At 68.1% G+C, this 57671-nt stretch carries 43 protein-coding genes (2 of these 43 only partly in view); 18 read left to right on the forward strand and 25 right to left on the reverse strand.

Annotated elements, in window-relative coordinates; all coding sequences use genetic code 11:
* The 4 genes from hpnE to CWC60_RS24285 all read left to right on the forward strand — a co-directional run.
* Positions 1 to 838, forward strand: partial view of a hydroxysqualene dehydroxylase HpnE gene (gene hpnE, locus CWC60_RS13070; RefSeq protein ID WP_109794388.1) — the 3' portion only. The gene continues 440 nt to the left of window position 1, outside the view; 838 of the gene's 1278 nt are visible here — the last part of the coding sequence; its start codon lies beyond the left edge, outside the window; its stop codon occupies positions 836 to 838.
* A 28-nt stretch (positions 839 to 866) separates the two neighbouring features.
* On the forward strand, positions 867 to 2822 hold the full coding sequence (shc, locus tag CWC60_RS13075; RefSeq protein ID WP_109794389.1) for a squalene--hopene cyclase: 1956 nt from the start codon (positions 867 to 869) through the stop codon (positions 2820 to 2822).
* Positions 2823 to 2922: 100 nt separating this feature from the next.
* Entirely contained in the window at positions 2923 to 4392 is a 1470-nt protein-coding gene (locus CWC60_RS13080) for a VWA domain-containing protein (protein ID WP_109796298.1), read from the forward strand.
* 112 nt (positions 4393 to 4504) lie between these two features.
* Positions 4505 to 4633 carry a hypothetical protein gene (locus CWC60_RS24285; RefSeq protein ID WP_277422328.1) on the forward strand — a complete coding sequence of 43 codons (129 nt, stop codon included), beginning with the start codon at positions 4505 to 4507 and terminating at the stop codon, positions 4631 to 4633.
* A gap of 17 nt (positions 4634 to 4650) precedes the next feature.
* Here the strand turns inward: CWC60_RS24285 and CWC60_RS13085 are convergent, their stop codons facing one another.
* The gene (locus tag CWC60_RS13085) at positions 4651 to 5103 is read right to left on the reverse strand and encodes a GNAT family N-acetyltransferase (protein ID WP_109794391.1); all 453 of its coding nucleotides are present in this window, start codon (positions 5101 to 5103) and stop codon (positions 4651 to 4653) included.
* A 74-nt stretch (positions 5104 to 5177) separates the two neighbouring features.
* A complete protein-coding gene (locus tag CWC60_RS13090; protein WP_109794392.1) occupies positions 5178 to 8894 on the reverse strand; it encodes a vitamin B12-dependent ribonucleotide reductase in 3717 nt (1238 codons plus the stop codon).
* Between the two features lie 266 nt (positions 8895 to 9160).
* On the opposite strand from CWC60_RS13090, the gene CWC60_RS13095 reads away from it, so the two are divergent.
* Positions 9161 to 9745, forward strand: a complete 585-nt coding sequence (locus CWC60_RS13095; RefSeq protein WP_109794526.1) for a HupE/UreJ family protein — start codon at positions 9161 to 9163, stop codon at positions 9743 to 9745.
* Positions 9742 to 10338 (forward strand): HupE/UreJ family protein, encoded by a 597-nt coding sequence (locus CWC60_RS13100; RefSeq protein ID WP_164516530.1) that lies wholly within the window; start codon positions 9742 to 9744, stop codon positions 10336 to 10338. Before CWC60_RS13095 ends, CWC60_RS13100 begins: the two co-directional genes overlap by 4 nt.
* Here the strand turns inward: CWC60_RS13100 and CWC60_RS13105 are convergent.
* The 13 genes from CWC60_RS13105 to CWC60_RS13165 form a co-directional block, all read right to left on the reverse strand.
* A complete protein-coding gene (locus tag CWC60_RS13105) occupies positions 10328 to 10981 on the reverse strand; it encodes a DUF6064 family protein (protein WP_109794394.1) in 654 nt (217 codons plus the stop codon). The genes CWC60_RS13100 and CWC60_RS13105 overlap by 11 nt on opposite strands.
* Positions 10981 to 11889 carry an aldo/keto reductase gene (locus CWC60_RS13110; RefSeq protein WP_109794395.1) on the reverse strand — a complete coding sequence of 303 codons (909 nt, stop codon included), beginning with the start codon at positions 11887 to 11889 and terminating at the stop codon, positions 10981 to 10983. Before CWC60_RS13110 ends, CWC60_RS13105 begins: the two co-directional genes overlap by 1 nt.
* A gap of 157 nt (positions 11890 to 12046) precedes the next feature.
* Complete coding sequence (locus CWC60_RS13115) at positions 12047 to 12910, reverse strand: DMT family transporter (RefSeq protein WP_109794396.1); 864 nt, start codon at positions 12908 to 12910, stop codon at positions 12047 to 12049.
* Complete coding sequence (locus CWC60_RS13120) at positions 12907 to 14436, reverse strand: DHA2 family efflux MFS transporter permease subunit (RefSeq protein ID WP_109794397.1); 1530 nt, start codon at positions 14434 to 14436, stop codon at positions 12907 to 12909. The genes CWC60_RS13115 and CWC60_RS13120 overlap by 4 nt, the downstream gene beginning before the upstream one ends.
* Positions 14437 to 14467: 31 nt before the next feature.
* Positions 14468 to 15211, reverse strand: coding sequence for an SDR family NAD(P)-dependent oxidoreductase (locus tag CWC60_RS13125; RefSeq protein WP_109794398.1), 744 nt, complete (start codon positions 15209 to 15211; stop codon positions 14468 to 14470).
* Between the two features lie 99 nt (positions 15212 to 15310).
* Positions 15311 to 16243: a 2-hydroxyacid dehydrogenase gene (locus CWC60_RS13130; protein WP_109794399.1), complete on the reverse strand. Its 933-nt coding sequence runs from the start codon at positions 16241 to 16243 to the stop codon at positions 15311 to 15313.
* Entirely contained in the window at positions 16240 to 17847 is a 1608-nt protein-coding gene (locus CWC60_RS13135; RefSeq protein ID WP_109794400.1) for an ABC transporter ATP-binding protein, read from the reverse strand. Before CWC60_RS13135 ends, CWC60_RS13130 begins: the two co-directional genes overlap by 4 nt.
* Positions 17844 to 18932, reverse strand: coding sequence for an ABC transporter permease (locus CWC60_RS13140; protein ID WP_109794401.1), 1089 nt, complete (start codon positions 18930 to 18932; stop codon positions 17844 to 17846). The genes CWC60_RS13135 and CWC60_RS13140 overlap by 4 nt, the downstream gene beginning before the upstream one ends.
* Positions 18925 to 20028 (reverse strand): microcin C ABC transporter permease YejB, encoded by a 1104-nt coding sequence (locus CWC60_RS13145; protein WP_109794402.1) that lies wholly within the window; start codon positions 20026 to 20028, stop codon positions 18925 to 18927. Before CWC60_RS13145 ends, CWC60_RS13140 begins: the two co-directional genes overlap by 8 nt.
* Positions 20029 to 20205: 177 nt before the next feature.
* On the reverse strand, positions 20206 to 22041 hold the full coding sequence (locus CWC60_RS13150) for an extracellular solute-binding protein (RefSeq protein WP_109794403.1): 1836 nt from the start codon (positions 22039 to 22041) through the stop codon (positions 20206 to 20208).
* Positions 22038 to 23861 carry an extracellular solute-binding protein gene (locus tag CWC60_RS13155; RefSeq protein ID WP_109794404.1) on the reverse strand — a complete coding sequence of 608 codons (1824 nt, stop codon included), beginning with the start codon at positions 23859 to 23861 and terminating at the stop codon, positions 22038 to 22040. Before CWC60_RS13155 ends, CWC60_RS13150 begins: the two co-directional genes overlap by 4 nt.
* Positions 23862 to 23954: 93 nt before the next feature.
* A complete protein-coding gene (locus CWC60_RS13160) occupies positions 23955 to 24731 on the reverse strand; it encodes an inositol monophosphatase family protein (RefSeq protein ID WP_109794405.1) in 777 nt (258 codons plus the stop codon).
* Between the two features lie 21 nt (positions 24732 to 24752).
* Entirely contained in the window at positions 24753 to 25439 is a 687-nt protein-coding gene (locus CWC60_RS13165; RefSeq protein WP_109794406.1) for a c-type cytochrome, read from the reverse strand.
* 147 nt (positions 25440 to 25586) lie between these two features.
* On the opposite strand from CWC60_RS13165, the gene CWC60_RS13170 reads away from it, so the two are divergent.
* Together CWC60_RS13170 and CWC60_RS13175 are read left to right on the forward strand one after the other, a co-directional pair.
* A complete protein-coding gene (locus CWC60_RS13170; protein ID WP_206419918.1) occupies positions 25587 to 26342 on the forward strand; it encodes a 3-deoxy-manno-octulosonate cytidylyltransferase in 756 nt (251 codons plus the stop codon).
* Positions 26343 to 26404: 62 nt separating this feature from the next.
* Entirely contained in the window at positions 26405 to 27328 is a 924-nt protein-coding gene (locus tag CWC60_RS13175) for an LLM class F420-dependent oxidoreductase (protein WP_109794408.1), read from the forward strand.
* Positions 27329 to 27397: 69 nt separating this feature from the next.
* On the opposite strand, the gene CWC60_RS13180 is transcribed toward CWC60_RS13175, so the two are convergent.
* Positions 27398 to 29056 (reverse strand): AMP-binding protein, encoded by a 1659-nt coding sequence (locus CWC60_RS13180; protein WP_109794409.1) that lies wholly within the window; start codon positions 29054 to 29056, stop codon positions 27398 to 27400.
* Between the two features lie 106 nt (positions 29057 to 29162).
* On the opposite strand from CWC60_RS13180, the gene CWC60_RS13185 reads away from it, so the two are divergent.
* The gene (locus CWC60_RS13185) at positions 29163 to 29831 is read left to right on the forward strand and encodes a crotonase/enoyl-CoA hydratase family protein (RefSeq protein ID WP_164516531.1); all 669 of its coding nucleotides are present in this window, start codon (positions 29163 to 29165) and stop codon (positions 29829 to 29831) included.
* A gap of 55 nt (positions 29832 to 29886) precedes the next feature.
* Here the strand turns inward: CWC60_RS13185 and thiD are convergent, their stop codons facing one another.
* The 5 genes from thiD to CWC60_RS13210 are packed head-to-tail and all read right to left on the reverse strand — an operon-like array spanning position 29887 to position 36175.
* Entirely contained in the window at positions 29887 to 30681 is a 795-nt protein-coding gene (thiD, locus tag CWC60_RS13190; RefSeq protein WP_109794528.1) for a bifunctional hydroxymethylpyrimidine kinase/phosphomethylpyrimidine kinase, read from the reverse strand.
* Positions 30682 to 30686: 5 nt separating this feature from the next.
* Complete coding sequence (gene glmM, locus CWC60_RS13195; RefSeq protein WP_109794410.1) at positions 30687 to 32042, reverse strand: phosphoglucosamine mutase; 1356 nt, start codon at positions 32040 to 32042, stop codon at positions 30687 to 30689.
* A gap of 31 nt (positions 32043 to 32073) precedes the next feature.
* The gene (gene folP, locus CWC60_RS13200; RefSeq protein ID WP_109794411.1) at positions 32074 to 32916 is read right to left on the reverse strand and encodes a dihydropteroate synthase; all 843 of its coding nucleotides are present in this window, start codon (positions 32914 to 32916) and stop codon (positions 32074 to 32076) included.
* Between the two features lie 15 nt (positions 32917 to 32931).
* Positions 32932 to 35220: a GAF domain-containing protein gene (locus CWC60_RS13205; RefSeq protein WP_109794412.1), complete on the reverse strand. Its 2289-nt coding sequence runs from the start codon at positions 35218 to 35220 to the stop codon at positions 32932 to 32934.
* Positions 35213 to 36175 carry a coiled-coil domain-containing protein gene (locus CWC60_RS13210; protein ID WP_109794413.1) on the reverse strand — a complete coding sequence of 321 codons (963 nt, stop codon included), beginning with the start codon at positions 36173 to 36175 and terminating at the stop codon, positions 35213 to 35215. The genes CWC60_RS13205 and CWC60_RS13210 overlap by 8 nt, the downstream gene beginning before the upstream one ends.
* A 433-nt stretch (positions 36176 to 36608) precedes the next feature.
* Here CWC60_RS13210 and CWC60_RS13215 point away from each other — a divergent pair, with 433 nt between their 5' ends.
* From CWC60_RS13215 to CWC60_RS13235, 5 genes are all read left to right on the forward strand, one after another.
* On the forward strand, positions 36609 to 37325 hold the full coding sequence (locus tag CWC60_RS13215; protein ID WP_109794529.1) for a TorF family putative porin: 717 nt from the start codon (positions 36609 to 36611) through the stop codon (positions 37323 to 37325).
* A gap of 223 nt (positions 37326 to 37548) precedes the next feature.
* A complete protein-coding gene (locus CWC60_RS13220) occupies positions 37549 to 37965 on the forward strand; it encodes a phasin family protein (protein ID WP_109794414.1) in 417 nt (138 codons plus the stop codon).
* Positions 37966 to 38150: 185 nt separating this feature from the next.
* Positions 38151 to 38567 carry a phasin family protein gene (locus CWC60_RS13225; protein ID WP_109794415.1) on the forward strand — a complete coding sequence of 139 codons (417 nt, stop codon included), beginning with the start codon at positions 38151 to 38153 and terminating at the stop codon, positions 38565 to 38567.
* A 90-nt stretch (positions 38568 to 38657) separates the two neighbouring features.
* Positions 38658 to 40583, forward strand: a complete 1926-nt coding sequence (locus tag CWC60_RS13230) for a nucleoside-diphosphate sugar epimerase/dehydratase (protein WP_206419920.1) — start codon at positions 38658 to 38660, stop codon at positions 40581 to 40583.
* 98 nt (positions 40584 to 40681) lie between these two features.
* A complete protein-coding gene (locus CWC60_RS13235) occupies positions 40682 to 41521 on the forward strand; it encodes a pirin family protein (RefSeq protein WP_109794416.1) in 840 nt (279 codons plus the stop codon).
* 7 nt (positions 41522 to 41528) lie between these two features.
* On the opposite strand, the gene CWC60_RS13240 is transcribed toward CWC60_RS13235, so the two are convergent.
* Entirely contained in the window at positions 41529 to 42980 is a 1452-nt protein-coding gene (locus tag CWC60_RS13240) for a sigma-54-dependent transcriptional regulator (RefSeq protein WP_109794417.1), read from the reverse strand.
* Positions 42981 to 43185: 205 nt separating this feature from the next.
* On the opposite strand from CWC60_RS13240, the gene CWC60_RS13245 reads away from it, so the two are divergent.
* Together CWC60_RS13245 and CWC60_RS24290 are read left to right on the forward strand one after the other, a co-directional pair.
* Positions 43186 to 46209, forward strand: a complete 3024-nt coding sequence (locus tag CWC60_RS13245; RefSeq protein WP_125182783.1) for a hybrid sensor histidine kinase/response regulator — start codon at positions 43186 to 43188, stop codon at positions 46207 to 46209.
* Positions 46210 to 46325: 116 nt separating this feature from the next.
* A complete protein-coding gene (locus tag CWC60_RS24290) occupies positions 46326 to 51947 on the forward strand; it encodes a FecR domain-containing protein (RefSeq protein WP_109794419.1) in 5622 nt (1873 codons plus the stop codon).
* Positions 51948 to 51949: 2 nt separating this feature from the next.
* On the opposite strand, the gene CWC60_RS13255 is transcribed toward CWC60_RS24290, so the two are convergent.
* Positions 51950 to 53236, reverse strand: coding sequence for a TolC family protein (locus tag CWC60_RS13255; RefSeq protein ID WP_109794420.1), 1287 nt, complete (start codon positions 53234 to 53236; stop codon positions 51950 to 51952).
* 166 nt (positions 53237 to 53402) lie between these two features.
* Here CWC60_RS13255 and CWC60_RS13260 point away from each other — a divergent pair, with 166 nt between their 5' ends.
* Together CWC60_RS13260 and CWC60_RS13265 are read left to right on the forward strand one after the other, a co-directional pair.
* Entirely contained in the window at positions 53403 to 55112 is a 1710-nt protein-coding gene (locus CWC60_RS13260; protein WP_109794421.1) for a peptidase domain-containing ABC transporter, read from the forward strand.
* Complete coding sequence (locus tag CWC60_RS13265) at positions 55109 to 56398, forward strand: HlyD family type I secretion periplasmic adaptor subunit (RefSeq protein WP_109794422.1); 1290 nt, start codon at positions 55109 to 55111, stop codon at positions 56396 to 56398. Before CWC60_RS13260 ends, CWC60_RS13265 begins: the two co-directional genes overlap by 4 nt.
* 59 nt (positions 56399 to 56457) lie before the next feature.
* On the opposite strand, the gene CWC60_RS13270 is transcribed toward CWC60_RS13265, so the two are convergent.
* Together CWC60_RS13270 and CWC60_RS13275 are read right to left on the reverse strand one after the other, a co-directional pair.
* A complete protein-coding gene (locus tag CWC60_RS13270) occupies positions 56458 to 56880 on the reverse strand; it encodes a hypothetical protein (RefSeq protein ID WP_125182784.1) in 423 nt (140 codons plus the stop codon).
* A 42-nt stretch (positions 56881 to 56922) separates the two neighbouring features.
* Positions 56923 to 57671, reverse strand: partial view of a cytochrome P450 gene (locus CWC60_RS13275; RefSeq protein ID WP_109794424.1) — the 3' portion only. It continues 463 nt past the right edge of the window; 749 of the gene's 1212 nt are visible here — the last part of the coding sequence; the start codon falls outside the window, past its right edge; the stop codon is at positions 56923 to 56925.

Consider the following 57671-nt stretch of genomic DNA (forward strand, 5'->3'; position numbering starts at 1 on the left):
GAAGACCGACACCGTGCTCTGGCGGCGCTTCTGGGAGCCGCTCACGGTCGCGGCGCTGAACATCGCGCCCGACGAAGGCGCGGCGGCGCTGCTGGCCGAAGTCTACCGCCGTACCTTCGCGAGGGGCGAAAAACACGCCCGGCCGGTCTTCGTCCGCAACAACCTGGCCGAGGCGCTGGTGGAGCCGGCGCTCGCCGAACTGACGCGGCGGGGCGTCGAGATCCGCTACCGCACCCGAGTGCGCGGGATGGAAGCGGACGGGAACCGGGTCGTCGGCCTGAGCGCCGGCGACGACCGGCTGGAGATCGGCGCGAAGGATGCGGTCGTGCTCGCCGTGCCGTCCTGGGCCGCTTCGGACCTGCTGCCCGGCCAGGCGGTCCCGGCGGGTGCCCGGATGATCCTGAACCTGCATTTCCGCCTCGATGCGCCGCCGGACCCCGGAATTCCGCCGATCACCGGTCTGACCGGCAGCCTGGCGCAGTGGCTGTTCATCAAGGGCGACATCGCCTCGGTGACGGTCAGCGCCGCCGACGCCTTCGCCGACACCCCGGCCGAGGAGATCGCGCGCCGGATCTGGCCGGAAGTCGCGGTGGCGCTGGGCCGTTCCGGCGCGGCCGAGCCGCCCGGCCGGGTGGTGAAGGAGAAGCGGGCGACCTTCGCCGAGACGCCGGCCAACGAACGCCTCAGACCGGGGCCCCGGACCCGGTACGACAACCTCGTTCTCGCCGGCGACTGGACCGCCACCGGCCTGCCGGCGACGATCGAAGGGGCGATCCAGTCCGGCCGCGCCGCGGCGGACGTTCTGACGGCCGGTCATGCGCCCGGCAATCTTGCCTGAATCCGGCTTTGCTGCTACGCAGCATCCCATGGCGGACACGGCTCTGAAACAGGCGGAGAACGGGCCGCGCGTCGACCTGGATGCGCTGGAGGATCTGATCGCGGATACGCGGTCGGAATACCTGAAGCTGCAGCGTGACGACGGTCACTGGATCTTCGAGTTCGAAGCGGACGCGACGATCCCGGCCGAGTACGTCATGCTCAATCATTATCTCGACGAGATCGACGATCCGCTGGAAGCGAAGATCGGCGTCTATCTGCGCCGTATCCAGTCGGACGAGCACGACGGCTGGCCGCTCTACCAGGACGGCGCGATGGATCTCTCCTGCACGGTGAAGGCCTATTACGCCCTGAAGCTGATCGGCGACGATCCGGATGCGCCGCACATGCGCCGGGCGCGCACGGCGATCCTGGCCGCCGGCGGGGCGGAGCGCGCCAATGTCTTCACGCGGATCGCGCTGGCCTTGTTCGACCAGGTGCCGTGGCGGGCCGTGCCGGCCATGCCGATCGAGATCATGCTGTTGCCCGAGTGGTTCCCGTTCCACCTGTCGAAGGTGAGCTACTGGTCGCGCACGGTGATCGCGCCGCTGCTGATCATGATGGCGAAACGCAAGCTGGCGGCGAACCCGCGCGGCGTCGACATCCGCGAGTTGTTCCGCACCCCGCCCGAGGACGTCCGCGACTACAACGTCAACCCGACCGGATCACCCGTCGGCAGCTTCTTCCTCAGCCTGGACAAGCTGGTCCGGCGTGCGGAGCCGCTGTTCCCGAGGAACAAGCGCGAAAAGGCGCTGCAGGAGGCGCTCGCCTTCATCAAGCCGCGGCTGAACGGCGAGGACGGGCTGGGCGGCATCTTCCCCGCCATGGCCAACACGGTGATGGCGTTCGAGGCTCTGGGCATCCCGAAGGACGACCCGGACCGGAAGATCGCCCGCGCGGCGGTGGACAAGCTGATTCTCGACCGCGGTTTCGAGGCCTATTGCCAGCCCTGCCTGTCGCCCATCTGGGACACGTGTCTGGGGATGCATGCGCTGCTGGAAGCCGGCGAGGCGCCGGACAGCGGACCGATGCTGCAGGCCGCCGACTGGCTGCTGGAGCGGGAGATCACCGACGTCGTCGGCGACTGGGTCTGGAAACGCCCGGACCTGAAGCCCGGCGGCTGGGCCTTCGAATACTGGAACGACCACTACCCGGACGTCGACGACACGGCCGTCGTCGTCATGGCGCTGCACCGCATGGACGCCGAACGCTATCGGGGAGCCATCGGGCGGGCGGCGGAGTGGGTCATCGGCATGCAGTCGTCCAATGGCGGCTGGGGCGCCTTCGACGCCGAGAACGACCGCCAGTACCTCAACGCCATTCCCTTCGCCGACCACGGCGCGCTGCTCGACCCGCCGACCGTCGACGTCACCGCGCGCTGCGTCTCCATGCTGGCGCAGATCGGTCATGACATCGGCAGCCCGCCCGTCGCCCGCGGGCTGAAATTCCTGCGCCGCGAGCAGGAGAAGGACGGCAGCTGGTACGGCCGCTGGGGCGTCAACTACATCTACGGCACCTGGTCGGCGCTTTCGGCGTTCAACGCCTGCGGCTACGACATGAGCCGCCATTTCGTCCGCCGCGGCGTCGACTACCTGCTGTCCATGCAGCGCGACGACGGCGGCTGGGGCGAGGGCTGCGAGAGTTACGAGGCGGGCGGCCGCGGCTTCGCGCGCGGCAGCACGCCGTCCCAGACCGCCTGGGCCCTGCTCGGCCTGATGGCGGCCGGCGAGGTGGATCACCCGGCAGTCGCCCGCGGCATCGGCTATCTGATGCAGGCGCCGCGCGACGGCGCAAAATGGGACGAGGATCTCTATACCGGCGTCGGTTTTCCGCGGGTGTTCTATCTCCGCTATTACGGCTACAGCGCCTATTTCCCGCTCTGGGCCATCGCGCGCTACCGCAATCTGAAGCGGAAGAACGACCGCAAGGTGGCGTTCGGCATCTGACCGGCGCATGGCGGCTCCCGCCGGGCGCCGCTTTCGCCCCGCCCACCGTTCCGATAAACAGTCGGCGTCGTCCGATGCGGACCGACCAGGGGAGACATCCGTGATCACGCCGATGCTGGCCGATTTCCTGAAGGCGCTGCGCGAGGCCGATGTGCCGATCTCGCCCGCCGAGACGCTGGAGGCGCACCGCGCCATCGACATCGTCGGCTGGGGCGACCGCGACCTGCTGAAGGACACGCTGGCCGTCACGCTGGCCAAGTCCGAGTTCGAGAAGGAGCGCTTCGACGACTGCTTCGAGCGGTTCTTCGCGGTCGACGAATTCGACACCGACGAGGCCGAGCGCCAGCCGGCGAACGACGACGACCACGAGCCGTCAGAGGACTCCGCGGGGTCCGGCCTGCCGGGCGAGGGCGGCGGCGAGGGCGGCGAGGGTGAAGGCGGCGGCGGTGGCGCGGGCGGTCAGCCTGGGGAAACCCCGGGGGGTGCCGCACCGGGCGAGCTCTCCGAACTGTCCCGCATGCTGCTGGAGAACGACCGCCCCGGCCTGGAGACCCGCATGGCTCAGTCGGCGGAGGTCTCGGGCGTACGCGATATCGTGTTGTTCACCCAGATCGGCCAGTTCACCCGCCGCATCGCCGAGGGCATGGGGCTGCAGGAACTGGACGACGATCTTTCCGAACTGCGCGACGCAGGACTGGCCGGCGACGGACGGGCCGAGGCGCTGGGCCAGCGGCTGAACGCGCTGCGTGGACGGATGATGGAACGCATCCGCGACTACGTCGAACAGCAACTCGCCCTGCAGGCCGCCAACAAGAGCCGCCGCGTGCGCGAGGAACTGCTGGAACAGATGCGCCTGACCAATGTGGAGCGGCGCGACTACCTGGTCATGCAGAACCTGGTGCGCAAGATGGCCAGGAAGCTGGTCGTGCTGCATTCCCGGCGCAAGAAGAAGTCCCACCGCGGCCAGCTCGACATCCGCCGCACGCTGCGCAAGAACCGCGGCTATGACGGCATGATCGTGGAGCCGCAATGGCGGCGGACCAGGATCGACCGCCCGGACGTGCATGTGCTCTGCGACGTTTCCGGCTCGGTCGCCAATGTCGCGCGCTTCCTGCTGATGTTCCTCTATTCGCTGCAGGAGGTGTTGCCCAAGGTCCGCGCCTACGCCTTCGCCGGCGAACTGCGCGAGGTCACGAAGCTGTTCGAGACGCGGCCCATCGAGGAGGCGGTGGCGAGCGTGCTGGAGGATTTCGCCTACATGCCGACGGACTACGGCCGGTCGCTGATGGATTTCCGCGACATCGGGCTGGACGACGTCGACTACCGCTCCACGGTGATCATCCTGGGCGATGCCCGTTCCAATTACTCCGATCCGAAGACGGAGGTGGTGCGCACGATCTACGACCGGTCCAAGCGGCTCATCTGGCTCAATCCGGAAGGCCGCAACCAGTGGGGCACCGGCGATTCGGAGATGCTGCGCTATGCGCCCAACTGCCACCAGGTGGAGGTCTGCAACTCGCTGCGCCATCTGGAACGGATCGTCGACCGGGTGCTGCGTTCCGCCCTCTGAGGCGGCCCGACATTCAAAAACACCATTACTTTCTGTGAGTTACCGGTCGCCAGGGTTGGATGGCCGCGCCTGCACTCCCATCTGTCGGGGACAAGGAAGAAAGGAGTGGACCATGACCTCCGAAAAACTGAATGTCGAAGAGGCCCGTCAGGGTGAGACGTCGGGCCATGTCCGCGCCATGCTTGTCGGCGGCGTCGCCGGCGCCGTGATCGCGCTGGCCATCGCCTGGGCCTTCTTCTAGGGCAATCCCCGGATCCGTCAGAGATCGAGCTTCATGCCGGCATGGGAATGGACGAAGCCCAGCCGCTCGTAGAAACGGATGGCATCGGCGCGCCTCAAATCGGACGTGAGTTGCGCCAGCGCCGCGCCGTCCGCGCGCGCCCGCTCGATCGCGTGACGCAGCATCCGCTCGCCCAGTCCCTGCCCGCGCGCCGCGCCCGCCACGCGCACGCCCTCGATCTGGGCGCGCAGCATGCCGCTCCGTGAGAGCCCCGGGATCAGCGTGTACTGAAGACAGCCCATGACCGCGCCGCCCTCGTCGACGGCGAGGATGTAGTCGTTGCCGGTCTGCGCCTGCATGGCCCTCAGCGCCGCGCGATAGGGTTCGAGATCGGACGGGGTCTCCCGCGCCCTGCCCAGCCCGTCATCGGCCAGCAGCGCGGCTATGGCGGCGAGGTCGTTCTCGACGGCGCTGCGGAAGGATATGTTCATCGCCGGCCCTCAAAAAAGGGAAACGGCGCCACCCGTGAGGATGACGCCGCATTCCGTTCATCCGTCCCCGAAGGTCAGGAGCAGCCCGTGGTCGCGCCGCAGGTGTCGCATTTCAGGCAGGTGCCGTTGCGCACCAGGGTGAAGTTGCCGCACTCGTCGCAGCTGTCGCCCTCATAGCCTTTCATGCGCGCGACCGCGGCCTGCTGCGCCCGCCCGTCGCCGCCGCGCACCACCGCCGGCGATTCGCCGGAACCGATGGCGACCTCGGTATAGGTCGATGTCGCCATCGCGGCCGCGCCGCCCGCGGCGCTGCCGGCGGCCCACATCGCCTCGGCAGTCTGCTCGACCGCCTGCGTCGTCTGTTTCCGCTTGTCGGGATTGAGCACGTAGAGGTTGGAGCGGACATAACCGGTCGAGGCGACTTTCATCACCGCTTCCAACGCCTCGTCGGTGGCCCGGACCTCCTTCGCCGCGGTCGCGGGCAGCTCGCCCTCGTGGGCGCCCTGGCCCAGCGCATCGGCGCGCAGATCGTTCGGCTCCACATGGGCGAGATCGTTGCGCCCCATGTAGCTCACCGCCAGCTCCCTGAAGACGTAGTCCAGGATTGAGGTAGCGTTCTTGATCGCCTCATTGCCCTGAACGATGCCATTGGGCTCGAAGCGCGTGAAGGTGAAGGCCTCGACGAACTCCTCCAGCGGCACGCCGTACTGCAGGCCGATGGAGATGGCGATGGCGAAGTTGTTCATCAGGCTGCGGAAGGCGGCGCCTTCCTTGTGCATGTCGATGAAGATCTCACCCAGCTCGCCGTCGTCGTACTCGCCGGTGCGCAGGTAGACCTTGTGGCCGCCGACCAGCGCCTTCTGGGTGTAGCCCTTGCGCCGGCCGGGCAGACGCCGGCGTTCGTGCACCAGCACCTTCTCGACGATGCGCTCGGCCACCACCTGCGCCTTCTCCGCCAGCGGCGCATCCGCCAGGGTTTCTTCCAGGCTCTCGCCGTCCTCCTCGAGCGCGATCGCGCTCAGCGGCTGAGAGAGCTTGGAGCCATCGCGGTAGAGGGCGTTCGCCTTCAGGCCCAGCCGCCAGGACAGCATGTAGGCTTCCTTGCAGTTCTCGACCGTCGCCGAGTTCGGCATGTTGATGGTCTTGGAGATGGCCCCGGAGATGAACGGCTGGGCCGCCGCCATCATCCGGATGTGGCTTTCCGCGGACAGGTAGCGCTTGCCGATGCGGCCGCAGGGATTGGCGCAGTCGAAGACGGGCAGATGCTCGTCCTTCAGATGCGGCGCGCCCTCCAGTGTCATCGCCCCGCAGACATGGGTGTTGGCGGCCTCGATGTCGGCCTTGGAGAAGCCCAGCGCCGAGAGCACGTCGAAGCTGAAGTCATCGAGCTGTTCAGGCTCGAAGCCCAGCACGCGCAGGCAGAAATCTTCGCCGATGGTGTACTTGTTGAACGCGAAGCGGATGTCGAAGGCGCTCTGCAGCCCCTCCTCGATGCGCTCCAGCACCGCCTCGTTGAAGCCCTTCTGCATCAGGCTTTCGAAGTTCACGCCCGGCGAACCGTCCAGGGTGCCGTGGCCCACGGCGTAGTTGATGATGTCCTCGCACTCCGACTGGCTGTAACCCAGCTTCGCCAGGGCCGCCGGCACGGTGCGGTTGATGATCTTGAAGTAGCCGCCGCCTGCGAGCTTCTTGAACTTCACCGTGGCGAAGTCGGGCTCGATGCCGGTGGTGTCGCAGTCCATGACCAGACCGATCGTGCCGGTCGGTGCGATCACGGTCGCCTGGGCATTGCGGAAGCCGTTGATCCTGCCCAGATCAAGCGCCCGGTCCCAGGCCCGGCGCGCCGCCTCGACCAGATCCTGTTCGGGGCAGTCCGCCGCTTCCAGCGGCACCGGCGCGATGGCCAGATCCTCGTAGCCGTCGGTTTCGCCATAGGCGGCGCGGCGGTGATTGCGGATCACCCGCATCATCGCGTCCGCATTGTTGGCGAAGCCCGGGAACGCGCCCAGTTCGCCCGACATCTCGGCGGATGTGGCGTAGGATTCGCCGGTCATCAGCGCGGTGATCGCGGCGCAGATCGCCCGGCCCTCGTCGGAATCGTAGGCCAGACCCATGGACATCAGCAGCCCGCCGATATTGGCGTAGCCGAGGCCCAGGGTGCGGTACTTGTAGCTCAGCTCCGCGATCTCCTTCGACGGGAACTGCGCCATCAGCACCGAGATTTCCAGTGTCACGGTCCAGAGACGGACGGCGTGCTCGAAGGCGGCGATATCGAACCGGCCCTCGGCGTCGCGGAACTGCATCAGGTTGAGCGACGCCAGATTGCAGGCCGTGTCGTCGAGGAACATGTACTCAGAGCACGGATTGGAGGCGTTGATCCGCCCGTCATTGGGGCAGGTGTGCCACTCGTTGATCGTGGTGTCGTACTGGACGCCCGGATCGGCCGAGGCCCACGCGGCGTAGCAGACCTTCTCCCACAGTTCCTCGGCCGGCAGCGTGCGCGCGACCTCGTCCACGGTGCGGTATTTCAGCTTCCAGTCGCCCTTCTGCTGGACCGCGTTGAGGAAGGCGTTGGGGACGCGCACGGAGTTGTTGGAGTTCTGGCCGGAGACCGTCAGATAGGCCTCCGAGTCCCAGTCCTTGTTGTAGACCGGGAAGTCGATTTCGCGGTAGCCCTGACCGGCGAACTGGATGACGCGCTGTATGTAGTTTTCCGGGATCACGGCCTTGCGGGCGGCGATGATCTCGGACTTCAGCGCCGCGTTCTCCTTCGGATCCAGGCGGCGCTTGTCGTCGGGCGCGAAAGCGTCGTTCCAGCACGCGGCGATGATCAGGTTGAGGTGCTTGTTGGCGAGCGTCGAGCCGGAGACCAGCGCGGCCACCTTCTGCTCCTCGACCGCCTTCCACATCACGTATTCCTCGATGTCGGGATGATCGAGGTCCACGGTAACCATCTTGGCGGCGCGGCGGGTCGTGCCGCCGGACTTGATGGCCCCGGCGGCGCGGTCGCCGATCTTGAGGAAGCTCATCAGGCCCGAGGACTTGCCGCCGCCCGACAGGGGCTCGTTGGCGGCGCGGACAGACGAGAAATTGGTGCCGGTGCCGGAGCCGTACTTGAACAGGCGCGCTTCGCGGACCCAGAGGTCCATGATGCCGCCCTCGTTCACCAGATCGTCGGAGATCGACTGGATGAAGCAGGCGTGGGGCTGCGGGTGTTCGTAGGCGCTGCGGGACTGGGTGAGCTCACCGGTCTGGAAATCGACGTAGTAATGGCCCTGGGCGGGGCCGTCGATGCCATAGGCCCAGTGCAGGCCGGTATTGAACCACTGGGGCGAATTGGGCGCCGCCATCTGCCGGGCCAGCATGTAGCGCATCTCGTCGAAATAGGCCTGGGCGTCGGCTTCGGCATCGAAATAGCCGCCCTTCCAGCCCCAGTAGGTCCAGGCGCCGGCGAGACGGTCGAAGACCTGCCGCGCGTCGGTCTCCCCGCCGAAACGGCGGTTCTTCGACAGTTTCGCCATGCCATCCTCGTCGGGTGCGCGGCGCTGCAGCCACAGCGGTACGTCGTCCTCGGCGACCGGCACGGTCTTCGCGGGTACACCGGCCCTGCGGAAGTATTTCTGGGCCAGGATGTCGGCGGCCACCTGGGAGAACTGCCGCGGCACCTGGAGCTCATCGAGCCTGAAGACGATCGAGCCATCCGGATTGCGGATTTCGCTGGTCGTCGTCCGGAATTCGATGGCGTCGTAAGGCGACGCGCCCTCGGTCGTGAATCGACGCTCGATACGCATGATACTCCCCCCTTCTGGTGCCCGCTTCGGCCCGGAATTTCCCTGATTTGCCCCGCGGCCGCCCCCAGCTCTGGTGTGCTGAGGGTCAGTCCGACCACTACATATTGGGAGAAGCGTAGACTCACCGTCAACAGGAAAAAGCTAGATATGGTGTGTGACGTCCCGAGAACGCGGAAATCTGGGCGTCCAGGCGCTTTCGCTTGCCAACTTTCGCAAACCGGGGCAGCTTTTGCGCCGGCCCCGCCGACACCATGATGGAACTCGCCATGATCCGCATCCTGTCCACCGCTTTCGCGCTCTGCCTGCTGGCGGCCGCGCCGGCCCTGGCCCACGAAGGCGGCGGGGCTGGCGGCGGCCTGGTGAGCGGCTTCCTGCATCCGATCCTCGGCTGGGATCATGTCGCCGCGATGGTCGCGGTGGGGCTCTGGGGCGCGTTCCTGGGCCAGCCGGCCATCTGGCAGCTCCCTGTGGTCTTTCCGCTCGTCATGGTCTTCGGCGGCATTCTCGGCATCGCCGGCGTGCCGGTGCCGCAGGTCGAGACCGGCATCGCCGCCTCGGCCCTGATCCTGGGCGTTCTCATCGCCCTGGCCGCGAAGCCGCCGCTCTGGATGGCGTGGATCGTGGTCGGGCTGTTCGCGATCTTCCACGGCCATGCCCATGGCACCGAACTGCCCGAGGCGACCAGCGCCGTGACCTATTCCATCGGCTTCGTCGTCGGCACCGGCCTGATGCACCTGGTGGGCATCGGCTTCGGCCTGCTGGCGCGCTGGCCCGAGGGCCGCATCGCGGTGCGGGCCGGCGGCGGCGTCATCGCCCTCGCGGGCCTCGGGTTCCTGACCGGCACGCTTTGAGCCGGGGCTGGCGCGACCAACGGATCGCGGCGGCGGCCCTCGCCGCCGTTCTTCTGCCTGCGCCCGCCCTCGCCCACAGCACGATCGAGGGGATCGACGCCGTCTATGGCGGCTTTCTGCATCCCTATTTCGTGCCCCAGCACCTGCTGGCGCTGATCGCGCTGGCGCTGCTGGTGGGCGTCATGAAGTGGCGCGCCGCCGCGATCGCCCTGCCGGCCTACCTGCTTGCGCTGGTGCTGGGCCTGGGGCTCGGCGCGGCGGGCCTGCCGCCGCCGGAGCCGCTGATCGCCCTGCTGGCGCTGGCCATGCTGTGCGGCGCGGGCGCAGCCGCCGGCCTCCCGTCCCTGCCCGCCCTGGCCGCCATCGCCGGCGTGCTGATCGGCCTGACGGTGGGTCTGGATTCGGTTCCCGAGTCCGGGGTCCGGTTCGACGTGCTGGCGGCCACCGCCGTCGGCGCGGCCATCCCGCCGGTCTGGCTGGGCTGTCTGCTGATCCGCTTCCGCCGGCCCTGGCTCCGGCTGGCGACGCGGATCCTCGGCGCCTGGGTCGTGGCCGCCTCGGCCATGGTGCTGGCGCTGACGCTCACCGCCTGAGGACCAGCGCGGCCAGGCCCGTGACCGCCGCCAGCGCCGGTATCGCCGCCTGCCAGGCGCCGTCCATCGCGTGGAGCGTGAGCGCACTGCCGGCGCACCACAGCAGGGGCAGCGGCGCGAGCAGCACTACCCAGCGCAGCGGGGCGACGAGAACGACGATGCCGAGAGTCGCCATCGCCGTCGGATCGGGCGCGACGCCGACGATCTCGGCGCCCGCGATCGGCCGCCCGGCGATGACGGCCGTCAGGGGATGCAGCGCCACGGCGTAGACCAGCAGCCCGCGGCCGAGCACGGCGCCGCCCCGGTATTCCCTGCGCCAGGGCCTGAGCGCTGCGGCGGCGAGCAACAGGCCCTGGAGCGCGAAGAGCGGCGCGACATACTCCATGGCCCAGTTGATCGGGGCATAGCTCAGCCAGACGAACCGCCACCCCACCCAGAGCCAGGCGGCGGCCATCACCGCCAGGACAAGGGCGCGCCGGCGCGGTCCCGGCCACAGCAGCAGGACGATCGCCGCAAGGCCGAGCGCCAGCGTGACCGCGGGCAGAGGCCAGAGCGCCCGGTTCGCCAGTTCGAACAGCCGCCAGTAGACCTCGGCCGAGAACATCAGGAAATCGCGCAGGCTGTAGGTGGACCAGTCCGCCATCAGAGATCCCGGAAATGCCGCACGATCGCGCGCCGCTGACGCTCGTCGGGCAGGACGCCCCTGGCCGCAGCCTTGTTCTGCCGGACATGGTCGACGCGGGTGGTCGCCGGGATCGTCACGGTCACAGCCGGATGGGAGAGAATGTACTTCAGGATCACCTCCGGCCAGGCGTCCGCGCCGAGGTCCCGGGCGACGGCCGGCAGCGGCGCGCCCTGCAGCCGGCGGATCAGCGCGCCGCGCCGGAAGGGCCGGTTGACGATGACGCCGATCCCCTTCTCGCGCGCCAGCGGCAGGATGCGGTCTTCGGGATCCGTGTCGGCGACATTGTAGCTGAGCTGCACGAAATCGATCGGACGCTCCCGCATGATCCGCTCCAGCAGGTTGTGGCGGCGGCCATGGGAGGTGGTGATCCCCACGTAGCGGATGCGCCCCTCCGCCTTCATGGCGAACAGGCGCTCCAGGTGCTCCTGCCAGGCCAGCAGGTTATGCACCTGCATGACGTCGAAGCCATCGACCCGCCACTCGGCGCGGGATTCGGCGATCTGCTCCGGTCCCTCGTCCGGCGAGGAGGTCCAGACCTTCTCGGCCGAGAAGAGCGTCTCGGGAAAGCCGAGCTTCTCCAGGCCATGACCGACAGTGTTCTGGGAGGAGCCGTACATCGGCGAGGAATCGATCATGCCGCCGCCCTCGTCGAAGAAGGCGGCCATGACGGCGGCGCACTGTTCCAGCAGGCGCGGGTCGCGGCCGACATTGAAGGTAATCCAGGTGCCCAGGCCCACCGCCGGCACCGCCTCGCCGGTCGAGGGGACGCGGCGCGTCGGACCGGGCGCGGCCTGACCGATCGCCGGAACGGGCAGGACGGCGGCGGCCAGCGCGCCGAGAAGCATCCGTCTGCGGCTGATCCTCATGGTCCGCGCATCCCCTTCCATGATTGCCTGCGGGATCCCTCCCCGTGGTGTGACGTCACACAAGCAGGGTCCGCGCATCCCCTTCCATGATTGCCTGCGGGACCATATTGGTTCGGGACCGCGCCGCGGCGAGCGCACGATCGCTTGAGCGACGGCGTCAGGCGGGAAGGCGGCGCTCGCGTCTCAATCCGATCAGCGTATGGACAATCAGGGTGGCGAGGATGATCAGCCCGCCGATGAAACCCAGTTGCGTCGGCGCCTCGCTCAGGACAAGCCAGACCCAGAGCGAACCGAAGACCGTCTCCAGCAACAGAATCAGCCCGACCTCGCCCGCCGGCAGGTAACGCGGGCCGAGACTGATGGCGACATCGGCCAGCGGAATGAAGACCAGCCCGGCGGCCAGCACGGCGAACCAGGCGAGGCCTGTTGCCGGCTCCTGAATGAAGAAGACTGCGGGCGCGCCGGCCATGAACATGCCGAGCGTGATTGCCGGTATCATGTTCACCGCCCGTGACTTGCGGATCACCACGAAGGCCAGTGAGATGCCGATGACGCAGATCAGGGCGAAGAACTCGCCGAGCCCGGCGTTCAGCGAAATCTGCTCCCCCGCGACCAGGGCGACGCCGCCCAGCGCGACGACGGAGGCGACCCAGGTCCGCGGCGCCACCCGCTCGCGCAGGAATATCCGGCCGAAGATCGAGGAAATCAGCGGCGTGGTGGCAATGATCACCAGCACGTTCGCCGCCGCCGTATAGGTGTTGGCGGCGACGAAACAGTTGTTGGTCACGCCATAGAGCACGGCCACCAGAATGCCCGGCCGGCCGATGGCGCGCATGCGGGCGAGGAATTCCCCGCGCCACCAGAGCGCCATCCCGACGCTCAGGGTCAGTCCGACGAACAGGCCGCGCCAGAAGATCACGGCTGGCGCCGGCAGCCCCGACATCTTGACGAGCAGCGCATCAGGGCTGAGCGCCATGACGCCGGCGACCATGATCAGCAGTCCTTTCTGGCGCTCGGTCATTTCGCGTGCCCCTGCCACTTGACCATCCAGAAGAACGGTATCGTCGCCAGCGAGATGATGGCGAACAGATAGAAGGCGTTGATGTAGCCGACCATCAGCGACTGCCGCGTGATCTCACCGGCCATCGCGGCGAGGCCGCTTTCGCTGTCGATGTTCCAGCCGCCGATCACGGATGGAAAGCGCAGCACGTCGTTCATCGGCGAAATCTCCTCGGCCATGTTCGAATAGTTGTACTTCGACGTCCGTATGACCACCGCGACACTGACCGAGATGAAGAAGCTGGAGCCGAAATTGCGGATCAGGTGAAACACCGAGCTGCCTTCGCCGGCCTTTTCGGGGCCCAGCGTGGCGAACGCGACCTGGGTGACCGGCACCCAGCAGAGCCCGACGCCCAGGCCCTGCATGGCGCTGGTCCAGGCGACGTCCCAGCTGGTCAGGTTGATGTCGAAGCTGGCGATGTAGAGCCCGGCGACGCCCTGAAGACCGAATCCGACGGTCATCCAGAAGCGCGGATCGAGCCGCGAGGCCCAGATCATGACGATGAATCCGACCAGCGTGCCGAGACCGCGGGTCGCCAGCAGCCAGCCGATGGCGCCCTCCGGAAAGTCGCGCAGCTGCTGCAGCATGGGCGGGAACAGCACCATCGGCGTGAAGTTGAGCATGCCGAAGATCAGGATGAAGAACATCCCGAAAGCGAAATTGCGGTCCTTCAGCATCTGGAAGTCGAGGAAGGTCTTCTTCGACGAGGTCAGGCTGTGGCTGACGAAGATCCAGAAGGCGAGGGCCGCGATGCAGGCCTCGATGATGATCTCCGGGCTTTCGAACCAGTCGGCCCGCTCGCCCCTGTCCAGCATCAGCTGGGTCGCAGCCACCGCCACGCTGAGGGCGAGAAAGCCTGTCCAGTCGAGGCGCGCCTTGCCCGGAACGTCGAGATCCCGCACGAACATCAGGATGCCGACGATGGCGACGAGGGCGCAGGGCACGACCATGAAGAAGACCCAGCGCCAGCCATAGGTCTCCGACAGGTAGCCGCCGAGCGTCGGCGCGATGATGGGACCGAGAACGACGCCGACGCCGAAGACCGCCATCGTGGAGGCGTGTTTCTCCCGCGGGAAGGCCTGCAGCACGATGGACTGGCTGCCCGGCACCATCGGCGCGCCGAACATGCCCTGCAACACCCGGTAGAAGACGATCTCGGGCAGCGAGTTGGCCATCCCGCAGGCCAGCGTGGCGCCGGTGAAACCCAGCGCCGAGATCAGCATCACGCGGCGCTGGCCCAGCCTGGCGATCAGCCAGCCGGTCATCGGCGTAACCACGGCGGTGGCCACCAGGTTGAAGGTCACGACCCACGCGATCTGGTCGGTGGTGGCGCCGAATGCGCCCTGCATCTTGGGCAGGGCGACATTGGCGATGGTCACCGTCATCGCATAGAGCATGGTCGACATGGTCAGCGTGAAGATCAGGCACCCGCGCTCGAACGGGGTCATGGTCTGCGTCGGCGCCGGCTGACCGTCGGCCACGCTCATTCGGCCGCGGCCGGATGTCCGCCGCCCCGCCTCACGTCCTGAGCGTCAGGCCGCCGTCGACGGTCAGGCTGTGGCCGGAGACGAATCCGGCGTCGTCCGACGCCAGGAACAGCGCCGCGCGGGCGATGTCGAGCGGATCGCCCAGCCGCCGGAGCGCAGCCTTCTTCGCCCAGATCGCCGCGATATCCTCGTTGGCGAAGCTCTGCGCCGTCATGCCGGTCTGGATCGCGCCCGGCTCGATGCAGTTCACGGTGATGCCGAACTTGCCGAGCTCCAGCGCCAGGGTCCGGGTCATGCCCACGACCCCGGCCTTGGAGGCGCAGTAGGCGGTGAGCCCGTAGTCGGTCATGCGCGCCATTACCGAGGCCGTCGAGATGATGCGGCCGGCAGGGCTGTCCTTCAGGTGCGGAATCGCCGCGCGGGCGAGCTTGAAGGCCGAGGTGAGGTTGACCGAGATGGTGATGTCCCACTCGCCGTCGGTCATGTGCTCGCCCAGCGCGTTCCGGCTGACGCCCGCATTGTTGTAAAGGATGTCGAGCCGGCCGAACCTGCCCACGGCGGCGTCCACGATCTTCTCGGCCGCATCCGGCTCGGCGATGTCCTGCTCCATCGCAGTGACGTAGGAATGGCCGTGCCTGGCGGCGAGATCCGTGCCCGGCCGGTCAACGGCCAGCACCATTGCGCCCTCGCGGGCGAAGAGATCCGCCGTCGCCTGTCCGATGCCGCTCGCCGCGCCGGTCACGATCGCCGCGCGCCCTTCCAGTCTCAAAGCCATGAAATGCCTCCCCTGTCCGTGGTCGCGGCCAGTCTATTGATCGCGGTCGGGGATAACACCGGTCATTGTGCATGAGGCGGATGCGCCGGCCAGCCCGCCTCAGTAGCCCCGCTTCGGGTCCACGGTATTGAGCAACGGCTCGCCGGCCCGGTCGCGGCGGATGTTCCCGATCACCTGGTCGACCAGCGCGCGGGGATCGGAGAAGGCGGCGATGTGCGGCGTCACCGTGACCCGGGGATGGTCCCAGAAGCGGCTTTCGGGCGGCAGCGGCTCGGTGCGGAAGACGTCCAGCGTGGCCTCGGCGATCTGCCCGCTGTCGAGAGCGGCCAGCAGGTCTTCCTCGACCACGTGGCCGCCGCGGCCGGCATTGATGAAGGTCGCGCCCCGGGGCAGGCCGGACAGGAGATCCGCATCGACGATGCCCTCGGTCGCCGGGGTCAGCGGCAGCAGGCAGACGAGGATCTCGGTCCGCGCCAGGAAATCCTTCAGCCCGTCGGCGCCGTGGAAGCCGGTGACGCCGTCGATGGCCTTCGGCGTCCTGGACCACCCGGCGACATCGAAGCCCAAAAGGCCCAGGTGTTTCGCGGCGTCGCCGCCCAGTTCCCCCAGGCCCATGACGCCCACCCTGCGCTCGCCGGCGTGCGGCTGCGGCAGTTCGCGCCATTCATGCGCCTTCTGCAGCCGGTCGTATTCGCGGTGGCGGCGATGGTGCATCAGCACGTGCATGACCACCCATTCGCGCATGCGCAGCGCCATGTTGGGATTCACCACCCGGCAGATCGGCACGCCCTCGGGCAGTTGCGCATCGGCGAAGATGTGATCCACGCCCGCCCCCAGGGAGAAGATGGCGCGCAGGTTGGGCAGTCCGGCCAGCAGGCCGGTCTCCGGCTTCCAGACCAGCGCGTAGTCGATCTCGGCCACATCGCCGGTCTCGGGCCAGGTGCGGAAATCGAGGTCCGGCATTTCGGCCAGCAGGGTTTCCCGCCACCAGTCGTCCCGGTCGGCGTGCGAAGCGAACAGCAGCACCGTCATTTCATCGACCTGTTCTCGAACGCGGCGGTGATGAGCTGTTTCGTGTAGTCGGTCTGCGGATCGTCGAATATCCGGTCCACGCCGCCTTCCTCCACGACCTTGCCGTCCTTCATGACCATCACGTGATCCGACATGGCCCGGACCACCTTCAGGTCGTGCGAGATGAACATGTAGGCCAGGCCGTGGCGGTTCTGCAGATCGCGCAGCAGGTCGACGATCTGCGCCTGCACCGACATGTCCAGCGCCGAGGTCGGCTCGTCCAGGACGATGAACTTCGGCTTCAGCGCGATGGCGCGGGCGATGGCGATGCGCTGACGCTGGCCGCCGGAGAATTCGTGCGGATAGCGGTCCTGCATGTGGCCTTCCAGCCCCACCTCCTCCAGCGCCGCGGCGACGGCGCCGCGGCGCTCCGCCTTCGGCCCGGCCATGTCGTGGATCAGCAGCCCTTCCTCGATGATCTGGCCGACCGAAAGCCGCGGACTGAGCGAACCGAAGGGATCCTGAAAGACGATCTGCATCCGCCGTCTGAGCGGGCGCATCTGAGAGAAGCCATAGCCGTCGATGCGCTCGTCCTCGAAGGCGATGGGGCCCTCCGAGCGGATCAGGCGGAGCAGGGCCAGGCCGAGCGTCGTCTTGCCCGAGCCCGATTCGCCGACGACGCCGACGGTGCGGCCGGCGGGCACCGAGACGTCGATGCCGTCGACCGCCTTCACATGGCCGACGGTGCGCCGGAAGATGCCGCGCCGGATCGGGAACCAGACCTTCAGGGCCTCGGCAGCAACCACCGTCTCGGGCGTCGGGCCGGACCGCACCGGCTTGCCCTTCGGCTCGGCGGAAAGCAGCATCTTCGTGTAGTCGTGTTCCGGGTGGTCGAAGACCCGGGCGGTGGGCCCGTGCTCGACGATCTCGCCGTCGGTCATGACGCAGACCTTGTCGGCGATGCGGCGCACGATGCCCAGATCGTGGGTGATGAACAGGATCGCCATGCCGAGATTCTTCTGCAGGTCGATCAGCAGTTCCAGGATCTGCGCCTGGATGGTGACGTCCAGCGCCGTGGTCGGCTCGTCGGCGATCAGAAGGTCGGGCTCGTTGGCCAGCGCCATGGCGATCATCACGCGCTGGCGCTGTCCGCCCGAAAGCTGGTGCGGGTAGTCGGCCAGGCGGCCTTCCGGATCGCGGATGCCGACCAGATCGAGCAATTCGATTACCCGGCCTCGCGCCTGCTGTCGGGCAACGCCGCGATGAATGGTGAGCACCTCGGCGATCTGTTTCTCGACGGTGTGCAACGGGTTCAGCGCCGAGAGCGGTTCCTGGAAGATCATGGAGACCCGCCGGCCGCGGATCGTCCGCATCAGCGCCTCCGGCGCGTTCAGCAGTTCCTCCCCCTGCAGGCGGATGGAACCGTTCGGATGACTGGCCTGGGGATAGGGCAGAAGCTGCATCACCGAGAGCGCCGTCACCGATTTGCCGGAGCCTGATTCGCCGACCAGCGCCAGGGTCTCGCCCTTGTCGATGGAGAATGAAACGTGGCGCACCGCCTCGATCGCCGTCGGCCCGGCGCCGAACGTGACCGAGAGATCGTCGACCTGCAGCAGCCGGCTCATGTGAAGGTCTTCCTCGGATCGAACGCGTCGCGCACGGCCTCGGCCATGAACATCACCAGCGTCAGCATGAAGGAGATCACCAGGAAGCCGGTGATGCCGAGCCAGGGCGCCTGCAGGTTGGCCTTGCCCTGGGCCAGCAGCTCGCCCAGCGACGGCGAACCGGGCGGCAGGCCGAGGCCCAGCAGGTCCAGGGCGGTAAGCGAGGTGATGGCGCCGGTCAGGATGAAGGGCATGAAGGTGATGGTGGCGACCATGGCGTTGGGCAGCAGGTGTTTGAACATGATCACCGCATTGGAGACGCCGAGCGCCCGCGCCGCGCGGACGTAATCGAAGTTCCGCGCGCGCAGGAACTCCGCGCGCACCACCGCCACCAGCGCCGTCCACGAGAACACCAGCAGGATCGCGAGCAGGGTCCAGAAGCCGGGCACGAACAGCGCAGAGAAGATCAGGATGATGAAGAAGAAGGGCATGCCTTCCCAGATCTCGATGAAGCGCTGGGCGACGAGGTCCAGCCAGCCGCCGTAATAGCCCTGCACCGCGCCGGCGGCGACCCCGATGATGGTGGAAAGGATCGTCAGCATGATCCCGAACAGCACCGACAGACGGTAGCCGTAGATCACCCTGGCCATCACGTCGCGGCCCTGGTCGTCGGTGCCCAGCCAGTTCTCGGCCGATGGCGCCTGCGGGAACGGGCCCTCGGCCTTCGGCGTGCGGTAGTCGTATTCGATCAGCGGCCAGAGGGCCCAACCGCCGCCGGCCTCCAGCGCTTCCTGGAAGAACGGTTCCTTGTAGTTCGCCTCGGTCGGCAGGAATCCGCCGAATTCCTCGTCGGTGTAGACGAACAGGATCGGGAACTTCAGCTCGCCCTCGTAGGAAACGACAAGGGGCCGGTCGTTGGCGATGACCTCGGCGAACAGACTCAGGACGAAGACCACCAGGAACAGGATCGTCGACCAGTAGCCGCGCCGGTTGCGGCGGAAATTTTCCCACCGGCGGCGGTTGATCGGCGTGACCCGCAGGCCCAGCACGCGGTGCACCGCGGTGCCCGAATAGGTCTCGGGGAGGGTATCGGCGGTATCAGACATCGCGGCGCTCGAAATCGATGCGCGGGTCGACGAAGGCGTAGGTGATGTCGCGGATGATGGTCATCACCAGCCCCAGCAGGGTGAAGGCATAGAGCGTGCCGAAGACCACCGGATAGTCGCGGTTGACGACGCTCTCGAAGCCCAGCCGGCCGAGACCGTCCAGCGAGAACAGCACCTCGATCAGGAATGTGCCGGTGAACAGCATGGCGATGAAAGCGGAGGGAAAGCCCGCGATGATGATCAGCATGGCGTTGCGGAAGACATGGCCGTAGAGCACGCGCCGTTCGGTCAGTCCCTTGGCTCGGGCGGTCTGGACGTACTGCATGTTGATCTGATCGAGGAAGGAGTTCTTCGTCAGCATGGTCAGGTTGGCGAAGGCCCCGATGGTCAGCGCGGCGACCGGCAGGCAGATGTGCCAGAAATAGTCGGCGATCTGCCCCATGGTCGAGAGTTCGTCGTAGTCCTCCGACACCAGGCCGCGAAGCGGGAAGATCTGCCAGTAGGAACCGCCGGCGAAAAGCACGATCAGCAGCACGGCGAACAGATAGGCCGGAATGGCGTAGCCGATGACGACCACCGTCGAGGTCCAGACGTCGAAGGGCTGGCCGTCCTTGACCGCCTTGCGGATGCCGAGCGGAATGGAGATGGAATAGGCCAGCAGGAAGGACCAGAGACCGAGCGAGATGGAGACCGGCATCTTGTCCAGCACCAGGTCATAGACCGTGCGGTCCCTGAAATAGCTCTCGCCGAAGTCGAAGACGGCGTAGTTCCCCAGCATGATCATGAAGCGTTCGTGCAGCGGCTTGTCGAAGCCGAACTGCTTCTCCAGTTCGGCGATGAACTCCGGGTCGAGCCCCTGCGCCCCGCGATAGGAGCTGTCGCCCTGCCCCGCGGCCTGGGAGGATCCCCCCGATGTCTCGGTGCCGCTGCCGCCGGTGACCCGCGCGCCGGCGCCGACGGCCGTGCCCTGGATTTCCGCGATGATCTGCTCGATCGGCCCGCCCGGCGCGAACTGGATGATGATGAAGTTCACCAGCATGATGGCGAACAGGGTCGGGAAGATCAGCAGGATGCGGCGCACCAGATAGGCGATCATGCGATGCGCCTCCCGGCCCGCTCAGCCTCCCGCCCCCTGGAAGAGGGACGGCCGGGGAAGGGGTGGAAACCGCCCCTCGATCGCGACGGTCGCGCCCCTCCCGGCGCTACGCGCCGACCTCCCCCCATCCGGGGAGAGGTAGCGGACTTCCGAGGCGTCAAACCCGGCTTCTGCATCTCAGCCGCCATTCCGGCCGCCCGTCGCGGCGGCCTTCGCCGCGTCGAACCACCAGCTGTTGACGACGCCCCGGTGGAAGGGCGGCTTCTCCGCCGCCGGCCGGCCGAAACGGTCCCAGAAAGCCAGGTTGTGTTCGCCCTTGTACCACTGGGGCACGATGTAGCGGTTCCACATGATCACCCGGTCCAGCGCATGCAGCGCGGTCAGCAGTTCCTCCCGGCCTCCGGCGTTCAGCGCCGCCTCGATCAGCCGGTCGACAGCCGGATCACGCACGCCGGCGTAGTTGTTGGTGCCGTCGATCTCCGCCTGTCGGCTGCCCCAGTAGCTCCAGAGCTCGCCGCCCGGCGTCTCGGGCGGCGAGAAGCGGGCGGTGACCGCGTCGAAGTCGTAGGATTTCACCCGCTCGACATATTGCGCCGGGTCGACAAGACGCGTGCTCGCGCGGATACCGAGGCGCTCCAGGTTCTGCACATAGGGACCGATGATCCTGTCGAAGCTGGGCTGGTAATTGAGAAACTCGATGGTGAAGGGCTCGCCTTCGGCGTTGCGCAGTGCGCCGTCCCGGATCTCCCAGCCGGCCGCCTTCAGCAGGCCGTGGGCGCGGCGCAGATTGGCGCGGATGCCGCCCTCTCCGTCGGTGGTCGGCGCCTTGAAGGGCTTTTTCATCACCTCGGGCGGCAGGTCCGCCGCGAAGGGCCTCAGGAGGGCCAGCTCCGCCTCCGAAGGCGGGCCGTCATGCGCCAGGTTCGAATTCTCGAAGATCGATTCCGTCCGCCCGTAGAGACCAAAGAAGATGTTGCGGTTGGTCCACTCGAAGTCGAAGGCGAGATCGAGCGCCTCCCGCACCCGGCGGTCGGCGAACTTCGCGCGCCGGGTATTGTAGAACCAGCCCTGCATGCCCGAGGGCCGTCCGTCCGGGATCGTCAGGCGGACGATGCGGCCGTCCTGCACCGGCTGCTTGTCGTCGTACTCCGTGGCCCAGCTCTTGGCGGTGAATTCCTCGCGGAAATCGTACTCGTCGGCGAAGAAGGCGAGAAGCGCGGAGGTGCGGTCGGCGTACCAGTCGATGCGGATGCGGTCGAAGTTCCACAGTCCCCGGTTCACCGGCAGGTCGCGGGCCCAGTAGTCCTCGACACGCGAAAGCGTCAGCGACGTCCCCTGGTCGACCTCGGTGATGCGGTAGGGCCCGGAGGCCAGTGGCGGATCGAGCGTCGTGCGGTCGAACTCGACCGTCTCGTAATAGGCCTTCGACAGGATCGGCAGGCTGCCGGCGAAGCGCACCAGCAGGTCGCGCGCCGCGCCTTCCAGCAGCCGGACACGGACGGTATGCGCATCCAGCGCCTGCGCCTCGGCGTGCTCGAAGATATTGCGCAGCACCGGGTGGCCCTTCCCCTTGATCGCGTTCAGGGAAAAGACGACGTCGGCCGCCGTGATCGCGGAGCCGTCATGGAAGCGCGCGCGCTGATCCAGAGCGAAGACCGCGGAACGGCCGTCCTCGGCGACGTCGGCGGTCTTCGCGATCAGCGCGTAGTGCGCGTCAGGCTCGTCATAGGAACGCGTCATCAGCGTGTCGTGCAGCCGGATCTCGTGCTGCTGGATCGAGGCCGGCTTGGAGCCGCGCAGGATGTAGAAATTCAGTGTGTCGAAGGTGCCGAGATCGCGCAGGCGCAGCGTGCCGCCCCTGGGCGCGTTGGGGTCGGCCCAGCGGAAATGCTCGAAATCGGCCGGATAGTCGAGAGCCCCGAAGACGGAAATACCGTGCCGCGGCTCCGCCGTCGCCGAAGCTGCCGCCAGCAGCAGGCCGACGGCCGCCAGTCCCGCCCTCGGCCACCTCACTTGTAGGTCTCGGCCAGTTCGGCCGCCTTTTCGGGCAGGATCCACCAGGCGAACACGTCGACGCCGTAGTCCGGGTCGACCGGCGGGCGTCCGAACTTGTCCCAGTAGGCGATGCGCAGCGCCGAGATGTGCCATTGCGGAATGACGATGTGCGAATGCAGCAGCACCCGGTCGAGCGCCCGGGTCGCGGTCACCAGCGCTTCCCGGTTCTCGGCGAAGATGATGTTGTCGATCAGCCTGTCGACCGCCTCGGACCGGATGCCGGCCAGGTTGCGGCTGCCGGGCCGCTCGGCGGCCTCCGAGCCGAAGAAGTCGCGCTGCTCGTTGCCGGGGCTTTCCGACTGCGGATAGGAGCCGACGACCATGTCGTAGTCGAAGTCGCGCACCCGGTTCTGGTACTGGGCGGCGTCGACGGTGCGCAGGCTGGCGTCAACGCCCAGACGCCTCAGATTCTCGATGAAGGGCAGCACGATGCGCTCGAACTGCGGGTCGGCCAGCAGGATCTCGAAGCTGACCGGTTCGCCCTCGGGCGTCAGCAGCGTCTTGTTCTCGAACTTGTAGCCGGCTTCGCGGAGAATCTGGAACGCCTTGCCGAGGTTCTCCCGGAGCGAGTTCTCCGCGGTCGACGGCGGCGAATAGGGCTCGGTGAAGACTTCCTCGGGTATCATGCCCCGCAATGGCTCGAGCAGTTCCAGCTCGGCTTCCGACGGCAATCCCTGCGAGGCGAGTTCGGTGTTGGAGAAGAAGCTCTCGGTGCGTTCGTACTGGCCGTAGAACAGGTTCTTGTTGGCCCATTCGAAGTCGAAGGCATAGGACAGCGCCTCGCGCAGCGCCGGGTCCTGGAACAGCGGGCGGCGCAGATTGTAGATGAAGCCCTGCATGCCGGTGGGCCGGCTGTGAGGCACCAGTTCCACCTTCACGTCGCCGCGCTCGACCGCCGGGAACTCGTAGGCGGTCGCCCAGTCCTTGGAGCTGTTCTCGGTGCGGTAGTCGTAGACATAGCCCTTGAACGCCTCCAGCACCGCGGTGCGGTCGGCGAAATACTCGTACTGCACCCGGTCATAGTTGTAGCGTCCGCGGTTGATGCCGAGATCCCGGCCCCAGTAGTCCTCGACCCGCTCCAGCACCACGCGCCGGTTCGGCTCGACGGCCGAAACCCGGTAGGGGCCGGAGCCCATCGGCGCCTCGAGGGTGGTGGCGCCGAATTCACGGTCGGCCCAGTAGGCCTTCGACATGACGGGCAGCTGGCCCATGATCTGCGGCAGCTCGCGATTACCCGTTTCGGAGAAGTCGAAACGGATGCGGTGCGTATCCAGCACCTTCGCCTCGGTAACGTTGCGGTAGTAATAGCGGTAGAAGGGCTGGCCCTTGTCGCGCAGCACCTCGAAGCTGAAGGCGACATCCTCGGCAGTGACCGGGCTGCCGTCGTGGAAGCGCGCCTCGGGCCTCAGATTGAATATCACCCAGCTGTGGTCCTTCGGGTGCTCCACCGATTCCGCGATCAGGCCGTATTCTGTGGACGGTTCCCCCAGATGCTGATCCATCAGGGTCTCCACGGCCAGGCTGGCCGCGCCCGCCGGATTGCCCTTGGGGATATAGGGGTTGAGGGAATCGAAGCCGCCGAACGCCGACATGCGCAGCGTGCCGCCCTTCGGCGCGTCCGGATTGACGAAATCCAGGTGATCGAAGCCCCGCTCGTATTGCGGCTCTCCGATCAGGGACAGGGCATGAGACCTGACGATGTCGTCTTGGGCGCCTGCCGTCGCCGGAACGGCGAACAGCGTCGCCAGTAGCGCCCCCAGGAAGCCTCGCCGCACCATGTCACCTCGCCCTGTTGTTATGTGTGCGCCCCTTGCCGGCGCATTATGACCAGAGTTGGGCGGCGGACGGAAGTACGGCAACCCCGCCCGGGGTCAGCCGCGGAGCAGTTCCAGCGCCCGGGCGTGGATCGCCGCGTCGCCGCAAGCCAGCGTACGGGCGCCGACGCCGAATTCGATCGCGCGGCCGTCCCAGTCGGAGATGCGTCCGCCCGCGCCTTCCACGACCGGGGCGAGAGCCAGATAATCGTGCGGCTTCAGGTCATCGTCGACGACAATGTCGACGAAACCCATGGCCAGCAGCCCGTAGGCGTAGCCGTCGGCGCTGAAACGCCGCAGGCCGACGCTCTCCGTCAGCCGCCTCAGCGCGGGGCCGTTCTCGCCTTCCAGGCACTCCGCGCCCCAGGTATAGAGCGCCGCCGCGCCCAGATCGGCGCAGGCGCGGGTGGTCACCGCACGGCCGTTGAATACGGTCGGGCGGCCGGAAACGCCCAGCCAGCGCTCGCCGTTGACGGGCTGGTTGATGACGCCGACCACCGGCTTTCCATAGCGGGTGAGCCCGATCAGGGTGACGAACTGCGCCGAACCGGTGATGAATGACTTGGTGCCGTCGATCGGGTCCAGGTGCCAGACCCACTTTGCATCGGGGTTCTCGGCGCCGAACTCCTCGCCGACGATGCCGTGGTCGGGAAAACGCTCGCCGATCAGGCCGCGCATGACGCGCTCCGCGCCGCGGTCAGCCTCGGTGACCGGGCTCTCGTCCGCCTTGGAGACGATCTCGATGGGCTGGCGGAAGAGCGGCCGGATGAAATCGCCGGCGCGATCGGCCAGTTCGCCCGCGAAGTCCGCGAAGGTCTGGAGGTCGCCGGTCATCGCGCTGTCCGGCGTCCCGACCTATTCGCTGGTCGCGGCCTCGCCGTTCTCGGTCTGCTCCGCGGCGTTGTCGGCCGGCTGATCCGCGGCAGGCGCGGCGCCGTCATTGGCGGGCTGCCGGGCGTCGCCATCCTCCGACGCCGGGGCGGCCTCGCCTTCGGTGGCGGCAGGCGCCTCGGGCTCGGGCAGCGCGGCGTCGGCGTCCCCGAAGGAGCGGATGTAGAGCAGCAGGTCGGCGCGGTCCTCGGCGTCCTTGATGCCGGCGAAGGCCATCTTGGTGCCCTGGGCGTAGCCGCGCGGGTTGGCGATGAAGGCGTCGAGCTTCTCGAAGGTCCATTCGCCTTCCATGTCGGACAGGACGGGCGAATAGGCGAAGCCGCCATGGGAGGCGATGTCGTTGTGCAGCACGCCGAACAGGTTCGGGCCGACCTTGTTCGGCCCGCCCTCCTCGATCGTGTGGCACGCCTTGCACTTGTTGAAGTCGCTGGCGCCGGCGGAGGCGTCGGCATTGGCGAGCAGGACGGCCAGCGAAGGCGCCTCTTCCTCGGCCGGGGCCGCGCCGTCCTCGGCGATTTCGGGCACCGGATAGGCAACCTCACCGTGGCTGCCGGGATGGACCAGGATGTGCGAGACCTCGGTAATCACGAATCCAATCAGGACGGTCAGCAATACCGCGCCCGCGATCTTGTTGAACTGCATGCTGTCCATTGCCGCGTCCCTTCCGGTTAGCCATGGCTGACTTGGCGGAATCCCCCTCGCCACCTCGCGCAAGGTGATAGCCTCTGGCCCCGCCCCTGAATGATGCGGTCTAACGCCGCATCGCGCCCTTTGGTAGAGCCGTCCAGAAGAACATTCATGAATCCCGTGGTCCTGATCCCCGCCCGCATGGCCTCCAGCCGCCTGCCGGGCAAGCCGCTCGCCGAGATTGCCGGCCTGCCGATGATCGTGCAGGTCTGGAAACGCGGCATGGAGGCCGACATCGGCCCCGTCCTGGTCGCCGCCGCCGAGGCGGAGATCGTGGAAGCGGTACGCGATGCCGGCGGCGAGGCGGTGCTGACCGATCCGGGCCATCCATCGGGCTCCGACCGCATCTTCGAGGCGCTGTGCCGCGCGGACCCGGACGGCCGCCATGATTCGGTGGTCAACCTGCAGGGCGACCTGCCGGCCCTGGACCCGGCGACGATCCGCGCCGCGCTGAAGCCCCTGGAAGCGGACCCCTCGGTCGACATCGGCACGCTGGTGGCCGAGATCCACGACCCGGCGGAGCTGGACGACCCCAATGCGGTCAAGGTCGTCACCGCCTTTGCCGACGGCGCCCGAACCGCACGGGCGCTGTGGTTTACCCGGCTGCGCGCACCCGGCGGGGAGGGCCCGCACTGGCACCATATCGGCCTCTACGCCTATCGCCGGGCAGCGCTGGAGCGCTTCGTGAAGCTGCCGCCCAGCCCGCTGGAGAAGCGCGAGAAGCTGGAGCAGTTGCGCGCGCTGGAGCATGGCATGCGCATCGACGCTGCCCGCGTCGACACGATCCCGCTGGGCGTCGACACACCCGAGGACCTGGAGAAGACGCGCCGGCTGTTCGCCGAACGCGGCGGGCCAGCGCCCAAGTAATTGGACACCCCGCCCCTTCGCTGGTCTAATTTCCCGACAGGGCCAGCAAGGGAGGAGCGGCCATGAAGTTCGGCATTTCGCTTCCGGTCCGCGGCGACGACGCCAATCCGGAGACCTTCGACCGTGTCGCCGACAAGGCGGAAGCGGCGGGACTCGACGCGCTCTGGGCCAGCGACCATCTGGTCATGGCGCCGCCGAACAAGTCGAAATATCCCGGCACGCCCGACGGCAGCCTGCCGCCGGCATGGAAGCGTTACTACTATCAGCCCTTCAGCGTGCTGAACTACCTGGCCGGCCGCACGCGCAATGTCCGCCTGGGCACCAGCGTGCTGATCCTGCCCATGCGCAACCCGCTGGAGGTCGCCGCCCAGGTGGCGGAGCTGGACCGGGTCAGCCGGGGCCGGGCCAACTTCGGCGTCGGCGTCGGCTGGTTCGAGGACGAGTACGACGCGCTGGGCTATCCGTTCCGCAAACGCGGCAAGCGCGCCAATGACGGCCTCGCCATCTGCCGCAAGCTCTGGACGGGCGAGCCGGCGGCGCACGAGAGCGAGTTCTACAGCTTTTCCGGCTGCGTGGTCGGCCCGACGCCCGTGCAGAAGCCGCATCCGCCGATCTACATTGGCGGCCACTCGCCGGGCGCGCTGAAGCGGGTGGCGAAGTACGGCGACGTCTGGCACCCGTTCCGGGTCACCGACGCCCAGGTGAAGGAGCTGCGCGGCGACCTGGCGAAGGCGCTGGAGGCGGAGGGGCGGTCCATCGACGACCTGCCGATCTGTCCCAAGGTGCCCCTGGTCTTCCAGGAGGAACGGACCCAGGACGGGCAATTACCGACCCAGGGACGGCCGCAGGATATCCTCGACGCGCTGCGCCGCTACGAGGACGCCGGCGCGACCGAGTTCTGCTTCGACATCGTGCCCGAAACGCCGGAGAACGCCGAAGTGATCATCGACCGCATCATGGACGAGATCCGGCCGAAATTCGCCTGACGGGCACGGCCCGGCGGCCTGCCGACCGCGCGGGCCTTCATGCCGAAGAGAACCCGCCGCGCCGGGCGATCACGACAACTGCTGACGCAGCTTGTACTTCAGGATCTTGCCGCCGACGGTGGTGGGGAACGCGTCGACGGCGACGATGCGCTTCGGCGTCTCGAAGCCGGCCAGACGCTCCCGGGCGAACGCGATGAGTTCCTTCTCGTCCAGTTGTTTTCCCTTCGCCGCGATGATGCAGGCCGTGACGGCCTCCCCCCAGCGGTCGTCCGGCAGGCCGATCACGGCGGCGCGTTCCACCGCCGGATGCTGCTGCAGCACCGCCTCGACGCGGATCGAGGAGACGTTCTCGCCGCCGGACTTCACGATGTCCTTGTAGCGGTCGACCATGATGCGGTGCTCCTGCTCGGCGTCGTAGGCGAAGCTGTCGCCGCCGTGGAACCAGCCGCCCCGCAGGGCCTCGGCCGTCGCCTCGGGGTCGCGGTAATAGCCCGAGAACATGGCCGGCGAACGATAGACCGCCTCGCCCGCCTCGAAGGGCTTGCCGCGCAGATCGTTGCCGTCCTCGTCCATCACCGTCGACGCCATGATCGGCGCCGGCTTGCCGACATGGTTGCGGCCGGGCGAGGTGCGGTGAAACAGATCCAGGTTCCGGTCGATGGGGAAGCGGTGGCAGGGCACGATCTCCGTCTGGCCCAGCATCTGGTAGATCTTCACGTCGGGCGCGCAGAGATCGCGGAAGGCCTTGACCGAACCCGGCGCCATCGCCGCCCAGCCGTAGAACATGAGCTTCATCGCCGACAGGTCGTAGGCGCGCGGCGTCTCGTGGACGGCGGCGACCATGCTTTCGACGAATTGCGGCGAGCCGCCGAAGAGCGTCGTCACCCGCTCCGTCGAACAGAGACTGGCCATCGGATGGCCTTCCGGGGTCCGGCCGATCACCGCCGTACCGCCCGAGAAGAGCGCCGGAAAAATGCAGATGTGGTCGCCGATGTGGAAGACCATCGGCGTGAACACGCCCAGGCGCATGTCGCTTTCGTGCTCGAGGCCCCGGCTGAGCGCGACCGCGCCGTCCATGGCGCACAGATAGGTGTAGGTGTGGGAAATCATCACCGCCTTCGGCGCGGCGGTCGTGCCGGAAGTGAACAGGATTTCCCAGATGTCGTCGCCGTGGATGGTGACGTCGGGTTCCCCGGCGGACTGCCGGTCGACGAACGTGTCGTAATCCGGAACCGCGCCGTCCCTGTCCCCGCCGATGATGACGACAGGCTCCGCGCCGGCCGCGGTGAACGCGCCGCCCAGCTTCTCCCACAGCGGCGCGTCGACGATGGCGTGGCGCGCCTCGACCCGCTGCAGCGCATCGGTGATCACGTCCGGCGCCATCATGGCGTTGACCGGCGCGGCGACCAGCCCGGCCTTGGCGATGGCGATTTTCGACAGCCAGCCCTCGACCGAATTGTCGCAGAGCATCGCGATCCGGCTTGCCGGCTCCAGCCCCAGCGCCAGAAGGCCGTTGGCCATGCGGTTTATCAGTTCGTTGGCGCGGGCATAGGTGACGCGCGCGTTCTCCGGATTCACCGTGGCGTCCGGCCCGGCGACGATCGCCAGCTTGTCCGGGTCGTTCCAGGTATAGCGTTCGATGACGTCGCCGACGGAAACCCGGTTCCATCGCCGGTCGTTGCGCCGATTGTGGAAATTCTCGACGTCGAGGCCGAAATCGTCGGTCATGGCGTCCTCCCCAAGATGCCTGTGGCGCCAAGACTATGCCGGACTTGCCTTCGCGCCAACGGGCAGCAGATCAGGGTCGGGCCGAACGGGGAGAGGAAGAACCGGAATGATCGTGAACACCGAAATCACCGACGGCGTCGCCGTCATCACAATGGACGACGGCAAGGCGAACGCCATCGGCCACGAGATGCTGGACGCGCTGGAGCCGGCGCTGGCGAAGGCGGCGGAGACCGCCCGGGCCGTGGTCCTCACCGGACGCAAGGGCGTCTTCTGCGGCGGCTTCGATCTGAAGACGATGCAGGGCGCGACGCCCGACGAGGTGGACCGCCTGGTGCGGCGCGGCGGGCGGATGATCCAGACCCTCTACGGCTATCCGAAGCCGCTGGTGGCCGCGGCGAGCGGACACGGCATCGCGCTCGGCGCGCTGATGCTGCTGGCCTGCGACACGCGCGTGGGCGCGGGCGGCGACTTCAGATACGGCCTGAACGAGACGGCGATCGGCCTCGAACTGCCCGTGTTCGGGCTGGCGCTGGCGCGCGACCGGCTGGCGCAGGCAGAGATGACCCCGGCGGTGATCCAGGCCCGGCTCTATGACGCGGCGGGCGCAGTGGCCGCCGGCTATCTGGACGAGGCCGCGGCCCCGGACGCCGTCATCGGCCGCGCGGTCGAGATAGCGAAGGCGCTCGGCGAGCTCCCGTCGGCGACCTATCACGCGACCAAGATCAACTGCCGCCGCGAGACCATGAACACCATCGCGGCCAGCCTGGCGGATTGACGGCGGGGCCTGAGTCCCGCGCGGCGCGGAGACCCGCACGGCGCAATTGAAGGAGTCAGTCCCGCACCGTATGCGCGTGATTGAGGGGGCCGTGGCCGGAGCCATAGCCCGGCGCGGTGCGGATCGCCTCCAGCACATAGGCCCGGGCGCGCTCGACCGCCGCCCGAAGCGGCATTCCCTGCGCCAGCCCTGTGGCGATGGCCGAGGCGGTGGTGCAGCCGGTGCCGTGAGTGTGCGGCGTGTCGATGCGCCTGCCCTCGAAGACTTCGAAGCCGTCGGCGGTAGCCAGCAGATCCGTCAGCCGCGCGCCCTTCAGGTGCCCGCCCTTCAGCAGCACCGCCTTCGGCCCGAAGCCGAGCAGCCGCTCGGCGGCGCGCTTCATGGCGTCGAGATCCTCGATGGGCATATCGGCCAGCACCGCGGCCTCCGGCAGGTTGGGCGTCAGCACGTCGGCGCGGGGCAGAAGCTCGGCAATGACCACGTCGGTGGTGTCCGCATCGAGCAGGCGCGCGCCGCCCTTGGCGACCATGACCGGATCGACCACGACCAGTGCGCCCTTGCCGTGATCGTCGATGCAGCGGACCACCGTCTCGATCACCGCGCGCTTGTGCAGCATGCCCGTCTTGATCGCGTCGACGCCGATGTCGGCGACGGTCAGCCGGAACTGCTCGGCGATGAAGTCGACGGGAATCTCGTGGATGGCGTGAACGGTGTGGGTGTCCTGCGCCGTCAGCGCGGTAATCGCCGTCGCCGCGTAGCCGCCCAGCGCGGTCACGGTCTTGATGTCGGCCTGGATGCCGGCGCCGCCGCCCGAATCCGAGCCGGCGGCGATCAGCACGCGTCCCTTCATCGCCGTCATTCGTCGCTCGCTGCGGCGCGGGTGACGGCCTCCGCGATGTCGTCGACGATCTCGCGGATCACCGCCTCGTCCTCGCCCTCGCCCATGACGCGGATCAGCGGCTCGGTGCCCGACTTGCGGATCAGCAGCCGCCCCGTCGCGCCCAGGCGCTTCTCGCCATCGGCAATGGCCTGCTTGACCTTCGGATGCTCCAGCGGCGCGCCCTTGCCGAAGCGCACGTTCTTCAGGATCTGCGGCAGCGGGTCGAACAGGCGCACGGCCTCGGAGACCGGCTTGCCGCCCTCGGCGATCACCGCCAGCGCCTGCAGCGCCGCCAGGGTGCCGTCGCCGGTGGTGGCGTAGTCGCTCAGCACGATGTGGCCCGACTGCTCGCCGCCGACATTGTAGCCGTCGGCGCGCATGCGTTCGACGACATAGCGGTCGCCGACCTTGGTGCGGATCATCTGCAGGCCGAGGCCGTTCAGATAGCGTTCCAGTCCCATGTTCGACATCACGGTGGTGACCACGCCGCCGCCGCGCAACCGCTCCTCCTCGGCCCAGCGGCTGGCGATCAGCGCCATCAGCCGGTCGCCGTCGACCTCCCGGCCACGCTCGTCGACCATGATCATGCGATCGGCGTCGCCGTCGAGCGCGATGCCGACATCCGCCCCCAGCTTCACCACCTTCTCGCGCAGCATCGCGGTGTTGGTCGAGCCGCAGCCATCGTTGATGTTGAAACCGTTGGGCTTGTCGCCGATGGCGATGACGTCGGCCTCGAGCTCCCAGAGCGCGGTCGGCGCGACCTTGTAGGCGGCGCCATTGGCGCAATCGATGACGATCTTCAGCCCGTTCAGGCGCTTGCCGCGCGGGAAGGTGCTTTTCACGAACTCGATATAGCGCCCGCCGGCGTCATCCAGCCGCTGGGCGCGGCCCAGGTCCCGCGGCTTGGCCAGGCGTCCGCGCACGCCGTTGTCCATGCCCGCCTCGATCTCCGCCTCGGTCTCGTCGGATAGCTTGAAGCCGTCCGGCCCGAACAGCTTGATGCCGTTGTCATGGAACGGATTGTGGGAGGCCGAGATCATCACGCCCAGATCGGCGCGCAGGCTGCGGGTGAGAATGGCGATGGCCGGTGTCGGCAGGGGGCCGACCATGACCACGTCCATGCCGACCGAGGTGAAGCCGGCGGCCAGGGCGGGCTCCAGCATGTAGCCGGACAGGCGCGTGTCCTTGCCGATCACCACCCGGTGGCGGTGATTGCCGCGCATGAAGACCCGGCCCGCCGCCAGCCCGACCGAGAGCGCCCGCTCCGCCGTCATCGGCTCGTCATTGGCCCGGCCCCGGATGCCGTCGGTGCCGAAGTACTTCCGCCCCATGTTCCCTCCGATCGCTCGCTGGTGCCCCGCCTTATCGATCAGACGGCGGCGGATGTCCATTGCGCGCGGCGTGGAAGACGGCGAGCGCCTGGACGGTTTCGGCCACGTCGTGAACCCGCAGGATGTCGGCCCCGCCGGCGGCGGCGGCCAGCGCTGCACCGATCGAGCCGCCGAGACGCCGGTCGGCCTGCTTCACGCCGGTCAGCCAGCCGATGAAGCCCTTGCGGCTGGCGCCCACCAGCAGCCGCACGCCGAGTTCGCGGAAGCGCGGCAGCGCCGCCATCAGCTCCAGGTTCTGACGGAAGGTCTTGCCGAAACCGATGCCGGGATCGGCGACGATGCGGCGGCGCTCGATGCCCGCCGCCGCGCAGGCGGCGATGCGCGCCTCCAGATAGCTCAGCACCTCGGCGGCGACGTCGTCATAGGTCGGGTTCTCCTGCATGTCCTCGGGCAGACCCTTCGCGTGCATCAGCACCACCTCGCAGGATGCGCCGGCGATCACGTCCAGCGCGGCCGCATCGAAGGTGAGCGCGCTGACGTCGTTGATCATCGGCGCGCCGAGCGCGAGGGCGCGGCGCATGATCTCCGCCTTGCGGGTGTCGACGGAGACCGGCGCCCCTTCGGCAAGCAGGACTTCCAGCACGGGCGCGAGGCGCCGCCACTCCTCCTCCAGCGGGATCTCCGCGGCGCCGGGCCGGGTCGATTCCGCGCCGATGTCGACGAACGCCGCGCCGTCGGCAAGGTGCCGCCGGGCCAGCCCGATGGCCGCCGCCGGCGCCGCGGCGCGGCCGCCGTCGGAAAAGCTGTCGGGGGTCACGTTGACGATGCCCATGACGGCCGGCGGGGCCGCGGCCTCGGACGCTGTCGGATGCATGACGATGGCGGCGCGCTATTTCTCGGTCATGATCCAGACGCCGTCCCAGTCGTCGCCGGGCGGCGCCTTCTTCATCAGTTCGCAGCGCTCGATGTACATGTTGCCGAGCTTGTCGGTCTCGTTCGCCTTCAGCGCTTCCCTGAAATAGCCGGTGGCGCGGTCCCATTCCTGCTTGCGGTACTGCTTGACGCCTTCATTGAAGTTGCCGAGCACGTCCATCAGGTTCGGGAAGGTCTCGTCGGTGTGGTAGTCGAGGCATTCGAACACGCCGACCGGCTTGGTCTTGCCCTTCACCACCACCTTGTCGACTTCGCGCAGGCGGTAGACGCCCTTCAGCTTGGCGACGGTGTATTCCGACAGCAGGATGCGGGCGTTGTATTGCTTGCACGCGCTCTCCAGCCGCGCGGCGAGGTTCACGCCGTCGCCGATCATGGTGTAGTCCATGCGCTTCTTGGAGCCGATATTGCCGGCGACGATGGAATCGGTGTTGAGCCCCAGCCCCATGTCGACGGCCATCTCGCCCCGGGCCTCGCGCTGCCTGTTCCAGTCCCACAGCGTCTTGATCATGTTGATGCCGGCGCGGAGCCCCCGGTCCTCGTCGTCCTCATGGGGCAGCGGAATGCCGAAGGCCGCCATGATCGCGTCGCCGATGAACTTGTCGAGCATGCCGCCCTGGTCGGAGATGCAGTCGACCATCAGTTCGAAATAGTCGTTGAGCAGCGCCACGGTGCCCTGGGCGCCCAGCTTCTCGGTGATGGTGGTGAAGCTGCGCACGTCGGAGAACAGCACCGTCGCGATGGTGTCCTTGCCGCCCAGGATGTCGTCCTGGTTGCCGCCGGCCAGCATCTGGTCGGCCAGGCCCGGATCCATGTAGCGCGACAGCGTCGACCTGGCGCGCTTGGCGTCGGAGATATCCTCGATCATGACCAGCGTGCCGAGCGAGGCCCCCTCGCCCGACTGCATGGGCAGAACGGTCACGTTCACGGACGCCTTCTCGTCACCGATCTTGAGTTCGGTGTCGAGCATGCTTTCGCCCTCGTCGGTCTCGGCGACGCGGGCGATCTTGTCGACCAGCCACTGGTTCTGCTCGCCGAACACCTCCTCGGGCTTCTTGCCCAGGATGTCCTTGGCCGAGGTACGCATGATGCGCGCGCCGGCGGCGTTGCAGGTCTTGTTCTCGCCATCCTCGTCGAAGGTGATCACGCCGTTCGACATCGATTGCAGCATGGACTCGTTGTAGTTCTTCATCGCCTGGACATCGCCGAACAGCTTGGCGTTCTCCAGGCCGATGGCGATCTGCGCGGTGAAGGCCTTCAGCCGGCTCTCGTCGTCGCTGGTGAAGGGCCCGCCCTTCTTGTTCAGCGCCTGGGTCACGCCGATCACCTTGCCGGCCTTGTTGACCACGGGCACGCACAGGATCGAGCGGGTGAAGAAGCCCGTCTGCTTGTCGAAGCCCGGATTGAAGCGCAGGTCGGCATAGGCATAGGGGATATTCACCGTATCGCCGGAGGTGAACACCGCGCCGGCGATGCCGAGATGGTTCGGCAGCCGGATCTCGACCGAATCCAGCCCCTCCCCCACATGGCTGAACAGCTCGTTGGTCTTCTCGTCGTTGATGAACAGCGTCGAGCGTTCCGCGTCCAGCATTCGCGTCGCCTCCGACATCACCCGCTGCAGCAGGCGCGTCAGTTCGAGTTCGGAGGTCATGTCGGAAACGATGTTGAGGAACTCGATCTCGCGCTGGCGCGTCGTTTCCATGCGCTCGACGAGCTGCATCGACTGCAGGGTGATGGCGCACTGGGTGGTCATGCCCTCCAGCACGGTCAGGTCCATCTCCGTGAACTGGCCTTCCTTCTTGTTCAGCACCTGGGCGACGCCGATCACCTCACCCTTGGCGTTGCGCACGGGCGCGGCGAGGATCGACTTGGTGGTGAAGCCGGTCTCGGCGTCGACGTCGCGGTTGAAGCGTTCGTCATTGTAGGCGTCGTGAATGATCTGGCCTTCGCCCGACTGGAAGGTGTGACCGGCGATGCCGACATTGTCCAGAATGCGGATCTCGTGACGCTTGAGGCCCTGGGCGACGCGGGAGAACAGTTCGCCCGTCATCGCATCGTGCAGGAACAGGGTGCCGCGCTCGGCCTTGGTCTCGGCGACCGCGACGCTGACCAGCGTGTCGAGCACGGCGTCCAGCGTGTCCAGCGCGGCGACCTGGCGGGAAACGTCGAGCAGCATCTGCAGCTGCTTGATGTGCTCGGATTGCGAAAGGTTCTGGTTCTTTCGCGTGCCGCGCGGGTTCTCATACATTCTCGATCTCCTCCAGGCGGTCGCGGAGGCGCTGGATGGTCGTCCTGAGTTGCTTCAGTTCGTCCCTCTGCGCCCGCTCCATGGCCTGGCGTTCCTCGCGGTGTTCGCCGCGAATGGCGTCCATCTCGTCGCGCAGCGACTGGATGGTCTGTCTGAGCTGGCCGGCCTCGGCGGCGCCGAGCGCCTTCGCCCGCTGCGTCTCGGCCTGGCCCCGGCGGCGGATCTCGTCCATCTCGTCGCGCAGGTTCTGCACCGTCTCCTTGAGCTGCGCGATCTCCGCCGCAGCCGCCTGTTTCTCGGCCTGGACCAGCCGGCGCGTCTCCACGCGCTGATCCTCCAGCGTATCGCGCAGAGCCTGGGCGGTCTCCTTGAGCTGGCCGATCTCGGCCGCCGCGGCCTGCTTTTCCGCCTGCACCATACGCTGGGCTTCGGCGCGCTGATCCTCCAGCGTGTCGCGCAGCGCCTGCGCGGTGTCCTTCAGCTGGCCGATCTCCGCGGCGGCGGCCTGCTTTTCCGCCTGCACCATGCGCTGGGCTTCGGCGCGCTGGTCCTCCAGCGTGTCGCGCAGCGCCTGCGAGGTGTCCTTGAGTTGCTGGATCTCGGCCGCCGCGGCCTGCTTCTCCGCCTGCACCAGGCGCTGGGTCTCCGTGCGCTGGTCCTCCAGCGTATCCCGCAGCGCCTGGGCGGTGTCCTTGAGCGTGCCGATCTCGGAGGCTGCCGCCTGGCGCTCCCGCTGCGCAAGCACGGCGCCCCGCCGGCGCTCCTCCTCCAGCTCGTCCCTCAGCGCCTGGGCGGTGTCCTTCAGCGTGCGGATCTCGCCGGCGGCGTCGGCCTCCGCCTTCTGGACGCGGCGGCGGATCTCGACGTCCTTCTGCTCCAGCGTCTCCCGCATCGCAGACACTGTCCGCTGCAGGTGCCGGATATCGGCTTCCTTGTCCAGCGCCGTCAGAGCCATGGTCGACCGACCGCCTCGCTTGTGCAGATGGGATGGGCGAACTCAACCGGGTTCAATTACTTGTCGACACTATCATGTAGCCGGAATTCCTGAAAGATTCGTGGCCACGCGCGGGGCGCGGGCTGGACCGCCGGATTTCGCCCTGCACGCGCGGCCGGCCGCCGCCGCAGGACGGATCGGGCACCGCTGCGGCGAAGCCCTTCCCCGCCCGGTGATTGCCTGCTTTTTCGGCACTGCACAATCCTTCTGCAGATATATGGCCGAATTGCTGCCAATCGATGACATGCCTGATTCTTGTTCATATTTTTATCCTTATTTTTTAGATAGTTAGAAAGAATGTTGCAGCGCACGGAAGTGGCCTCGGCCTTGCTAGGTCAAGCGCCAACGCCGCAAGGGGGCGGCGTCCCTTTGGGAATTGGGAGTGTTCAAGCACATGAACTTCAAGGCACTCGCGGCAGCCACGGCTGTGGCCATGGCTGCTTTCGCGTTTTCGGGTCCGGTCCATGCCGAAGAGGAGGCCATGATCCCGGGCGAGTTCTCGGCCAATGTCGGAATCGTCACGGACTACCGGTTCCGCGGCATCACGCAGACCGACAACGAACCGGCCATCCAGGGCGGGTTCGACTGGTCCCACGACAACGGCTTCTATCTGGGCACCTGGGCGTCGAACGTGAATTTCGGCAACGCCCATATCGAGATGGACTTCTATGGCGGTTACGCCGGTTCGATTGACAACTTTTCCTACGATCTGGGTCTGATCTACTACTGGTATCCGGGCGCCAGCGCCAGGAACGACTTCGACTTCGTCGAGGCCGCGCTGGGCCTGGGCTACGATTTCGAGCGCTTCTCCACCTCGCTGGGCTTCAACTACTCGCCGGAGAACTTCGGCAATTCCGGCGACGCCCTGTTCATCGAAGGCGGCGTCGCCGTGCCCCTGCCCTATGAGTTCGAACTGGGCGGCACCGTCGGCTACCAGTTCATCGACGACGAGGCGACCTTCGGCGTGCCCGACTACCTGACCTGGTCGCTCGGGCTGTCGCGCTCCTACTGGGGCTTCGACTTCGCGCTCGACTATGTCGACACCGACGAATCCTCCTGCGGCGACGGCTGCGGGGCCACGGTGATCTTCTCGGTCTCGCGCAGTTTCTGACCCGGGACCGCCCTCCCGGGGCCGCCGGCGACGGCGGCAGGCGGCAGGCCGGCCCGCATCGCGGGCCGGCCTTTTCCATCGTGTGGATGGGCCGCGAAGGGATTATTGTGCACTGCACAAAAAAACTGGTTGACGCAGGGGCGGGCAATGCCCATTATCCGGTCACGTTGCAGTGCAGCATAACCGGCAACCACATATTCCAGCCCGTCCGGAGGACAGACCGATGACCAAGACCGCCAACCCCTTTGCCGATTTCGGCAAGATGATGAAGGACATGAAGGCCCCGATGTTCGACGTCGACGCGTTCATGACCATGCAGCAGAAGAACTTCGAGGCGATGACCACCGCCAACCAGCTCGCCATGGACAGCGTCCGCGCGGTCTTCGAGCGCCAGGTGCAGATCGCCCAGGAGTCCGTCGAGGAAGCCCAGACCGCCATCAAGAGCGCGGCCGAAGGCAAGACCAAGGTGGACGTCGACGAGCAGACCACGCAGGCCAAGGCCGCGATGGAGAAGGCCTCCGCCAATGTGCGCGAGCTCTCCGAGATGGTCTCCAAGTCGCAGAACGAGATCTTCGACGTCCTGCACAAGCGCATGCTGGACGGCATCGAGGAGGCGAAGGGCCAGTTCAAGCTGAACTGAACCGCCTCACGACCGCCTTCGAAAGGGTCCGCCGGGCAACCGGCGGGCCCTTTCTTTTGCAATCGCGAGAAAGAGATTGACGCAACGGCAGGCGTTGACCATAAGCGGTTCGCGCTGCATTGCAGCATCATCTGCCGCGCCGTGCGCCTAGCCGCGCCGCAACCCCCAGACCGGAGAGTCCCCCGATGCCCGTTCCCGCCAATCCCTTCGCCGATCTCACGAAGACCCTGTCCGGATTCAAGTGGCCGGCGATGGACCTCAACGCCTTCACCGAGATGCAGCGCCGCAACTTCGAGGCCCTGACCCGCGCCAACCAGGTTGCGGTCGACGGCTTCCGCGCGCTGATCGAGCGTCAGGCGGAGATCGCCCAGACCTCGGCGGCCGAAGCCCAGTCGGCGATCCGCAATCTGGCCGAGGGCGGCAAGGGTCCCGATTTCGAGGCGCAGCTGACCACCGCCCGCGGCGCGATGGAAAAGGCCACCGCCGACCTGCGCGAGCTGCAGGATATCGTCGCCCGCTCCCAGACCGAGGTCTTCGACATCATCAACACCCGGATGATCGAGGCCGTCGACGAGATGCGCCAGCCCGCCGCCAAGGACTGACCCGCGCGCTCCACGGGCCCCTGTTCGGACACGCCGCGTCATGCTAATGCCGGTTCTCGGCGACAATTCCCTGTCCGGCGGGGCCCGTCCTTGGCGAAACACAGTTCGAAACTGAAGACCTTCGGCGCGCTGCTCTACGACGTGGCGATGGCGCCGGTGGCGTTCATCGCGGCGCTCATGCTGCGCTACGGCCTGGTCGGCTACGAGAAGACCTCCGGCTTCTGGCTTGAGGCCAGCGCCATGCTGGTTCCCATCGCCGCCGGGGTCTTCTTCCTGTCCGGGCTGCACCGCGGGGTCTGGCGCTATGTGTCCATGCGCGACCTCTCGGCGATCCTGCGCGCCGCCGTTCTGGTGGTGCTGATCTTCTTCCCGCTGCTGTTCGCCTACAACCGGCTGGAGGACGTGCCCCGGACGGTTCCCTTCATCAACCTGTTCGTGCTGATCGCCCTGCTCGCCGGCCCGCGCCTGCTGCTTCGGCTGGCGGCGGAAGGCGGCGTGGGCGCCCTCACGGGACGGCGGCGGCCGCTGCCGGGACACGTCCCGGTGATACTTGTCGGCGCCGGACGGGGGGCGGAACTGTTCCTGCGCGAAATCGACCGCGGCGCGGCGCCCTATGACCCCGTCGCCATCCTGGACGACGACAGCGGCCAGATCGGCCGCACCATCCGCGGACGCAAGGTGGTCGGCAGTCTGGCCGATCTGGGCGATGTCGTGGAGACGCTCGGCGCCCGCGGACGTCGGCCGCAGCGCGTGATCGTCACCCGCCGGCGGCTGGAGCCCGACATGCTGCGCGATCTGCTGCAGCGCACTCAGGACCTGGCCCTCCCGATCAGCCGCGTGCCCGATTTCAGCGCCCTGGAGAGCGGCGTCACCGACCGGGTCACAGTGCGCGAGATCGATGTCAGCGATCTGCTCGGCCGGCCCCAGAAGGCGCTGGACCGTGACGCCATGCGGGGCCTGATTTCCGGCCGGCGCGTGCTGGTGACAGGCGCCGGCGGCTCCATCGGCAGCGAGCTGGTGCGCCAGATCGCTGCCCTCGCCCCGGCCAGCCTGGCCCTGCTCGAACTCTCCGAGTTCGCGCTCTACACCATCGAACAGGAAACCGGAGAGTCTTACCCGGAGCTGGAGCGGCGCATGTATCTGGCCGACGTCCGGGACGCCGAGCGGGTGGCCAATGTCTTCGCCGACTTCCACCCGGAAATCGTCTTCCACGCCGCGGCGCTGAAGCACGTGCCGCTGATGGAGCACAACCCGGACGAGGCGGTTCTGACCAACGTCATCGGCACGCGGCGCGTCGCCGACGCCTGCATCCGCCACGACGTGGACGTCATGGTGCTGGTCTCCTCCGACAAGGCGGTGAACCCGGCCAACGTGATGGGCGCGACCAAGCGCCTGGCCGAGGCCTACGCCCAGTCCCAGGACATCGACCAGTCGCGCGAATCCGGCCGCGCCACGCGCTTCGTGACCGTCCGCTTCGGCAACGTGCTCGGCTCGACCGGCTCCGTGGTGCCGCTGTTCCAGCGCCAGCTCGCCCAGGGCGGACCGCTGACGGTCACCCATCCGGACATCACGCGCTACTTCATGACCATAAGGGAGGCGGTCGAACTGGTGCTCGCCGCTGCCGCCGGCAGCCGTCTCCGCCAGGACGACACGGGCCGCATCCATGTGCTCGATATGGGCGAGCCGGTGCGCATCCAGGACCTCGCCCGCATGATGATCCGCCTCGCCGGCCTGACGCCGGACCGCGACATCCGGATCGAGTATGTCGGCCTGCGCCCCGGCGAGAAGCTGCACGAGGAACTGCTGCACAGTTCCGAGAAGCTGGACCAGACGGACATCGAGGGGGTCATGCTCGCGTCCCCGCGGGTTGTCGAACGGCAGATCCTGACGCGGGCACTGGACGAACTCGCCGGCCATGCCAGGGCGCGGCGCACCGACCGTACGCTGACCCTGCTCAGGGAGCTGGTGCCGGAATACAAGGAAGAGACGGAGCGGCAGCGCCACGCCTCCAGTTGAGGCCGCCGCACGCCGGAAACAGTCCGTTTCCCATTGCCGCGATTGATGGCGCCGGGCCGCCTGCACATCTCCGCCGGCAACAGAGCAGGAGCGTTGCCATGAGCGAATCCGATTTCCGAACCGTGCTGGGCGTGATCCCCGGCGTCGACGCGCAGGACGGGGCAGGCGTCAAGCTGAAGCGCAGCCTCGGCGGCCCCCGCCTGCAGCATTTCGATCCCTTCCTGCTGCTGGACGAGTTCCGCTCGGACCAGGCCGGCGACTACATCGCCGGCTTTCCCGATCATCCCCATCGGGGCTTCGAGACCGTGACCTACATGCTGGCCGGCCGCATGCGCCACCGCGACAATCAGGGCAATTCCGGCCTGCTGCAGAGCGGCGGCGCGCAGTGGATGACCGCCGGCCGCGGCATCGTGCACTCGGAAATGCCGGAGCAGGAGGACGGCCTGATGTGGGGCTTCCAGCTCTGGGTCAACCTGCCGGCCGCCGACAAGATGACGGCGCCGCGCTACCAGGACATCGAGCCGGGCGACATTCCGGAGGCCGAGCGCCCGGGCGGCGCACGCGTGCGCATCGTCGCCGGAGAGCTCGGCGGCGTCGCCGGACCGGTCAGCGGCATCGCCACGAAACCGCTCTACTACGATGTCGCCCTGCCGGCCGAAGGGCGCTTCGACGAGGCCGTGCCCGAAGGCCACAACGCTTTCGTCTACGTCTATGGCGGCGGGCTGGACCTCGGGAGCCACACGCTCTCGGAAGGCCAGATGGCGCTGCTGACGGACGGCGCGCGGGTCGAGGCCCGGGCCAGGGGCGGCGAAGCAAGGTTCCTGCTCATTGCCGGGCAACCGATCGGCGAGCCGGTGGCCCGCTACGGTCCCTTCGTGATGAACACGAAGGAGGAGATCATCCAGGCCTTCCGCGACTATGAGGCCGGGAAGTTCTGAGCGGCGCCTACTCCGCCGCGGTGGCGGCGTCCTCTTCCTCCCAGGCGGCGCGCTTGCGGTAGATCGTCTGCGGCGCGATGCCGAGCAGCGCCGCGGCGGTGCGGATATTGCCGCCGCAGCGTTCGATCGCGTTCTCGATGTAGTCGCGTTCGACCGCGGCCAGCGGCCGGATCTCCTCGGACAGCGACTGCACATCGGCGCGGCGCTCCGGACGCGGCGGTCCCGCCTCGGGCTCCGCTGCGGACGCCGCAGCCGCCGGGGGCGGGGCCAGCGCCTCCACCTTCTGCAGGTTGGCCGGCAGCATCTCCGGCGTCACCGTCTCGGCGTCGTTCAGGACCACGATGTTGTGCACCGCGTTCTGCAGTTCGCGCACATTGCCGGGCCACTCATGCGCCATCAGAATCGCCGCGGCGGCCGGCCCGAAGGCGCGGAAGCTCTTGCCTTCCTGTTCGGCGTAGCGGCGCAGGAACGTCTCCGCGATCCGCAGAATGTCGTCGTCGCGCTCCCTGAGCGGCGGCAGGTGCATCGGGATCACGTGCAGCCGGTAGTAGAGATCCTCGCGGAACCGGCCCGCCTTGACCTCCGCCATCGGTTCCTTGTTGGTGGCGCAGATCACCCGCACGTCCACCTTCTCGACCTTCGAGCTGCCGACCTTGCTGTAGGTCTCGGTCTGGATGAAGCGCAGCAGCTTGGCCTGCAGGTCCAGGTCCATCTCGCAGATCTCGTCCAGGAACAGCGTGCCCCCGTCGGCCATCGCCGCCGCGCCCTCGCGCTCGCCCAGGGCCCCGGTGAAGGCGCCCTTCACATGACCGAAGATCTCGCTCTCCATCAGGTCGTGGGGGATCGCGGCGCAGTTGATGGCGATGAAGGGCTTGTCGCGGCGCGGGCTGCGGTTCTTGATCGCCTCGGCGCAGACCTCCTTGCCGGTGCCGCTTTCGCCGGTGATGAAGACGGTGGCCTTCGACGACGCCGCGGCCTCGATGATGCGGTAGACCGCCTGCATGCACAGCGCGCTGCCGACGAAGCCTTCGAAACCGCCGCGGTCGATCTCCGTGCGGTAGGTCTCGACGATCTCCTTGAGCTTGGTCGTTTCCAGGACGTTGCGCAGCGTGACCTTCAGCCGGTCGGCGGTGAACGGTTTCACGATGAAGTCGGCAGCGCCCAGCCGCATTGCCGTCACCGCCGTCTGCACCGACCCGTGGGCGGTGATCACGATGACGCCGATCCCCTCGTCCAGCGAACCGATATGGCGCAGGATCTCCATGCCGTCCATGTCCGGCAGCCGGAGGTCCAGCAGGATCGCGTCGGGCCGCCCTTTCTCCAGTTCGGCCAGGGCTTCGGCGCCGGTTTCGACGTGGCGGATGTCATAGGGTTCGTCGCGCAGGAACTGGATGTAGCTCCGCGCCAGCGTCGGCGTGTCCTCGACGAGCAGAATCTGAGACTTCGCCGTGCGGCTCATCGGCCTGTCGTCCCCCAAAGCGCTGAAGGCCGCGTCGGCGTCCGGCTTCTGCCGCCGTCCGGTTCACCGTTCCCCGCGACCGCCAATTTTCGGTCATTGCCCGAAGTTGTCGCATGATAGAATGTCGCTGACAATGCAGCTTCAAGGCCCAGAATCGGATCGCGCGGCCGCCGCTCCGGGCGCCCGGGACGTCAAGCGGACAGGCGTGAACAGAACGCTGGCGGTCCTGCTCGCGACCGTCATGGTTCTCCTCTCCACCACGGTCTTCTCGGTGCTGACGCTGCGCAAGGAATACAACGCCAGTTCCAGCCGCTATGACAGCATCGTCTGGGGCGCTTCGCACACCCGCACGGAACTGTCGCTGTTCCTCGCCGCGCTCGATACCTACGTGCTCGGCACCTCGGGCATGAGCCAGGCCGAATTCCAGCAGCGCTACAGCTACCTGAAACAGCGCCTGCCCGTGTTTCTCCAGGCCATGCGCTCGGACCGGGACGACGCGCTCGGCGCCGGCGACCTGGCGAGCGGCATCCAGGATCGTCTGCGCGCCAATGACGCCCGGCTGCACAATCTGGAAGCCGGCGACTACCGAGCCTACAACCAGCTGCGCAACGACCTGCTGCCGCTGTTCAACGCGCTGCAGCAACTCTCCAATTCCTCGGAGCTGACGGTCACACAGTCGCGCGCCGACCGGTTGCGGCCGATCTATCTGGAACTGCTGATCTCGGCGGTCGCCACCATGGCGGCGGCGGCGCTGCTGGTGCTGCTGCTGATCCGGGAAATCCGCCGCACCACCCGACTCTACCGCCAGGTCTCGGCCGCCGAGGCGCGCGCCAACGCCGCCCGAACGCAGCTGCTGGAAGCGATCGAGGCGATGAACGACGGGTTCGCCCTCTACGACGAGAACGACCGTCTGATCCTGTTCAACACCAGGTACCGCGAGCTCTACAGCAGCGCCGGTCAGGCGGGCATCGAAACCGGCCAGCGCTTCGAGGACATCATGCGGCGCACCGCCAGCCGCCACATCGTCGACGCCACCACCGACCCGGAAGCATGGGTCGCCTGGCGGGTGGCGCGCCATCGCGAGCCCGGCGGCCCCTTCGAGCAGGAGCTGGTGGACGGGCGCTGGATCCTGGTCGGCGAGTTCCGCACCGACGAGGGCGGCCGGGTGAGCGTGCATACCGACATAACCGCGCAGAAGGACAATGAAGAGGCCCTGCGCGAGGCCAAGGAGCGGGCCGAGGACGCCAATGTCGCCAAGTCCCGCTTCCTCGCCATGATGAGTCACGAGATACGCACGCCCATGAACGGCGTGCTGGGCATGACCAACCTGTTGCTGGAGACCGGGCTGAGCGGCGAACAGCACCAGTACGCCGAGACCGTTCACAAGTCGGGCGAGGCGCTGCTGACGATCATCAACGACATCCTCGACTTCTCGAAGCTGGAGGCCGGGCGGCTGGAGCTGGAGGAGGTCGCCTTCGACCTGGAAGACCTGGCCGATGGTGTGGCAGACCTGCTTTCGGCGCGCGCCTTCGAACGCGGCACGGAAATCGCCGTGATCTACGACCCGGATCTGCCCAAGCGCTTCTACGGCGACCCCACGCGTATCCGCCAGGTGCTGCTGAACTTCGCCGGCAACGCCATCAAGTTCACCGAGACCGGCGGCGTCACCATCGAAATCCTGCTGGCCGGCAGCGAGAACGACCGTCCGAAACTGCGCTTCAACGTCACCGACACCGGCATCGGCATTCCGCAGGACCGCCAGGACGCCCTGTTCCAGGAATTCACCCAGGTCGACGCCTCGACGGCCCGGCGCTATGGCGGCACGGGCCTCGGCCTCGCCATCTCCAGACGCCTGGTCGACCTGATGGGCGGGAATATCGGCCTGGACAGCGAGGTCGGCCGGGGCAGCACCTTCTGGTTCGAAGCCACGCTGGGCGTCGCGGACGTGGCCCACAGGGGCGAGGCCCACGAGATGGTGGACCGGCTGAGCGCCATGCTCAGGGGCCGGCAGGCGGCGATCCTGGCGACGAACCCTGTCCTGCGGGAGGGGATGGCGGCGCGCCTGCGCGGCCTGGGCCTGTCGATCGCCCACAACGCGGCTTCGCTCGATGCGCCGTCCCGCACCGTCGATCACCTGGTGATCGACGGGGGCCTGGCCGAACACGCCGGCGCCGCGGACATCGTCCGGCTGCGCAGCCGCGTCGGCGGCCGCATGGTGGTGGCGATCGACCCGTCCCAGCGCGGCCGCGCCGAGCAGATCCTGGCCCGGGGCTTCGACCAGTTCCTGCTGCGCCCGCCCCGGCCGCTCGCCCTCGCCCAGGCGCTGACCGGGCGCGACAGCGCCGCGGAAGCCCATGCCGCCGCCACGATCGAGCAGATCGGCGACGAGGCGGCACTGGGCGCGCGGGTGCTGGTGGCCGACGACAACCGCATCAACCTGCAGGTCGCCAGGGTGATGCTGGAGAAGGCGGGCTACGCGGTCACCGCGGTCGAGGATGGCGCTGGCGCCCTGGCCGCCATCGGCGAGAACGACTTCGAGGTGGTGCTGATGGACGTGCAGATGCCGGACATGGACGGCTTCGAGGTCACCGCCGCGATCCGCGCCCTGGACGGCGCCAGGGCCACGACGCCCGTGGTCGCGGTGACGGCCAACGCCATGCCCGAACACCGCGAGGAATGCCTGTCGAAGGGCATGGACGACTTCATCGCCAAACCCTTCGACAAGATCGAACTGCTGCAGCTCGTCGCCAAGTGGGCGCTGATTGGCGCCGCCAGTACCGGCGGCCCGCCGAACGCCGGAACGATGGCGGGGCCAGCGGCCGCCGATGCCGGGCCGGTTCCCGCCGGCGCGGCGCCGGAACCGGGGGGCGAGGTGGAAGGATCGATGATCGACCGCGCGATCCTCGACCAGTTCGGCGAGGATGTCGGTCAGGACTACCTGCCCGAACTGCTGCGCGATTTCATGCTGGATACCCAGGATCGGCTGGAACGGCTGTCCGAGCCTCTGGACGATGTCAGCGCCGACCGGCTGGGACGGGAAGCGCACAGCCTGAAGAGCAGCGCCGGCACCGTCGGCGCCGTGTCACTTTCCGAGGCAGCCGCAAAAATTGAACGATTGTGTGACGAAGGGCCACTGGAAGATGCCCGCCAGGCGATAGAGGAAATTCGCGCCATCGCGGAACGAACGCTGGCGGAGATGGGCCGGATGATCGAGCAGCGGGCCGCCTGAACGGGGCCCGCGCCCGTCACGCTTGCATGGCGCGAAGCTTGCTTCATGAGACATGGACGGATGATGAAAACGATCCGTCCAGCGCCTAGGATCGAGGCGAACCAGGGAAAGCCGTGATGGAACAGCGCCCGGACAGCGCACGTACAATCGAGGCCGAAGCCGTCTTCAGCGAAAGCGAGACGGCCGGTTCGGCGTTCGTCGTGCCCGGCCTCGCCGCCTCGACGGCCCCCGAAGCGCCGACACCGCTGGTTCAGGCCCAGGCCACGGCCGGCGGCGAAGGACCGATCAGCGTGGAGAACGTGCGCGGCGAGGTTCTGATCATCGGCGTCGACGGCCGCCAGTTCCAGGCCGCGCCGGGTCAGAAGCTCAGCCCCGGCGACGTGGTCATGACCCAGGGCGACGGCGCGCTGGAGGTCACCCTGACCGACGGCACCAGGCTGTTCTTCGACAGCGAGAGCCGGGTGCTGATCGAGGAACCGGCAGAGGCCGCGGCCAAGCCCCAGTTCTTCGTCATCCAGGGCGAGTTCTCTGTCGACAACCGCGATTCGACGGAGGGACCGGCGAGCGAGCTTCTGGTGCGGACGCCGGTGGCCTCCGTCAGCGTCAAGGGCGCGCGGATGATCGGCAAGGCCGCGCCCGAGGCCCAGGCCAATACCTTCGTGCTGCTGCCCAACGCGGGCGGCGCGGCCGGCGCGCTGGCCGTCGCCACCGCCGGCGCGGTGGTGACGCTCGATCAGCCGCTGCAGGGCCTGCAGGTGCTGTCGCTGTTCCGCGAACCGACCCGCATCCCCGAGGTCGACGCGCAGTTGCTCACCGCGGAGTTCGGCGACGGCGTGCTGGCCTATTCCGACATCGCCGGCGATTTCGAGATCGCGCGCACCGACACGGACGGATTCCTCAGCCGGCTGGGCGAGGTCTTCGGCATCACCGAGGCGCAGGCCGACCCGATCATCGAGGGCGGCGAGGCGGTCGGCGACGGCGGTTCGGACACGGAGGTGGTGGGCGACACCGGCGAGGACGAACTCGACGACCGCAATGACGAGGACGAGGTCGGCGACGACGGCGGCGACGACGGTGAAATCGATGTCGCCTTCGACGGCGCCGAGGAGGTCGATGTCGCCAATGGCGGCGTCTTCAACGTCACCGGCGGCGCCGGCGAGGACGTTCTGACAGTCGCCGCCGACCAGGTGAACGCCAATACCGTTACCCTGGAAGAGGTCGGCGGTCGCGCGGTGCTCGCCTTCGGCAACGGCGCGCAGGTGAACATCGACGAGGTCGAGACCCTGGCGGTCAATCTGGGCGCGGCAAGCGACGAGATCGCCATCGGCAATCTGGGCGGAACCGACATTTCCGACAACACGGTGATCCTCGATCTCGGCGGCGGAGACGACTCGGTGGCCGCGGCCGATATCGGCAAGACGCTCGAGGTGACCGCCGGGACCGGAAACGACACGGTTGTCGCCGGCGCGCTGAACGATTCTCTGGACGGCGGCGCGGGAGACGACAGCCTGACGGGCAATGCCGGCGAAGACACCATCGACGGCGGCGACGGGAACGACATCTTCGCCGGCGGCGCGGGCGACGACTCGCTCACCGGCGGCGCGGGGACCGACCGCGCAGTCTATGCCGGCAGTTCCGCCGACTTCAATGTCAGCGCGGCAGACGATGGCAGCATCATTGTGTTCGAGGACACCACCGACGCGGAAGGGACCGACACCCTCGCCAACGACATCGAAGCGGTGGAGTTCCAGGGCGACGCGCGGCTGCTCGACGTGGTCTTCGGCACGGCCGCCGGCGACAACCTGACAGGCGGCGGGGCCGACGAATTCCTGGCCGCCCTGACCGGGAACGACACTGTGGCCGGCGGCGGCGGCGGTGACGTGCTGGCCGGCGGCAGCGGCGCGGACCAGCTCTCGGGCGATGCCGGCGACGACCTGATCGGCGGCGAGGCCGGCGACGACACGATCACCGGCGGTGCGGGCGACGACAGCCTGTTCGGCGGCGAGGGCGCCGACCAGGCCGGCTATGCCGGCAATGCGGGGAACTTCGTGGCGACCGGCGATGACGACGGCAGCCGGCTCACCCTGACCGACAGCGTCGGTGGCGAGGGCGCCGACATCCTCGGCAGCGACATCGAAACCATCGACTTCGCCGATATCACCGTCGACGTCGCCCTCGGCGACGCCACGGCGCAGAACCTGACAGGCGACGCCGGCAACAATCTCATCGGCGCCGGCGGCGGCGCCGACACCGTGGACGGCGGCGACGGTGTCGACATCGTCTCCGGCGGCGGCGGCGCGGATTCCCTTGTCGGCGGCGCGGGCGGCGACAGCCTGTTCGGCGATGCGGGCGACGATACCCTGACCGGCGGCGCCGGCGACGACCTGCTCTCGGGCGGCGCGGCCACCGACCGGGTGAACTACACCGGCGAGAACACGGGATTCGCCTTCGCGGTCGACGAGGCCGCCGCACGCCTGCGGCTCACCGACACGGTGGGCGCGGAAGGCGCCGACGCGGTGGCGCTGGACGTCGAGACCCTGGCCTTCAGCGTCGAAGGCGCCAGCGACGATGTGCTGTTCGACGTCACGGGCGGCACCGCCGCGGGCGAAGCGCTCGACCTCGGCGCGGACAACGACATCGCCACGGGTCTGGCCGGCGACGACACGCTGACCGGCAATGGCGGCAACGACATCCTGTTCGGCGGTTCGGGCGACGACGTCGCCGTCTATGCCGGGGCCATCGGCGGTTTCAACCTCGGTTTCTCCGACGACGGCGCCTTCGTCTTCGTCGCCGACCAGTCCGGATCCGAAGGCTCCGACACGGTTTCCAACGATGTCGAGCAGTTCGACTTCGCCGGAGAGGTCTTCTCGATCCAGGGCGGCACCGCTGCGGGCGACACGCTCTCGGGCACCGTGGGACGAGACTTCATCGTCGGTCTGGCCGGACAGGACAGCATCACCGGCGAGGCCGGCGACGACCTTCTGGCCGGCGGCGGCGGCAACGACACGCTGGATGGCGGGGCCGGCGACGACACGCTGCAAGGGTCCGACGGCGACGATGTGCTGACCGGCGGCGACGGGACCGACACCGCCGACTTCTCCGACGCCGGCGGCGCGGTCGATGTCGACCTGAGTACGGGCGCGGCGAGCGGCGACGGCACGGACACGCTGAGCGGGATCGAGAACATCGTCGGCGGCGCGCAGGCCGACACGCTGACGGGCGACGCCGCCGCCAATGCCATCGAAGGCGGCGTCGGCGGCGATTCGATTGCCGGCGGCGCGGGCAATGACAGTCTGTCCGGCGACGCCGGCGGCGACACGCTGTTCGGCGGGCTGGGCGACGATACCTTCGATGGCGGCATCGGCTTCGATTCGGCCGACTACCGCGACAGCGCCACGCCGGTAAACGTCGACATGTCCGCCGGCGGCGGCGCGGGCACGGTCACCGGCGAAGGCACGGATGCGCTGACCGCGATCGAGCGGGTCTTCGGTTCCGCCGGCAACGACACCTTCACCGGCAGCGACGGCGACGACAATTTCGTCGGCCGCGGCGGCGACGACCTGCTGATCGCCAGCCTGGGCAACGACACGCTGAACGGCGCGGCCGGCAACGACACTGCCGATTTCTCCAACCTGACCGGCGCATTCCAGATCGACCTGACCGGCAACAGCGCCACACTGGACGCGAACAGCTACACCGTTCTCGGTCTGGAGACGATCATCGGCACCGCGGGCGACGACACCATGAACGGCGATGCGGACAACAATCGTCTCGAAGGCGGCCAGGGTGCTGATTCGATCGGCGGCGGCGGCGGCGCGGACACCCTGCTCGGCGGCGCCGGCAATGACACCATCGCCGGCGGCGACGGCAATGATTCGATCAATGGCGGCGCAGGCAATGACAGTCTCGACGGCGGCGCCGGCAACGACACGCTCGATTTCTCCGACGCCACCGAAGGCGTCGCCGTCGACCTTTTCGGCGGACTGGCGGCCAGCACGGCGACCGGCACCGACACGGTCACCGCCTTCAACGGCGTCACCGGCGGGGCGGGCGACGATTCGATCCGCGGCAGCGCCGACGCCGATACCATCGCCGGCGGCGATGGCGACGACCTGATCATCGGCGAGGGCGGCAACGACAGCCTGGACGGCGGCGCAGGCAGCAACACGCTGAGTTTCGCCACCGCCTCCGCCGACCTGATCGTCGACATGACGGCGGGCACGGCCGCCAGCGCGGAGACCGGCTCCGACAACTTCGCCAACTTCACCACGGTCATCGGCGGCGCGGGCGCGGACTTCATTTCCGGCGACGCCGAGCGCAATTTCCTTCTCGGCGGCGAGGGTAACGACACGCTGAACGGCGGCGGCGAGCGCGACACGCTGCGCGGCGGCGCAGGCGACGACCAGCTGAACGGCTCCGACGCGGAAGTGGACGTCGCCGACTATGCCGACGCCACCGAGGACCTGACGCTAACGCTGGGAGCTGTCACGGACATAAGCACCACCGTGACCACCAACGACCTCGGCACCGACACGCTGTTCTCCATCGATGGCTTCCAGGGCGGGACGGGCGACGATTCGATCACCGGCAATGCCGGGATCAACCGGCTCGGCGGCGGCGACGGCAACGATACGCTGATCGGCGGCGATGGGGCCGACGTGATGTTCGGCGATGCCGGGAATGACAGCGTCGAAGGCGGCAACGGCGACGACTTCATATTCGGCGGTATCGGCGACGACACGATCGACGGCGGCGCGGACGATCTTGGCGTCGCGGTCGACAGCATCGGCGACGTCATCAGCTATTTCGGTCTCGGGACCGGTGTGAATATCGACCTGACGGCCGGAACCGCGACCGGAATCGAAGCCGGTACGGACATCGTCACGAACTTCGAGGCGGCTGTCGGCACCGACCAGGGCGATACGCTGTCGGGTAATGCAAGCGACAACCTGCTGCAGGGCCGGCTGGGTGATGACAGCATTTCCGGGCTCGACGGCGACGACGACATCTTCGGCGACGAGGGTGACGACGTGGTCCAGGGCGGCGCGGGCGCCGATACCCTGCGCGGCGATCTGGGCAACGACACCATCGACGGCGGCGACGGCGACGACCTGATCCAGGCCGACCAGGACGACGACACGGTCTCCGGCGGTGCGGGCAATGACCAGATCTTCGCCGGCAGCGGCGATGACAGCGTGCTTGGCGAGGACGGCAACGACGCCGTCGAGGGCGGGGCCGGCTCCGACAGCCTGTTCGGCGGACTGGGCGACGATACCCTGACCGAGACCTCCGGCCAGAACCTGATGGATGGCGGCGCGGGCAACGATTCGATCACCGGCGCGGACAACCTGGACACGCTGTTGGGCGGCGAAGGCGCGGACACGCTGACCGGCGGCGGCGGGGCCGACGCCTTCCAGTACGATCAGGCCATCGGGCATCAGGACGTCATCACCGACTTCACGTCGGGCGAAGACCGCTTCCTGATCGACGGCGTGGCCTTCGACAATGTCGGCGGCGGCGCGAACACGCTGACCGACGGCGAGAGCTTCGTGCGCGTGGCCGAAGCCCTGATCGACGGCGACACCGAACTCGGCACCGGACAGGCGACCTTCGTCTTCGATTCGAACAACACGCTGCACTTCGACCCCGATGGCGACGGCGCCCAGGCGAGCTTCGAGATCGCCAGCGTGACCGTCTCCAACGGCACGCTCCAGGCCAGCGATTTCGAGATCCAGTAGCCTCAGTACGCTGCGAGGTTCAGCCGGCCCGTTTCGAACAGCACCCGGAAGACCTGCACCAGCGCGTCGTAGCGCGCGGCCGTGGCACGGCTGCGTGCGCCGTTGAGTTCGGCCTCGGCGTCGAGCACGTTGATCACCGACTCGCGGCCGGCGGTACGCAGCCTGCGCCGCGCGGTGAACAGTTCCGAGGCGATCGCCGCGGCGTTAGCGGCGAGGTCGGCCCGCTCGCGGAGCGTGATGAGCTGTTCCCAGGCGACCTCGACACGCTTGGCGATCTCCAGGCTCAGCGCCGCATGGTTCTCCATCGTCTCGGCGATCCGCCGGCCGGAGCGTTCGGTCGCGGCGGCGGTGGCGAATCCGTCGAACAGCTCCCACTCGGCGCGCAGTCCGACAAAGGCCTCCTTGCGGTTGCCGGGAATGCCCTCGGCATCGTTCTCCATCGCCCCCTCGGCGACGATGTTGATCTGCGGAAAGAAGTCGGCCATGGCGACCTTGCGCTGCTGGCGGGCCTCGCCGATGGTCTCGTCGCTCTGCTTCATCAACGGGTTTTCGGCCAGAGCGATGTTGATTGCCGCCTGCAAATCGGGCGGCAGCAGGTCGTCCGGCGCCTCGGGCGGGGCCATCGAGCCGATCTCCGGAGCATGGTTGAAGACCGCGTAGTATTCGGCGATCGCTTCCCTCAGCCGCCCCTCCAGCCGCACCCGCGCTTCCTTGGCGGCCTGCAGACGCGACTTGGATTGCAAGACGTCGACCGACAGGCCGGAGCCCCGGCGCACGCGCTCATCCTCCAGGGCGAGCTGGCGGCGGATCGTCATTTCCGTCTCCAGCGCGATGTCCACCAGCTCGGTCTGCTTCAGGACGTCGAGATAGGCGGCGGTGCCGCGCAGCAGGATCTGCTGCTCCGCCCGCTCCAGCGCATAGCCCGACTTGAACTCGCGGGCGATGGCGCCCTTCAGCTGGCCATCGGTGCGGAAGCCGTCGAAGACCTTCTGGGTGACGGTGAAGCGGCCGATCTCGCGGCTCTGCTCGACTGCCGGCTGTCCCGCGGCGCGGGCCACGGGGCTGTCGACGTTCTCGTAGCCGTATTCGCCGCTGATGCGGAGCTGCGGCAGATAGGGCGCACGGGCTTCGGTAACCGCCAGCTGCGACTGCTCGAAACGGCGCTCGGCCGCGCGAACGTCCGGATGGGCCTGGAGCACGATCTCCAGCTCCTCCTGCAACGGCGCGGCCCCGGCCGGCGCGGTCAATGCCAGCGCCACGGCGGCGCCTATTGCGAGATGACGGTACAATCCGCGACCCTATCCCCTGCCGGCGGTCCGACCCGGACACCGTCGGGAAATCCGCTGTCGCCGCCGCCGTTTATCGGGGCTATTTAACACGACGCGTGACTCGAGGCCAATTGGCATCGAACTCGCATGAACCGTGGCGACGCAACCGGGAGACGCAAGAGGATCGATGGCTGACGGCCCGGAATGGCTGAGGGAGGTGCTGGCTCCGGTGCGCAGGCGCATCGGCGAGGTCATCGCCTATTCGTCGATCATCAACCTGCTGGCGATCGCCGCCCCGATCTTCGTGCTTCAGGTCTATGATCGGGTGGTCTTCCACGGCGGGCTGTCGACCCTGCAGGGCCTGGTGATCGGCATGTTCGCCGCCATCGTCTTCGACTTCGTGCTGCGCCAGGGCCGGGCCCGGCTGCTGCGCTCGGCCGCCGTCGATATGGACGTGGAGCTGGCGCGCGCGCTCTACAGCCGCATCACCGCCGCGCCGCTGCCGGTGCTGGAAAGCCGGCCGACGGCCTACTGGCAGGCCCTGTTCCGCGATGCCGAGGTGGTCCGCAACGCCTTCTCCGGTCTGTCGGCAGTGCTGATCGCCGACCTGCCCTTCGCGCTGTTCTTCGCGGTGGTCATCTTCATCATCGCCCCGCCCGTGGCGTGGGTGCTGCTGGCGGCGTTCCCGCTGTTCATCGGCCTGGCCTGGTGGTCGGGGCGGGTGATGCAGGACGCCAACCGCGAGGAACGCGAGGCCAGCTTCGACCGCGACGCCGTGACCGCCGAGCTGATCGGCGGCCGGACCACGATCAAGGCGCTGGCGCTGAAGGGCCCGATGACCGAGGTCTGGGAGGCGCGCCATGTCCGCGCCGTCGACGAATCGGTCCGGCGCGGGCGGCAGTCCGACCGCTTCGTGCACATGGGGCTGGGGCTGACGGTTCTGACCACCGTCGCGGTGACCGCTGTCGGCGCGGTGGCGATCCTCAACCAGGAATTGTCCATCGGCGCGCTGGTCGCGGCCAACATGCTGGGCGGGCGGATCGTCCAGCCCTTCCAGCAGCTGATCGGCAACTGGCGCACCTACATGGCGACACGGCAATCCCTGAAGCGGCTGGGCGAGGCCTTCGCCACCGCCGAGGAGCCCGCCCGCGGCGCCGTCCGCCCGAACGTGCGCGACGGCGTCCTGATGCTGGACGACGTTACCTTCGGCTATGCGCCGGACCGCCCGCCGGCGGTGCGGAACGTCAGGCTGAAGATCGGCAACGGCCTGCACGCGCTGGTCGGACCCAACGGTTCCGGCAAGACCACGCTGCTGAAGCTGATGCAGGGCCTCTACCGCCCCAGCCACGGCCGGGTGATGCTGGACGAGGCCGACATCGCCCAGTTCGGCCGCGAGGATCTGGCCCGCGCCATCGGCTATGTGCCCCAGCATACCTTCCTGTTCGCCGGCACGATCAGGGAAAACATTGCCATTGGCGATCCCGGGGCCGATGACGGGCTGATCGTCGACGCCGCCCACCTGGCCGGCGCCCACTCGGCGATTTCCGAGATGGCCGACGGCTATGGCGCACGCATCGGCGAGGGCGGCATGGACCTGCCCGGCGGCGTGCGCCAGCGCATCGCCATCGCGCGGGCGCTGCTGGGCAATCCGCCGGTGCTGCTGCTCGACGAGCCGTCGGGCAATCTGGACACCGAGGCCGCGAAGACCCTGGCGCGGAACCTGGAGGCGCTGGCGGAAGACCGCACCATCGTCGTCGTCACCCACAGCCCCGTACTGCTGGAGGTCTGCCACAACATCATCGCGCTCGACGGCGGCCGCATCGTCGCCGCCGGCCCCGCCGGTCAGGTGCGCGAGCGCATGGAGGCGGCCCGGCGGCTTAAGGAGGTGGAGCGTTGAGCGCGCTGGACGACATGGCGGCCCGTCATCGCCCCCGCGGCGGGGTGATCCTGGCCCGGGCCGCGGCCCTGCTGATCCTGGCGCTGGCCGCCTGGGCGCTGGTCGCCGAACTGGACGAGGTGGCGGTGGCCGAGGGCCTGGTGGTGCCCCAGGGCGACGTGAAGACCGTCCAGCATCTGGAGGGGGGCATCGTCGAGGAGATGCTGGTGTCGGAGGGCGACCGCGTCACGGCGGGCGAGCCGCTGCTCCGCCTCGCCCTCGGCACCGACGCGCAGAGCCCCGAGGGGCTGCGCGTGCGCCTGGACGGTCTGTTGCTGAAACGCGAGCGCCTGCTGGCCGAGGCCGCGGGCACGGAGCCCGCCTTTTCCGCCGACATCGAGGCGCGGCGGCCGGATCTGGTGCGCGCCGAGCGCCGCGCCTTCCTGGCGAGCCGCTCGGAGTTCGAAAGCACCATTGCCGTGCTGGGCGAGCAGGCGCGCCAGAGCGAGGAGGAGGCGCGCGAATTCGCCGCCGCCCGCGACGCCCGGCGCGAGGAGATCGCGCTCGCCGAGCAGGCGCTGGCGACGCTGGAGGATCTGGCGAAGGACAATCTCGCCTCCCGCCTGGAGGTCAATCAGAAGCAGGGCGAACTGGCGCGCCTCAGGGGCGAGATGGAAAGCCTGAACGCCGCCATCAGCCGCGCCAACGCCGCTCGCCGGGAAGCCGTGGAGCGCCGCGAGGAAGCCTCGCGCGCCTTCCGCCGGAGCGCGCAGGCGGAGCTCTCCGAAGTCGAGGTCGATATCGCCACGGTCACGGACCGGCTGACCGGCGCCGACGATCAGCGCAGCCGCACCGTGGTGCGCAGTCCCATCGACGGGATCGTCGGCGAAATGAAGGTGACGACCATCGGCGGCATCGTCGGACCCGGTCAGCCGATCCTGGAGATCGTGCCGGTGGGCGGCAACCTGGTTGTGGAAGCCAGGCTCCGGCCCGCCGACCGGGGCTTCGTCGACGTCGGCCAGGACGCGACGGTGAAAATCTCGACCTACGACTTCATCCGCTTCGGCGGGCTGGAGGGCCGGGTCGTCCGCATATCCCCCGATTCCAACATCGACGAGCAGGGCCGGCCCTATTTCAAGGTCGTGGTGGAAACGGCACGGAGCTATCTGGGCGACGAGCCGGGCCGTCTGCCCATCGGGCCGGGCATGGAAGCCACCGTCGACATCCACACCGGCTCCCGCTCGGTCGCCTCCTTTCTGCTCCGGCCCGTCCTGCGCCTGCAGAGCGAGGCGTTCCGGGAGAGGTAACAGGTCGGCGCGCGAGGGATGGCATGGCTGGCTCGCGCGCCTTCTGACCTATGGCGTCGTCATCGCGGGGCGGGCGGCGGCAGAGGGGGCGGCGGCGCATCGCTGCGGTAGGCGTCTCTGAGCCGCTCTCTGAGCCGCCGGTCGACCCGGTCCTCGCGGCGGTCGTCGCGGCGGGCGTCGAGATCGTTCGGATCGCCCTGCAGCAGGTCCCGGCGTTCGTTCAGCCGGTCCAGCAGCCGCCCTTCCCGCTCCGCCGAATAGGCTTCGCGCTGGCTTTGGCGATCCCTGAAGTTCTGGCCTCGATCGAGGTTCCGGTCCCTGAAGCGCTCCTCGGGCGGCAGGCGGCGCTGCTTCAGGCGCTCGGTCCGCTCGCGGATATCGGCGGCCGGATCGTCGCGCAGCTGTGCGGTGGCGGGCGGTGCGGGCGCCGCTGACCAGAACATGGCGAGGGCCGCCAGGACCAATGGGCCGGGATGTTTCATCCGCTTCCATATCGGTCGAAATCCGCCTCGCGGAAGTGGCGGCTATCTCAGCTTGACCGGAAACTTGCGATAGCCCCGGAACCGGGCCCGGCCGCCGCGGACGAAATCGCCATTGCGCTCGATATGGCGAAAGCGCGCCAGCAACCGGCCGATGGCGATCTTCCCTTCCATCCGCGCCAGCGAGTTGCCGAGGCAGATATGCGCGCCCCAGCCGAAGGCGAGGTGGCGGTTCGGCTCACGCGTGATGTCGAGGCGGTCCGGATCGGGGAAGACCGCCGGATCGCGGTTGGCCGCGCCGATGCCGAGATGGATCACGGTGTCGGCCTCCACCGCGCCGCCGTCGAACTCGACCCGCCGCGTCGCCCGCCGTGTGCCCAGCTGGTTGGAGCTTTCGAAGCGCAGGAACTCCTCGATGGCGCTGTCCATCAGGTCCGGATCGGCCCGAAGCCGCGCCATCTCGCCGGGAAATGCCAGCAGGCCGGCGACGCCGTTGCCGATCAGGTTGGTCGTGGTCTCGTGGCCGGCGTTGAGCAGGAAGATGCAGTTCTGGATCAGTTCCTCCTCGCTCAGCCGCTCCCCGTCCACCTCGCCGGCGATCAGGATCGAAAGGATATCGCCTTCGCCGGGATTGCGGCGGCGTTCGTCGATCAGGTCCTTGAGATAGGCCGAGAAGGCCGCCACGGCCTCGTTGCCGCGGCGCAGCTGTTCGTCGGAGATGGTCGGCTCCAGCGCGCCCAGGATCAGCATCGCCCAGTCGCGCAGCCGCTCCCGGTCCGCCGCCGGCACGCCCA

It is taken from the genome of Minwuia thermotolerans (assembly GCF_002924445.1).
GTDB lineage: Bacteria > Pseudomonadota > Alphaproteobacteria > Minwuiales > Minwuiaceae > Minwuia > Minwuia thermotolerans.

Coding starts and splice junctions, on each gene's coding strand:
- shc (WP_109794389.1), top strand. CDS start 867: ATGGCGGACACGGCTCTGAAACAGGCGGAGAACGGGCCGCGCGTCGAC.
- CWC60_RS24285 (WP_277422328.1), top strand. CDS start 4,505: ATGACCTCCGAAAAACTGAATGTCGAAGAGGCCCGTCAGGGTGAGACG.
- CWC60_RS13085 (WP_109794391.1), bottom strand. CDS start 5,103: ATGAACATATCCTTCCGCAGCGCCGTCGAGAACGACCTCGCCGCCATA.
- CWC60_RS13090 (WP_109794392.1), bottom strand. CDS start 8,894: ATGCGTATCGAGCGTCGATTCACGACCGAGGGCGCGTCGCCTTACGAC.
- CWC60_RS13095 (WP_109794526.1), top strand. CDS start 9,161: ATGATCCGCATCCTGTCCACCGCTTTCGCGCTCTGCCTGCTGGCGGCC.
- CWC60_RS13105 (WP_109794394.1), bottom strand. CDS start 10,981: ATGGCGGACTGGTCCACCTACAGCCTGCGCGATTTCCTGATGTTCTCG.
- CWC60_RS13110 (WP_109794395.1), bottom strand. CDS start 11,889: ATGAGGATCAGCCGCAGACGGATGCTTCTCGGCGCGCTGGCCGCCGCC.
- CWC60_RS13115 (WP_109794396.1), bottom strand. CDS start 12,910: ATGACCGAGCGCCAGAAAGGACTGCTGATCATGGTCGCCGGCGTCATG.
- CWC60_RS13120 (WP_109794397.1), bottom strand. CDS start 14,436: ATGAGCGTGGCCGACGGTCAGCCGGCGCCGACGCAGACCATGACCCCG.
- CWC60_RS13125 (WP_109794398.1), bottom strand. CDS start 15,211: ATGGCTTTGAGACTGGAAGGGCGCGCGGCGATCGTGACCGGCGCGGCG.
- CWC60_RS13130 (WP_109794399.1), bottom strand. CDS start 16,243: ATGACGGTGCTGCTGTTCGCTTCGCACGCCGACCGGGACGACTGGTGG.
- CWC60_RS13135 (WP_109794400.1), bottom strand. CDS start 17,847: ATGAGCCGGCTGCTGCAGGTCGACGATCTCTCGGTCACGTTCGGCGCC.
- CWC60_RS13140 (WP_109794401.1), bottom strand. CDS start 18,932: ATGTCTGATACCGCCGATACCCTCCCCGAGACCTATTCGGGCACCGCG.
- CWC60_RS13145 (WP_109794402.1), bottom strand. CDS start 20,028: ATGATCGCCTATCTGGTGCGCCGCATCCTGCTGATCTTCCCGACCCTG.
- CWC60_RS13155 (WP_109794404.1), bottom strand. CDS start 23,861: ATGGTGCGGCGAGGCTTCCTGGGGGCGCTACTGGCGACGCTGTTCGCC.
- CWC60_RS13160 (WP_109794405.1), bottom strand. CDS start 24,731: ATGACCGGCGACCTCCAGACCTTCGCGGACTTCGCGGGCGAACTGGCC.
- CWC60_RS13165 (WP_109794406.1), bottom strand. CDS start 25,439: ATGGACAGCATGCAGTTCAACAAGATCGCGGGCGCGGTATTGCTGACC.
- CWC60_RS13170 (WP_206419918.1), top strand. CDS start 25,587: ATGAATCCCGTGGTCCTGATCCCCGCCCGCATGGCCTCCAGCCGCCTG.
- CWC60_RS13175 (WP_109794408.1), top strand. CDS start 26,405: ATGAAGTTCGGCATTTCGCTTCCGGTCCGCGGCGACGACGCCAATCCG.
- CWC60_RS13180 (WP_109794409.1), bottom strand. CDS start 29,056: ATGACCGACGATTTCGGCCTCGACGTCGAGAATTTCCACAATCGGCGC.
- CWC60_RS13185 (WP_164516531.1), top strand. CDS start 29,163: ATGATCGTGAACACCGAAATCACCGACGGCGTCGCCGTCATCACAATG.
- thiD (WP_109794528.1), bottom strand. CDS start 30,681: ATGAAGGGACGCGTGCTGATCGCCGCCGGCTCGGATTCGGGCGGCGGC.
- glmM (WP_109794410.1), bottom strand. CDS start 32,042: ATGGGGCGGAAGTACTTCGGCACCGACGGCATCCGGGGCCGGGCCAAT.
- folP (WP_109794411.1), bottom strand. CDS start 32,916: ATGCATCCGACAGCGTCCGAGGCCGCGGCCCCGCCGGCCGTCATGGGC.
- CWC60_RS13205 (WP_109794412.1), bottom strand. CDS start 35,220: ATGTATGAGAACCCGCGCGGCACGCGAAAGAACCAGAACCTTTCGCAA.
- CWC60_RS13210 (WP_109794413.1), bottom strand. CDS start 36,175: ATGGCTCTGACGGCGCTGGACAAGGAAGCCGATATCCGGCACCTGCAG.
- CWC60_RS13215 (WP_109794529.1), top strand. CDS start 36,609: ATGAACTTCAAGGCACTCGCGGCAGCCACGGCTGTGGCCATGGCTGCT.
- CWC60_RS13220 (WP_109794414.1), top strand. CDS start 37,549: ATGACCAAGACCGCCAACCCCTTTGCCGATTTCGGCAAGATGATGAAG.
- CWC60_RS13225 (WP_109794415.1), top strand. CDS start 38,151: ATGCCCGTTCCCGCCAATCCCTTCGCCGATCTCACGAAGACCCTGTCC.
- CWC60_RS13235 (WP_109794416.1), top strand. CDS start 40,682: ATGAGCGAATCCGATTTCCGAACCGTGCTGGGCGTGATCCCCGGCGTC.
- CWC60_RS13240 (WP_109794417.1), bottom strand. CDS start 42,980: ATGAGCCGCACGGCGAAGTCTCAGATTCTGCTCGTCGAGGACACGCCG.
- CWC60_RS24290 (WP_109794419.1), top strand. CDS start 46,326: ATGGAACAGCGCCCGGACAGCGCACGTACAATCGAGGCCGAAGCCGTC.
- CWC60_RS13260 (WP_109794421.1), top strand. CDS start 53,403: ATGGCTGACGGCCCGGAATGGCTGAGGGAGGTGCTGGCTCCGGTGCGC.
- CWC60_RS13270 (WP_125182784.1), bottom strand. CDS start 56,880: ATGAAACATCCCGGCCCATTGGTCCTGGCGGCCCTCGCCATGTTCTGG.